The organism is Amycolatopsis vancoresmycina (assembly GCF_000716785.1).
Classification (GTDB): Bacteria; Actinomycetota; Actinomycetes; order Mycobacteriales; family Pseudonocardiaceae; genus Amycolatopsis; species Amycolatopsis vancoresmycina.
The window spans coordinates 1-51,538 of sequence record NZ_JNYY01000035.1; the positions used below are offsets into that span (position 1 = coordinate 1).

Genomic DNA, 51,538 nt, shown 5'->3' on the forward strand with positions numbered 1-51,538 from the left:
GAGCTCTCACCGCATCACAGTCCAACCGGCTTACCGAGCGGCCCATCCCATCTTCCCAGCCCCGTGAAGCCTGCAAAACAGACGGGAACATCTGACATGGACTTCGCGCTCACCCCGCCCGAGCCGGTCGCCGCGATCCCGGCCGAGCGCGCCGCCGGGCTGATCACGCTCAGCGCGGACACGCGGTCGGAAGTCTCCGTTCGCGCCGCGGACTTCGCGGCCCGGCTCGAAGCCCTCGACGTCCGCTCGCCGGAGTTCACCGACCTCCTCGACGAGCTGCTGGCCGTCGGCGAGGCCGACATGCGCGCGGCGGCCGGCGTCGCGGGGACGATGCTCGACCGGTCGCTGCGCAGCGCGGCGTCACCGCAGGACGGCGTCACGACGAGCCTCGCGAGCCTGCGCCGGACGGTCGCCGAGCTGGACCCGGCGAAGCTGCCGCTGACCGGCCGGAAGCTGCTGGGGATGTTCCCGGCCGCGGCCGGCGCGAAGCGGGCGCTGGACCGCTACCGGGCGGCGAACGAGCCGGTCAACGCCCTGGTCGTCGACCTGCGCGGCCGCCAGGACGTGCTGCGCCGCGACAACGCCTCGATCAAGCGCGAGCGCGAGCGGCTGTGGCAGGTCATGGGGAAGCTCGCCGAAGCGGCCGCCCTCGCCGAGGCCGTCGACGGCGCGATCGAAGCCCAGGCCGGCGTCTTCGACCTGACGGATCCCGGGCGCGCGCAGGCGTTGCGCGGGGACGTGCTGTACCCGATCCGGCAGCGGCACCAGGACCTGCTGACCCAGCTGGCCGTCAGCGCGCAGGGCTACCTCGCGCTGGACCTGGTGCGCAAGAACAACGACGAGCTGATCCGCGGTGTCGAGCGGGCGGTGTCGACGACGGTGTCCGCGCTGCGGGTCGCGCTGCTGGTCAGCGGGGCGCTGGCGAGCCAGCGGGACGTCCTCGACGAGGTCGCGGCCCTGCAGGCCACCACCGACGGGCTGATCCGCGCCAACACCGAGCTGCTGGACCTGCAGTCCGCGGAGATCCGCAAGGCGAGCAGCGACCCGGCCGTCGCGACCGAGACGATCCGCGCGTCCTTCGACCGGATCTACGCCTCGATCGACGCGATCGACGGGTTCCGCGCCGACGCCGTTCGCACGATGGCGGCGACCGTCGAGTCGCTGTCCGGGGAGATCCGCCGCGCCGAGGACCACCTGCGGCGTTCGCACGAGGGGGAAGCATGAGGAAGGTCCTGGCGCTGCTTTTGGGCGTGTTGCTGCTGGCGGGGTGTTCCGAACCGTCGCCCGCGCCGCTCGGCGAGCCTGAGCCGGGCACGCTGCGGATCCTCGCGGGCAGCGAGCTGGCGGACATGCAGCCGGTGCTCGACGAAGCCGCGCAAGCGACGGGGGTGAAGGTGAAGTTCACCTTCACCGGCACCCTGGAAGGCGCCGAAGCACTGGCGAACGGCAGCGTCGACGGCAAGTACGACGCTGTGTGGTTCTCGTCGAACCGTTATCCCGCAGGCATTCCCGAGGCGGCGAAGCGGCTCGGGAACCAGGTCAAGATCATGAGCTCGCCGGTGGTACTGGGGCTGGCCAAGCCGGTGGTGCAGCGGCTCGGCTGGGCCGGCAAGCCGGTCAGCTGGGGCGAGATCGCCGCGCAGGCCGGGAAGAAGGCGTTCAGCTACGGGATGACGGACCCGTCGGCGTCGAACTCCGGGTTCTCGGCGCTGGTCGGCGTCGCGTCGGCGCTGGCGGGCGCGGGCAACGCGATCGACGCGCAGCAGATCGCTTCGGTGACTCCGCAGCTGACGCAGTTCTTCAGCGCGCAGGCGCTTTCGGCGGGCTCTTCGGGCTGGCTGTCGGACGCGTACGTCCGGCGCGCGACCGGGCCGGACCCGGTCGACGGGCTGATCAACTACGAATCCGTGCTGCTGTCGGCGAACGCGTCCGGGAAGCTGCCCGCGCCGCTCACGCTGATCTACCCGAGCGACGGCGTCGTCACCGCCGACTACCCGCTCACCCTGCTGGCTTCCGCCGGTGACGAGGCGCGGTCGGCGCACCAGCGCCTCAGCGATCACCTGCGGACTCCGCCGGTGCAGCAGCGGATCATGGAGACGACCGGGCGGCGTCCGGTCGTGCCCGGGGTCGCGCTGGGGCCGCAGTTCGCGCAGCGGGACCTCGTCGAGCTGCCGTTCCCGGCGACCCAGCAGGCGGTCGACGCGTTGCTGTCGGCCTACTTCGACAAGCTCCGGCGGCCCTCGCGGACGCTCTACGTGCTCGACACGTCCGGGTCGATGGCGGGTTCGCGGATCGACTCGCTGCGGTCCGCGCTGGTCGGGCTGACCGGCGCGGACACCTCGCTGACCGGCCGGTTCCGGCGGTTCCGGAGCCGGGAGGAGGTGACGATGCTGCCGTTCAGCACGGTTCCTTCGCGGCCCACGACGTTCACCGTACCCCCGGAAAACCCGGCGGCGGAGCTGGCGCGCATCAAGACGTTCGCCGAAGGGCTGTCGGCGCGGGGCGGAACGGCGATCTACGACAGCCTTTCCCGGGCGTACCAGGTGCTCGAGCCGCAGGTGGCCGCGGACCCGGACCGGTTCACCTCCATCGTGCTGATGACCGACGGCGAGAACGCGAACGGCTCGTCGCTGGCGGACTTCCTGGCGTCGTTCGGGTCGCTGCCGCCCGCGGTGAACCGGGTTCCGGTGTTCACGGTCCTGTTCGGCGAAGGCAGCAGCGACGAGCTGACGCAGGTCGCGGCGAAGACCGGCGGGAAGGTGTTCGACGCGCGCAACGTCGAGCTTTCGCACGTGTTCCAGGAGATTCGCGGGTACCAATGATGCTGCGTTATCTGGGGTCGACCAAGAACCTCGCCGGCTGCGTCGGCGGGCTGATCGGCGTCGGGCTGTACCTGACCGGCGTGGCCGGGTGGTTCTGGCCGTTCGTCGTGGCGGCCCTCTACGCCGCGGGGGCGCTGCTCGCGCCGGGGGAGAAGGTGCGGCTGGTTCCCGACACGTCGGCTGAGCTGCGGCAGTCGCTGGACGCGCTCGAGGCGACGGTGTCCGCGCAGGCGTCCCGGATGCCCGCGTCCTCTGTGGACACCGTACACCGGATCGCCGAAGTGCTGCGCGACCTGCTTTCTCGGCCTTCTCGGCTGGCGGGTGACCCTGATCTGCGGCACGCCGTCGTGCGGCTGGCGGGGACCGATTTGCCGCTGTCGCTGGAAACCTACCTCAACCTGCCGTGGTGGTTCGCGGCTCGGCGCGCTTCCGCTGGCTCGGAACTGGTGACACAGCTGGATTTTCTCGAGGCAGAGGCGCACCGGGTGGCCGAGCGGTTCTACGCTTCCGAAGTTGATCGGCAGGCCGATCACACGCGGTACCTGCGGGATCGGGACGCTTGACTTCCACTCCTGTGAGTGATGATGTTCGAACGCGCGTTCGAGTAGCGTTGCCGTTATGGACGCGAACCGAGTTTCGGCAAGGTCAGGGTCACCGCTGCGGTGGTCAACCAGCTCAGCAGATCGGAGAGGGGAATGCGGGAAAGCCGTTCCGGCCAGTCTTCCGCGAGGGCGTGCAGCACGAGTTCGTCGTGCCGGGGCTCCACTTTCGTCAGGGTCAGCCCGGGCGGGAGTTCCGGCAGGGGAAGCACGATGGGGTGAAAGCGCTTCGGCGGGCGGAGTTGCCGCTGTCCGATGTGGAGGGTCCGGGGCACGAGGACGATGGCGTCTTCCTGTACCTGGGCTTCCAGGGTCAGGTGTCCCCAATGGGGTTTCTTGGCCCAGTGGATCTGGAGCAGTCCGCTGTCGGCCGGGGCGGCCACGATCCCGGGCCGGACCCGCGCCACCCTTTCGCGGAGCACGTCCGCGGAGACGGCGATCCGCAGGTCCACGCGCGCCGGCTTGGCGGCGGGCGCGGGGAGTGAGCGGAGGCGCACGTCTTCGGCGAGCACGGTGACCCGCCGCAGCGGAATGCGGCCACCTTCGGCCTCGGGCCAATCGACGTCCTCGGCGACGATGCGCACGTCGCCGAGGCGCCCGGTGGCCAGCCGGAGGCTGTCGGCGGGGTAGTCGAGTTCGGCGAGGGTGAGGCCGACTTCGCGGTCACCGACTTTCGCGGTCAGCCGGCGGCCGACGAGCTGCTCGGTGACGGTGCGCACGAGGGCGGCCGGCGTGACCGGGACGTTCGGGAGCAGGGAACGCCCGGCCGCGGCCAGGCCGGCCAGCTCGGGCCAGGGTGACCAGCCGTCGAACCACCTGCCGTCGCTCATCCGTCCAGTGTCGCCCAAGGACACCGGCGGCGGCGACGGCGGGTGGTTCCCCGCGGGGCCAGTGGAACGTCTCCGGTCACCGACCGGCGAAGCGCGCGATGATGCCGGTCACGACCAGCCAGAACACCGCGGCCAGGCCGTAGTCGAGGATGACGGCCAGGCTGGGGCTGTCCACCGGGAACAAGCCGGGCCAGAACAACGCGAGAGGAACGGCCAGTGACTTGATGAACTGGAAGAAGGCATTGCCGGCATTCGCACCGGCGAGCACCATGATCATGTAGAGAACTTCGATCCCCGCGAAGATCGCGCCGATCGCCGTGATGACCCGCACGGCCGTGTTCCGTCTGGTGGTGGTTCGCCAAGGAGACATGCCGCGAAAATTCCCGGATCGGGTGACAGATCAAACGCTCCAGCCCCAAGATTGCGCCGTTCGGCCGCTCCCGTTGCTCTCCGCCGCCACACTGCGACGGTTGGTGAGCAGCCGGGCGAGGTGTGCGTGGGCCCTGGCCGGCTCCCCGATAAGGGAGGCGGGCGCCAGGCGACGGCGCGGATTCCGATCAGCGGCGGGCGCACTCGCACCCCCTGGCTACCCCTCCCACTGGCCGCCAACCGGCCGGATCGCATCCGGTCTGCCGGAGAACGAGCCCCTGGAACCGCCCCACAGGCGCCGTGCGCGTGGCCACGAGCGCCTCACGTGCGGCCGACGTCCGTATCGCCCGGCGCGGGGGTTGAGGGCAAGTCCCGCCTCGGCCGGGTCCGCTGGGTCGTCGAAAGCACCATCTCCTGGCTGCTGCGGTTCACCGCCTCGGGCTGCGCTACGACCGGACCGAATGCACCACGCCGGCGCTGCTCACGCTGGCCTGCACCGTGATCAACGTCCGCCGGCTCATCAAGATCGAGCTCTGCGACCAGGTCCAACGGGTCGGCACGGGGCCCCGTGACCACAAGGGATGAGCGAGCACTCTCGCCGGGACGTGATCAGCCTTCGGTGGGGCCGCCTCTTCAGAGGCGTTCGACGCGGTCGGCCTGTGGGCCACGGTCGCTCTGACGCACCGCGTACCGGACCCGGTCACCCTTCTGCAGCGGCTCCGACCCCATGATCACGGACGCGTGGGCGAAGAGATCGTCGCCGCCTGCGTCCGGGGTGATGAAGCCGAAGCCGCGGTCGGCGTCGTAGCGCGCGACGACGCCCTCGCCGCCTCGTGCGGGCACGTCCCGTGCCGCGGCAGGTGCCGGCCGCTGCGGCGCCGTCTGGGGCTCGGCGCCCCGGACCAGGTGCACGTCGCGGGCCTGCGGGCCCTTGTCTCCACTGGCCACCTCGTAGGCGACGCGGTCGCCCTCCGCGAGCCACGTCAGCCCCTCGGCCAGGGCCCGGGCGTGAACGAAGACGTCCCCGGCGCCGGAGTCGGGGTTGATGAAGCCGAAGCCCTTGTCCTCGTCGTACCAGGCCACCGTGCCGTCGGCACCGTCCGCGATACCGGCCGCAGCGGGTGCGCCGGCCCCTGCTCCCAGCGGGATCACGTGCCCGGCCTGCGGGCCGCGCTCGCCTTCGACGATCAGGAAGGCCACCCGCTGCCCCTCGGTGACCACGCCGCCGGTCACGATGGCGGAGCTGTGCACGAAGATGTCGGCGCCGCCGCCGTCCGGCGACGCGAAGCCGTACCCCTTGCCCGGCTCGTACCAGTTGATGGTGCCGAGCAGGCCCACGGCGCTGCCGGTGGCCGCATCGGCGGTGACGCGAACGCGCAGCGCCTGGGGCCCGCGGTCGTTCTCGCCGACCTCGAACACGACGGCCTGACCCTCGCGGAGCATTTTCGTGCCGCCGTCCCCGACGATCTCGGAGGCGTGCACGAACACGTCCGGCGAGCCGTCCTCGGGCGCGAGGAAGCCGAAACCCCGTTCGGCGTCGAACCAGCGGACGGTCCCTTGCGGCATCGAAGGCTCCAGGTCAAGAGGGCGGGCACTGGCCTCCAGTCTCTCTGACCGGCCTCCGCTCCGTCGGGCCGGGTCCACCGGCGGGCGGTGCGGAGCCAGGGTGGGCCGTTCGGCCACCTAGTGAGACCAGGTCTGAAGGCGCGCCTTGTCCACCGCTTCCCCGAGCAGCCGACCCACCGCCCAGTCCTGCACAGCGAGCCCGACCGACTTGAACACCGTCCGCCCGCCCACCGCCGGCGGGTCGCCCAGCGCATCCCCCAGCTCCACCAGCGACCCGCGGTCCACCAGGCCGCTCTCCGCCGCGTGGATCACCTCGCCCGCCTCCGTCATCGCCGCGGCAACCTGGTCCACCACCACGCACCCCGCCGTCGCCAGCAACTCCGGTGGCAGTTCCCGCATGGACGGCCGGTACGACCCGATCGCGTTCACGTGCACCCGTTCCGGCAAATCCTCGACACCGAAGAGCGGAGTATTCGATGAAGTAGCGCAACAAACGACGTCCGCGTCACCCACCGCGTCTGAGGCGTGCGGGGCCACCCGCACCGCCACCGAGGGGAACTCGGCCCGCAACCGATCCGCCAGCGCCTGCGCTCGCGAGCGGTCGCGGCCGAACACCGACACGTTCCGCAACGCACGTACCGCGGCCACCGCGCGGACCTGGTCGGCCGCCTGGGCTCCCGTGCCCAGGAGGGCCAGGCGGCTCGCGTCGGGCGGGGCCAGGAGGTCCGTTGCGACGCCCGAGGCCGCGCCCGTGCGCAGGGTGGTGACCTCGACCGCGTCCGCGACCACCTGGCCCTCGGCCGTGTTCCACACCAGCGTGCCCAGGATCATCGGGGTGCGGCCCGGGGCCAGGTTGAGGGTCTTCACCACGGTCGTCGACGAGGGCGTGTGGCAGGCGGTCATCACGAGCGTCGTGGCGCCGGCGAACGACAAGCGTTGCGGTACCTCGAACCGGCCGGCCGCCAGCTCGAGGAATGCCTCGCGGACCGCTTCCACCGCCGCCGGCATCGGGACCGCCCTGCGGACTTCGTCGGCGTCGAGCATGCGTGGCCCCTCCCTCACCGAACCTGCCGCTAGCCTGGCGGCATGCCGGAGGCCACGCAAGATCCCGTCGAGGAGCAGCGGTTCGTCCGCGACGACTGGTACGGGGAAGAGATCGCCGGGCGGCACTACGTGCGGTGCGAGTTCCGCGAGACCGACTTCTCCGAGGCGGTCACCCGGAACTCCGTCTTCACCGACTGCGTGTTCGGGAACGTGCGCTTCAACGCCTCGCGGCACGTCGACTCGGCGTTCACCGGGTGCACCTTCAAGCGGTGCACCTTCTTCGACGCCGGCTTCAGCGGGTGCAAGCTCGTCGGCTCCTCCTTCGCCGAATGCGAGCTGCGGCCGTTGCGGGTCACCGGTGGGGACTGGTCCTTCGCCGGGCTGGCCGGGGCCGACCTGCGGGGCGTCACCTTCCAAGGCGTGCGGATGCGGGAGGCCGACCTCACCGGGGCGGACTGCGGCGGGGCCGTGTTCGCCGACGTCGACCTGTCCGGGGCGACGCTGCACGCCGTCAAACTCCCCCGGGCCGACCTGCGGGGCAGTGACCTCTCGGCCCTCGATCCGCTGAACGCCGAGCTGGCCGCGGCGATCGTGTCACCCGAACAGGCTGCGGTGCTCGTCACGTCGCTGGGGCTGCAGGTGCGGGCGTAGGCTCGGCGCGACTAGGCAGGGAGGTCCGCATGGGCGTCGTGACACCGGGTTTCCACGGCCGGGCTCGCAGCGGCAACCCGCGGCTGCCGCCCGGGCAGTACCTGGCCGAGGACTTCCCCGTCCTGTCCGCCGGCCCGACCCCGCGCGTGCGCACCGAAACGTGGGAATTCACCGTCACCACCGAGGCGGGGGAGAAGCACACCTGGAACTGGGCCGAACTGATGGCCCTGCCCAGCGAAAAGCCCACAGTGGACATCCACTGCGTCACCCAGTGGTCCAAACTGGACACCCGGTGGCGCGGCGTTTCGATCGACACGCTGGTCGGCGGGCTCGACACCGAAGCCGACTACGTCATGGTGCACTCCTACGGCGGCTACACGACGAACCTGCCGCTGGCCGACCTGCTCGACGGCCAGGCGTGGATCGCCTACGAATACGGCGGCAAGCCGCTGACCCCCGAGCACGGCGGGCCGGCGCGGCTGCTCGTGCCGCACCTGTACTTCTGGAAGTCCGCGAAGTGGGTGCGCGGACTGGAACTGAAGACCCGGGACGAGCCGGGCTTCTGGGAAAACGCCGGCTACCACGACTACGGGGATCCATGGCGCGAACAGCGGTATCAGGGCGACTAGCCTGGCGGGTCGCCCGCTTGGCCGGCTTCCGCGACGAGACGCCGACGGCGCGCACGCTCGTCTTCGACCTGCCCGGCTGGCCCGGGCACCTCGCGGGGCAGCACGTCGACGTCCGGCTCACCGCCGCGGACGGCTACCGGGCGCAGCGCAGCTACTCGCTCGCCGCGCCCGCCGACGGGGACCGGGTGGAGCTGACCGTGCAGCGCGTCGCCGACGGTGAGGTGTCCGAGCACCTCACCGGGCCCTACGCGATCGGTGACCCCGTCGAGATCCGCGGCCCGATCGGCGGCTGGTTCGCCTGGCGGCCCGCGGATCCGGCGCCGGTGCTGCTGGTCGCGGGTGGCTCCGGGATCGTGCCGCTGATGGCGATGATCCGCGCCCGGCGCGCCGCGGGCGTGCGGACGCCGTTCAAGCTGATCTACTCGCTGCGCACCCCGGCCGAGCTGTACTACGCCGACGAGCTGCGCACACCCGTCGCCGGCGTGGACGTCACCTACGTCTACACGCGCGAGCTGCCCGAAGGGCGTCCCGGGCTGCCCAAGCGCATCGACGTCGCCACGCTCAACACCGCCGGCTGGCCCGCGGAGTTCGGTGCGTCGTGCTTCGTCTGCGGCCCGACGGGCTTCGTGGAGACCGTCGCGGACATCCTGGTCGCCCTCGGGCACGACCCGCACCGGATCCGGACCGAGCGCTTCGGGCCCAGCCGGGACTGAACGGCCGCGCAGGCATCCGATGAATAGGTGACCTCGTGCTCCGATGAGCGGGAAATTGTCGACATATGTGTCGAGAGATCCTATGTTTCGTCCATGCTGACCAAGTGGGGCTCGACGCGGCGCCGCACCGCGGTGGCCGCTCTCCTGGGGGCGGGCGCACTGCTCGCCACGACCGGTCCGGTGGCCGCGGCCGATCCGGACGCCGCGAGCCGGGACGTCTACGTCTCGCCCGATGGGTCCGACCACGCGTCCGGCACCGCGGGACACCCGGTCCGGACCCTCGACCACGCCCGTGACCTCGTGCGGCAACGGGCGCCGCACCTGACGCGGGACCTCACCGTGCACCTCGCGCCCGGCGTGTTCCGGCTGGCCGCGCCGCTGCGGCTGGACGCGCGGGATTCCGGCGGCAACGGCCACCGCGTCAGCTGGCAGGGCAGCGGCGACACCGAGCTGAACGGCGGCGTGCGGGTCACCGGCTGGCGGCCGGTCCCGGGCCGGCCGGGCCTGTTCGCCGCGCCCGCGCCCGCCGGGCTGGACAACACCCGGCAGCTGTACGTCGACGGCGTCCGGGAGCAGCGCGCCCGCGGCCCGCTGCCGGTGACCGTCAAGGCCACCGCCACCGGCTACACCGCGAGCGCGGACACCCTGGCCCACTGGCGCAACCCGAAGGACGTCGAGTTCGTCTACACCGCGGGCGAAGCGCTGTGGAACATCCAGCGCGACGGCCTCGGCCAGTGGACCGAGCCGCGCTGCCCGCTCGCCGCGGCCGAGGGCACGACGATCACGATGGCCCAGCCGTGCTGGGACAACTCGACGAAACGCGTGCTGTTCCCGGACATCCCCGGCCGCAGCGTCAACATGGTCGGCCCGGCCGACCTCACCAACGGGCGGCACCCGACCTACGCCGAGAACGCCTTCGAACTGCTCGACACCCCCGGCGAGTGGTACCTCGACCGGTCCGCGCACGTCGTCTACTACCTGCCGAAACCCGGCCAGGACCTGCGCCGGGCGGACGTCGAGGTGCCGGTGCTGGAGAAGCTCCTCGACGCGAAGGGCACGGCCGCCGCGCCGATCCACGACGTGGCCTTCCGCGGGCTGCGCTACTCCTACGCCACCTGGCTGACGCCGTCGTCACCCGAAGGCTTCTCGGAAATCCAGGCGGGCTACACGATCACCGGCGCCGACGGCTGGGCCGTCCAGGGCCTGTGCCAGTTCGTCCCCGGCGGCACCTGCCCGTACGCCTCGTGGACGCGGGAACCCGCCAACGTCGCCGTCTCCCACGGGCAGCGCATCGAATTCGCCGACAGCGTGTTCGCCCACCTCGGCGGCGCCGGCCTCGATCTCATCGACGGCACCAAGGAATCGCAGGTGCGCGGCGACGTCTTCACCGACATCTCCGGCAACGGCGTGCAGATCGGCGGCGTCGGCAAACCCGTCACCGACACCGACGCCGACGTCGTGCGGGACGTCCGGGTCACCGACAACCACCTCTACGGCCTGCCGCGCGAATTCCACGGCGGCGTGCCGGTCGTCAACGGCTACTCCGTGCGGAACACCATCTCCCACAACCAGATCGACCACGTCGGCTACTCGGCGGTCTCGGTCGGCTGGGGCGGCTGGCCGGACAAGATCAAGCGCCCGGCGACGCCGAACCTGTCGCACGACAACGTCGTTTCGGACAACCTGATCTTCGACTACATGCTGATGCTCGACGACGGGGGCGGTGTCTACACCCAGGGCATCACCGGCACCTCCCTGGACGACGGCGAAAAGGTCACCGGCAACGTGATCCACGGCCAGTGGGGGCTCGGCAAGGGCGTCTACACCGACAACGGCAACACCTACGAGACGATCCGCGGCAACGTCCTGTACGGCACGGCGTACTTCAACGTCGGCACGGTGCACGTCGACTACCGCGACGACCTCGGCAACAACGACCCGACCCTGATCGAGGGCAACTACTGGGAGCAGGGCGACCGCGACAAGACCGACAAGGGCGCGATCACCCGCGGGAACGTGATCCTGGCCCGCCCGGCCGACGCGCCGCCCGCGATCGTCGCCAACGCGGGCCTCGAACCGGCCTACCGCAGGCTGCTCACCCGGCCGGTCGGCGGCTGGGCCCCGGCGGAGGCGCCGTCGCGGGTCGGCACGTTCGCCGTCCCGGGCAAGCTGTACGCGACCTGGAACCCGACGTTCGCCTTCAACAACGCGCCGGTCACGGACTACGTCGTCACGGCGTCGGGCGGCGGGCGCACGTACCGGGCGACGGTGTCCGCGGCCGACTTCGCGAAGCGCGCGTACGCCGAAGTGCCCGGCCTGACGGACGGGACGGCGTACACGGTGACGGTCGCGGCGCGCAACGCGTTCGGCACGAGCGAGCCGTCGCTGCCGGCCGCGCCGGTGACGCCCGGCCCGAACACCGGTGCGCTGCCGGACGTTCCGACGAGCGCGCGGGCCCTGCCGAGCGCCACGGCGGCCTCAATCCGCTGGAACCCGCCGGCCGCGGCGGGCGCCACCCCGGTGCTCGGCTACCTGATCACGGTGTCCGACGGCCGCACGATCGTGGTGGAAGGCCGCGACGCGCTGGTGACCCAGCCGACGGTCAAGGGCATGACGCGCGTGGTCGACGGCCTGCGCCCGGCGACGGCGTACACGTTCACGGTCGCGGCCGTCACGGCGACCGGCACGGGTCCGGCGGCCACTTTCACCGCCACCACGACGCCGTAGCGTAACGAGCGGTATCGGTCGATCGACTCACTTCCGGGTGGCCCGGCGCGCGGCAGTCGCCGGGCCGGGCCGGCCGGAGGTGGGGGTTTGGCGGAGGACAAGGGTCTTGAACAGCGCCTGACCGAGGCCGCGGTGCGCGGTGCGTACGTGGACCTGCGCACCGGCGAGCAAGCGGCCGACGATCCGGCCCGGGGTGCCCGCTGGCCGGCGTCCCGGACCGTGCGCGCCGAGCTGATCGCCCGGCTGGTGACCGGGACGCAGATCCCGCCGCGGGCCGTGCGGCTCGGCGGGGCGCGGGTGACGGGCCGGCTCGACCTCGAGGCGGCCGTCCTCCGGTGTCCGCTGGTGCTGGAGGGGTGTTCCTTCGAGGAGCCCATCACGCTGCAGCAGGCGCAGGCGGTGACGGTCCGCCTGCCGGACTGCCACGTTCCCGGGATCGCCGCCGACGAGCTGCACGTCCGCGGCGCGCTTGTACTGGAACGGCTGGTTGTCGCGGACGGCGGGATCAGCCTGTCCGGCGCCCGCGTCGACGGGCACCTCGACTTCGACGGGGCCAGGCTGACCAACCCGGCCGGGCCCGCGCTCTACGCCGACAGCCTCCGGGTCGACCAGAGCATGTACTGCCGCAACGGTTTCACGGCCGAAGGCGAGGTGCGCCTGCTGGGCGCCCGCGTCGGTGGCAACCTGGAATTCGACGGGGCCACGCTCGGCAATCCGGCCGGGCCCGCGCTCAACGCGGACAGCCTCACGGTCGACGAGAGCATGTACTGCCGCAACGGCTTCACCGCCGACGGCGAGATCAACCTGCTCGGCGCGCAGGTCGGCGGCAGCCTGGAGTTCGACGGGGCCACGCTCGGCAATCCGGCCGGGCCCGCGCTCAACGCCGACAGCCTCACCGTCGGCCGGGCGATGTTCTGCCGCAACGGTTTCACCGCAGACGGCGAGGTGCGCCTGCTCGGCGCCCACGTCGGCGGCAACCTCGAACTCGACGGCGCGGTCCTGACCTCCGGCGGCCGGTTCGCGCTCAACGCCGACAGCCTGACCGCCGACCAGAGCGTCTACTGCCGCAACGGTTTCACCGCCCGGGGCGAGGTGAACCTGCTCGGGGCGACGGTCGCCGGCAGCCTCGATTTCGAGGGCGCCACCCTGGACAACCCCGGCGGATACGCGCTCTATGCCGACAGCCTCACCGTCGGCCGGGCCATGTTCTGCCGCAACGACTTCACCGCCGAGGGGGAGGTGAACCTGCTCGGCGCGCACGTCGGCGCCAGCCTCGACTTCGAGGGCGCGACTCTGACCAACCCCCGCGGGTACGCGCTCAACGGCGACAGCCTGACGGTCGACCACGCCATGTTCTGCCGGCTCGGGTTCACCGCCGAGGGGGAGGTGAACCTGCTCAGCGCCCACATCGGCGGCAACCTCGACTTCGACCGCGCCACCCTGACCAACCACGACGGGCCCGCGCTCAACGCCGAGAGCCTGACGGTCGACCGGGTGATGTTCTGCCGCAACGGCTTTTCCGCTGTCGGCGAGGTGAACCTGCTCGGCGCGCAGATCGGCGGCAGCCTCGACTTCACCGGTGCCGCACTGGCCAACCCCGGCGGGCTGGCCCTCTGCCTGGAAACCGCCCGCGCGGGCGCGCTGTTCCTGACGCCGCGGGAACGTCCGGCCGGCATCGTCGACCTGACGAACACCCGGGTGACGAGCTTCCACGACGCCCTGGACGGCTGGCCGTCCGCCATGCGGTTGCGCGGGTTCAGCTACGACGTGCTGGAGAACGACACGGTCAGCGTGCGCGCCCGGCTGAAGTGGCTGGCGCGCCACCAGGGCGGGTACGCGCCGGGGCTGTACGACCAGCTCGCCGCGGCCTACCGCCGGGACGGCCACTCCCAGGCCGCCCGCCGGGTCGGGATCGCCAAGCAGTGGCGCCGCCGCCGGGCGCTCAACCTGCTGGGCAAGGCGTGGAACTGGCTGCTGTACCTGACGGTCGGCTACGGCTACCGCACCTGGCTGGCCGGGTTGTGGCTGGCCGGGCTGGTGGCCGTCGGCACCGCCGTCTTCGCCGGCGCCTACCCCACTCAGATGAAGGCCGCGTCGGCCACCGTCCCGGAGTTCCAGCCGGCGGCGTACACCCTCGACGTGATGCTGCCGATCGTCGACCTCGGCCAGAAGAAGAACTGGTTCCCGCAGGAGACGGCGCAGGTCTGGTCCTGGGTGCTGACCGGGGCCGGCTGGGTGCTGACCACCGCGGTCGTCGCCGGGCTGACCAACGCCCTCAAGCGCGACTAGGGCGCGTCCGGGCGGGACAGGAGTTCCCGCAGCGTCGCCAGCAGTTCCCGCCGGTCGGCCGCGCCCAGTTTCCCGCGGATGCGGGCCATGTGGTGCTCGACCGTCTTGCCGGAGATGAACAGCTTGCTGCCCGCCTGCTTGTACGTCAGCCCGTCGACGACCAGCCGGGCCACTTCCAGTTCCCGTTCGCTCAGGGCCGCGAGACCGGCGCCCGCCGCCGGTTCGGCCGTGCCCGGGTCGCGGCGGGCCGCCGTGCCCTGGAACTGGCGGGCGGCCTCCAGGAGCTGGACCATGGCCTTGCGGTCGGACGTGCGGATCGCCGCCTGGCCGGCCAGGCGGGCCGCGTCCCAGCGCAGGCCCAGGTCGTGCAGTTCGGCCGCGGCCGCGGCGATCGCGTCCGGGTCGAACGTGCCGCCGAGCACCGCGAGCCAGCCCTGGGCTGCCGTGGCCAGTGCGCGGGGGTGGCGGCCGCAGTGGGCGTGCGTGGTCAGCGTCGCCAGGTGCGCCTTGACCGCGTCCGCGTCTTCCAGGGTGATCGCCGCGTGCAGCTCGTGCCAGACCAGCGAGACCGTCCACAGTGGAGGTTCGCCGAGCCGGGCCAGCAGGCCGTGGGCGCGTTCGAACTGGCCGGAAAGCTTCGCGAACGCGCCGGTGCGGGCCGCCGCGATGGCCAGTTCGCCCAGCGGCAGCAGGGAAAACAGGTCCGTCTGCTGCCGCATCGACGCCTGGTACGCGCGGTTCCACGACCGCTGCAGCCCGACGAGGTCGCTGGCCCGCCGGGCCAGGCCGAGCTCCAGCGTCGCGAAGAACAGCTCGTCGCGGGCTTCCAGGGTCCGTCCGGCGACGGCGTCGCGGTGTTCCGCGGCCGTCGCCAGGTCGCCGGCCGTCATCGCGACCCAGCCCAGCAGCAGCCGGTGCCGCCCGGCCAGCAGATCGCCGCCGATCCCGCCGTCGAGGGCCCGGGTCAGCACGGACTCCGCCAGCGCGAGCTCCCCGGTGTGCAGGGCGACGAGCGCGGCCAGCGCCGCCGGGCTGTCCGGCAGCAGCGTGCCGCCCAGCGCGGGCTCCAGCATCGCGGCCGCGCCCAGCAGCGTGGACAACGTCTCCGTCGCGCAGCCGGACACCGAATCCACGATGCCGCGGGCCATCCGGGTCGCCGCGCCGGCGAACAGCGTCGGCGCGGCACCGGGTGTAGGGGAGTCGAGGAGCTGCCGGGCGCCTTCGAGGTCGCCCGTGCCGACCAGCGCCGTCGCCGAGAACGCGTCGGCGCGGCCTGCCCACTGGTAGAGCTCCGCGCTGCGGGCCAGTTCGCCCCGGTGCGCCAGCACGGTCGCGGCGATTTCCGCGCCGGCCGCCCGGGTTTCCGCGTCGGGCGCGCCGAGCATCCCGTCGCTCAGCCGGAGCGCGGTGTCGAGGTCGCCGGACAACGCGGCCGCGCGTGCCCAGCCCGCCGTCACGGCGGCGGAGCGGTCGCCCGCTTCGGCGGCGGCTTCGAACAACCGCGTCGCCAGCCGCGCGTCGGACGGCAGGGCTTCCCCGGCTGCCGCGGCGAAGGCGGCCGCCGCCGACGTGCCGGAACTGCCCGTGCCGAGCAGGGACCGGGCCAGGTCGAGCACCGGGAGGCCGTTCGCCAGCTGCAGCTCGACGAGCCGCTGCACGGTGGTCAGCCGGCGGGCGGGCGGCCCGAAGTCGCGGACGGCGGCCGCGGCCAGCGGCAGCAGCGTGTCGTCGGGGGCGAGCAGGCCGGTCGCGCGGGCGCCCTCGACGATGGCCGGCAGCTGGTCGGGGCCGCGGTCCAGCAGCGCGCACAGCAGATCGAGGTTGCGCCCGGCGCCCGCCTCGGCCGCGATCAGGTAGCGGAGGACGTCGTCGTCGAGTTCGTCGAGCTCGGGCCGGAACTCCTCCAGCCGCCCGAGCAGGGCGCGTTCGGCCAGCCGCGGGACGCCGCCGCTGCGCGCGTGCAGCTCGGCCGCGGCCGCCGGGTCGGCGGGCGAACCCGTCACCGCGGAGATCAGGCGCGCCACGTCTTCGACGCCGAGCGGGCCGAGCTGCAGCAGCGTCCAGCCGGGTGCCACCGCGGCCGGCCGGTGCGCGACGACGATCGGCCCGTCCGCGCCGGCGAGCAGTTCCTCGAGCTGGTCGGGGCCGAGCCGGTCGGCGTCGTCGACCAGCACGGCGTCGACCCCCGCCTCGCGGTAGCGGCGGTCGAGCGCGGCGAGCAGCACGCTCTTGCCGTACCCGCCGGGGGCGACGACGGCCAGCCGCAGCGGGGCGGCCGGCTCGGCGGCGACGCGGTCGAGCAGCTGCCGGGCCGCCGGGTGCACGGGGACGGTGCGCAGCGGGGTGACCTGCGTGAGCAGTGTGTTCAACAGTGACCTTCACCGGAGGGGGAAGTGGCGGGGTGGGGGAGGCGGCTCGGCTTGGGAAAAGGACTTAGGGCGGTGAGGCGCCTTGGCTCGGCGCGCTGGTGGCCGGGCCAGGAGCGGTACCGGGGCCGGCGGTGGCTTCGCGGGCGGTGACGGTGATCACCACGGCCGAGACGGCCGCGGCGAGCACCAGGACCGCGGCGGCGAGGGGACGCCGCCGGCGGAACAGGTTCAGCGGGCTCGTGCGCTCGGGCAGTTCGAACGGCGTGATGTCGACCGGCGGCCGGGGCGGCCGGTCGCCGAGCTCACCGAGCGTGTCCACCTGGGGGAGCAGGGTGGTCTCGACGGCCGGGGGTTCCTGGGGGGTCCCGCGGTGGTCGGCGCGCAGCGCCGCGAGGGCGGCCGCGCCGAGCGCGGCGGTCGCCGGCGGAACCGGTCCCGCGAACATCGGGCACGGCGGCCGGGCCGGCAGCGCGTGCGGCGGGACGTCCCCGCAGAACACCACCCCGGCGAGGCTCTTGGGGACCGCCGACGCCGAGCCGGCGAGGGCGAACAGCGTGCTGAGCGCGGCCGCCGGGGCGACCCCTTCGGCGCTCGCGCCGGGCTGCCAGCCGCTCGCGCCGGTCGCCGTCGCCAGGGTGACGTTGACGCCGTCGGCGCCGAACTCGCACACCCCCGCCACCTGTGCGCCGGGGCCGGGGACCGGCAGGTGCGCGCCGAGCGCGGCGACCGAACCGGGAACCAGCGTGACGGCGGTGAACCCGGCGTCGGCGAGCGCCCGGCGCAGCACGTCACGGCGGTAGCCGCCCCAGTCGCCGGGGTGGGTCAGCACCAGGTGGTGCGGGGCGCCGCCGAACAGGTTCGCGGCGTGCTCGGCGATCCCTTCGACGAGCACGGTGGTGAGCGTTTCGGGCGGGAACGGCTCACCTTCGACCAGCATCGGCACGTCGTCGCCGATGCGCCGGTGGAAGCCGGTGAGCAGCCGGGACGGCACCCGGGCGCCGGCCTGCGCGGCCGCGTCCCCGGTGAGCAGGTAGCCCTCGTCGTCGAGGAACAGCGCGGACGCCGCGGCCGGGGAGCGGTCGCCCAGCCAGAGGGGTTCGGGGTCGCTCCAGCCGGGGCCCTGGCGGCGGCAGGTGGCGGCGTGGGTCCGGCCCTGTGCCACATCGATCCCGAGGACGTAGGGCACCGGCGCTTCCTCCTCACCTCGTGGGGCCGATCGGGGGCAGGCAATTCCCCCTAGGGTTCGGGGCATCCTCACCCAAACGGGTTAGTCAGGCAAGGGCGTAGAGGGATTTAACCCAACTGAGCGCGTCTCGGATGAGCCCCTAACTCCCTAACGATGACATATCGATCCCCTATCGGCTGACCGGACTGCGACTCGGAGTGATCCCCGATGTGCGCTGGGGGACCGGCTCCCTACCTTGATGACGGAGCAGCCGTCCCTGCGGTCGCTGCCGTCCCCCGAACCACCGGACCAGGAGAAACTCCATGGAATCCGTGCAGACCTTGCACGACTTCGCCCTGAACCTGCTCAACGACCCGACCGCGCTGGCGGCCTTCGGGACGGACCCGCAGGGCGTCCTCGCCGCCGCCGGCCTCGGCGACGTCAGCGCCGCCGACGTGCACGAGGTCCTCCCGCTGGTGCTCGACTACGTGCCGGTCGACAGCCTCCCGGCCGTGGGCGGCCTCCCCGCCGTCGGCGACCTGACCCAGACCGGCACCGACGCGACCGGCATCCAGGGCGCGATCGACCAGCTCACCGCCCTCACCGCGGGCCTCGGCCTGCCGGCCACCTCCGACCTGCCGGTCGTGGGCGACCTGGGCGGCGAGCTGCCGGGTGTCGGCGGCCTCGGCCTCCCGGCCGTCGGCGACCTCGGGCACACCGTCACCACCGTGACCGACGTCACCAACACCGCGGCCGGCGTGACCGCGCTGGCCGGCGACCCGACCGGCGCCTTCGGCGTGGCGGGCGACCTCGGCTCGAGCCTGGACGCGGTCCAGGTGGCCGGCAACCTCGTGTACTCGGTCACCGACGTCGACCACAGCGCCGCCGTCGGCGCGGTCGGCGAGGTCAGCCACCTCGGCGAGGGCGTGCTGGGCAACGTCTCCAACAACGCGACCGCCCCGGTCTACGAGGCCACCACGCACGTCGGCGACGTGTCCGGTGACCTGACCCACACCGTGAACTCGGTCGTGGGCAACGTCGGCGACTTCTCCGGCATCCTCAAGGGCGCGGGCGACCTCGACGTGAAGCACGTCACCGGCGAGGTCACGGGCGCCGTCCACGGCCTCGGCGACGTCACCGGCACCGTCACCTCGGCGGCCGGCATCAGCGCCGACCACAACACCGTCGGCAACGTCGGTGAGCTGGCCTCCGGCAACGGCACCGCCGTCCACGACGTGGTCTCCGACGTGGCCAACGTGGGTCACAACGCGCTGGGCAACCTGCACATCGGCGACGTCGCGTCCCACAACGACATCCACATCGGGCACTGATCCCCGAACCGGTCACCGGTGCCCGTCCCGCGGTCTGGGTGCAGCCGCGGGACGGGCACCCGGTGTGCGTACGGGGAGTTAACCGGGGACACTCGACCATCGTGACCGCACCGGCTTGGCTCGAAGTGCTCAACGAGACGCTGGACGCGTGCCGCACCCACGGCCGCGCCGATCTCGCCGAGCGCCTGCGCAGACGCCGGGACGCCCCGGCCGGGCAGTCCCGGCTCGGCGTGCTCGGCTTCCCCAAACAGGGCAAGGGTTATCTGCTCAACGCCGTGCTGAACGCGCCGGTGTGCGCGGTCGGCGACGCCGCGACCCCGGCCGTGCCCACGGAAATCGCCTACTCCGCCGAACCCGCCGCGACGCTGGTCGGCCGGTCCCGCGAACGGATCCCGGTCGCGGTCGAACGGCTCACCGGCGAACTCGGCGCCCGGCCCGCCGGCACGCTCAGCCGCGTCGAGGTCGGCGTGCCACGCGAGCTCCTCTCGGCCGGCCTGGTGCTGGTCGACACCCCACCGGTCGGTGACCCGCGGTCACCGCGCACGGCGGCGGCGCTGGACGTGCTCGCCGAAGCGGACGCGGTGATCCTCGTCTCCGACGCGACCGCGCCGCTGAGCGCGGCCGAACTCGCGCTCGCGCGCCACGTGCGCACCTGGTGCCCGCACGTCGTGCTGGCGCTCACCAAGATCGACGCCTGCCCGGGGTGGCGCGCGGTGGCCGAACGCGACCGCGCGATGCTCGGCGAGGCGGGCATCGACGCGCCCGTGCTGCCGGTTTCGGCCGTGGTGCGCCAAGCCGCCGCGAAGGCCGGTGACGCGGATCTCAACGCCCGCTCGGGGTTCCCGGAGCTGCTCGGCTGGATCGCCGAGCAGGCCGCGCGCCCGCCGGAGCAGTCCCGCGCGCTGCTCGCCGCGGTCGGCGTGCGCGCTGCCGCCGCCGAACTGGTGGAGTCCCTGCGGGACCGCATCGACACCGTCGCCCAGGACGCCGGGCTCGGCCAGGCCGCGCTGCTGCAGCGGGCCCAGCGCCGCGCCGACGACCTGCGGCGGCAGAACACCCGCTGGCAGAACCTGCTGTCCGACGAGATCACCGACCTGCTGTCCGACGCCGAGTACGACCTGCGCGAGCGGACCCGCAAGATCGTCAACACCATCGACCGGACCTTCGACGAGGGCGACCCGGCCAAGGTGTGGGACGAGTTCGCGCCGTGGCTGGACAACGCGCTGGCCGAGGCGGTCGACACGAACTACACCTGGCTGGCCGACCGGGCGGAGTGGATCGCACAGGCGGTCGCGGCCTGCTTCGGTGCCCAGTACGACCTCGCGCTGCCCGACCTGCGGCTCGACGGGTCCGGTGTGGACGGTCTCGACGACGTCCGGCGGCCGAAGATCGAGAAGTTCAAGATCGGCCAGCAGGCGTTCACCGGCCTGCGCGGGTCCTACGGCGGCGTGCTGATGTTCGGCCTGGTCACCAGCCTCGCCGGGCTGCCGCTGATCAACCCGGTGTCGCTCGGCGCCGGTGCCGCGTTCGCCGCGAAGACCATCAAGGACGAGGGCGGGATGCGCCTGCAGCGGCGCCAGGCCGTCGCCAAGCAGGCGGCGCAACGGCACGTCGACGACGTCTTCCTGCGGTTCAGCAAGGAATCCCGCGACTCGATCCGCGTCGTGCAGCGGCGCCTGCGCGACCACTTCACCGGGCTGGCGGAGGAACTCGCCGACGAGCTGACGCGCGAGCGCGAGACGATCCTGGCCGGCACCGCCGAGCGCGAGCGGCGGACCGTCCACGTCCGCCGCGAGATCGACCGGCTGGCCGCGCTGCACCAGCGCGCGGGCGAGCTCGGCACGATCGCCGGGCGGCAGCAGCGACGGGAACTTTCGGCGTGACCCAGGACGTCCGCGACCTGCTGCACGCCGCGGCCGGGCTCTACCGGGACGACCCGCGGGCGTCGGCGCTGCTGCACGACTGCCTCAACCGGCTGGAGCAGCCGCTGCGCGTCGCGTTCACGGGGGCGCCGTCGTCGGGGAAGACGACGCTCGCCGCCGCGTTGGGCGAATGGCCGACGCGCGCGCTGCGCGACCTGGTGCTGCTGGACGACCCCGGCCCGGCCGACGACGTCCCGGACGCGATGGTCCGGCTGGTCCGCCACCTCGAACCGGACGAGCTCGCGGCGGCGCACCCGCCGGGCGGGTCGCCGTTCGCGCGGCAGAGCGCGGTCAACTCGGTGCTGGTGCTGTCGCGGGCCGACGAGGTCGGGGCGGGCCGGATCGACGCGTTGCTCACCGCGAAGCAGCTGGCGCGGCGCGCGTGGCGGGAAGACCCGCTGTGCACGGGGTTCCTGGGCGTGATCGCGGTCGCCGGGCAGCTCGCGTACGGCGGCCGCTCGCTGCGCGACGACGAGTTCGACCTGCTGGCGGCGTTCGCCGCGGTGCCCCGCGAGGAACTGGAACGGCACGTGTTGTCGGTGGATTCGTTCACCGACCCGGCGTTCCCGGGCCCGATCCCGGTCGAGACGCGGCGGTCGCTGGTGGTCCGGTTCGGGATGTTCGGCGTCCGCCTGGCCCTCACACTGATCCGCACCGGCTGCGACGACCGCGTGAAGCTGTCGGCGGAACTGGTGCGCCGCAGCGGGCTGGGCGAGCTGCGCGACACCCTCGCCGGCTGTTTCGTGGCGCGCTCCGAGGCGTTGAAGGCCCGCACGGCGATCATCCGCCTGGAGGCCCTGCTGGCGGCGCACCCCCGCCCGGGCGGCGACCGCCTGGTGTCCCGGGTGGAGCGCTTCGCGGCGGCCGCCCACGACTTCCGCGAGCTGCGCCTGATCGCCGACATCCGCGGCGGCCGCACGGCGCTGTCCGGCGAGCCGGCGGAGGAGGCGGTCCGGCTGCTGGGCGCCCAGGGCACGGCCCCGGCCGACCGCCTCGACCTGGAGCCGGACGCGGACCCGAACGAGATCTACGAGGCGGGGCTGGACGCGTTGCGGCGCTGGCGCCACGAGGCGGAACGCCCGGACCGCCCCCACGCCGAACGCGCGGCGGCGCACGTCGTGGTGCGGTCGGCCGAGGGGCTGCTCTCGCTGTTCGCCTAGAGCACGGCGGTGACCTCGATCTCGACGAGGTGCTCCGGCACGTCGAGCGCCGCAACGCCGATGAGCGTGGCGGGTGGCTTCGCCGTGGTGCCGATCTTGGCGCTGCCGCGGGCGATGCCGTCGAGCAGGGCGGGCATCTTGTCCGGTGCCCAGTCGACGACGTAGCAGGTCAGCTTGGCCACGTCGGCGAACGATCCGCCCGCCGCGGCCAGTGCGGCGGCGACGTTGACGTAGCACTGCTCGACCTGCGCGGCGAGGTCGCCTCCGGTCTCCCAGGCGACCTGGCCGGCGACGAAGACGAGCTTCGTCCCTTCGGCCACGGCGACCTGGTGATAGACGTCGACCTCGGGCAGCTCGGGGGCGTTCAGCAGGGTGACAGCCATCTCTTCCTCCGTGCTCTCTTGTGGTTACCCAGGAACCGTAGGAGAGTGTTGGGCCATGCGGAAGAAGGCACTTTTCGGTGACGGGGGAACCAGATGGTGACCAAGCAGGACGCGGACCTCTCCCGCGCGGATTCCCTGGCGCGCGAGATCTTCTCGGACGTCGCCAACAAGTGGGCGTTCCTGATCATCGAGACCCTCGGCGAGCGGACGCTGCGGTTCAGCGAGCTGCGGAACGAGGTCGCGGGCATCAGCCACAAGATGCTGACGCAGAACCTGCGCATGCTGGAGCGCAACGGGCTGGTCGAGCGCGAGGTGCACCCGACCGTGCCGCCGCGCGTCGAATACACCCTCACCGAGCCCGGGCAGGGGCTGCGCGCGACGGTCGACAGCATGTGCGGCTGGACCCAGCGGTTCATCGAGGACATCGAAACCGCCCGGCACCGCTTCGACGGCCGGTATTGACGCCGCACCGGCCGCGGCGCACCATAGGCCGGTCTATGGTCCGACGCCGGTCCGGAGGGAACGCCCATGCCCGAAGACGTCCGCCCGCGGGTCCGGTTGTTCGGCGAGGTCCTGGCCCACTGGGCGCGGGAACGCCCGGACGCCACCGCGCTGATCTTCGGCGAGCGGAGCTGGACCTGGGCCGAGTTCGACGAGCGGGTCCGGCGGCTGTCCGGGGCCCTCGCGGCCGCCGGGATCGCGCGCGGTGACCGGGTTGCGTTCGTCGACAAGAACCACCCCGCCTGCCTGGAGACGACCTTCGCCGCGGCCGGGCTCGGGGCCGCCAACGCCGTGGTCAACTGGCGGCTTTCCGGCGACGAACTCGCCTACGTGCTCGCGGACGCGGGCGCGAAGGTGGTCTTCGTCGGCGCCGAACTCCGGCCCGCGCTCGAGGCGATCCGCGACCGGCTGCCGTCGCTGGAACGCGTGGTCGTCGTCGGCGGGGACGCCGACGAGTACGAGTCCTTCCTGACCTCCGCTGCCCCGCACGGCGGGACCGCCGTCGACCCCGGTGACGGCGTGCTCGTGATGTACACCAGCGGCACCACCGGGTTTCCGAAGGGCGCGGTGCTGACCCACCGCAGCGTCCTCGCGCACGGCATGGCCGCCGGGACCGCGTTCCCGATCGGCCCGGGTGACGTCAACCTGGTGGCGATGCCGCTGTTCCACGTCGGCGGCAGCTGTTACGCGGTCTCCGGGTTCCTCTACGGCGAACCGTCGTACCTGACCCGCGAGCCCGACGCGGCCTCGCTGTTCGCGGCACTGCAGGCCGGGATCACGCACGCCTTCCTGGTGCCCGCCGTCGTGGCCGGGATCGCGCAGGCCGGCGAGGCCGCGCTCCAGGCGTTCTCCCGCATCAAGTACCTCTGCTACGGCGCTTCGCCGATGCCGCTCCCGTTGCTGCGCACGGTGCTCGCCGCCTGGCCGGACGTCAAGTTCGCGCAGGTCTACGGCATGACCGAGCTGTCCGGCGCGGTCACCGCCCTCGACCCCGAGGCGCACCGGGACCCCACCCGTCCCGAACGGCTGGCGTCGGCGGGCACCGCACTGTCCGGAGTGGACATCCGGATCGTCGACCCGGTCACGCTGGCGGCCGCCGAGGCCGGCGAGGTGTGGGTGCGCACCGAGCAGCGGATGGCGGGCTACCTGGGCAAACCGGCGGCGACCGCGGAGACCATTGTGGACGGCTGGGTCCGCACCGGCGACGTCGGGCGCCTCGACGACGGCGGGTTCCTGTTCCTCGAGGACCGCGTCAAGGACATGATCATCACCGGCGGCGAGAACGTGTACTCACCGGAGGTCGAGCGCGTGGTGGCGGAATTCCCCGGCGTCGCCGAGGTGGCCGTGATCGGCATCCCCGACGACCGGTGGGGCGAGCAGGTCAAGGCCGTCGTCACCGGCGAGCAGCTCGACGCCGGGAAGATCGTCGAGTTCTGCCGCGAGCGGCTGGCCCACTACAAGTGCCCGCGCACTGTCGATGTCGTGGACGCGTTGCCGCGCAACGCGACCGGCAAGATCCTCAAGCGGTCGCTGCGCGAACCCTACTGGCGGGACCGGGACCGGAACGTCTGATGCCGCCGGTCACGCGGCAGGCGTACTTCGGGGCCGCGCTGGACCTGCTGGCCGAGCACGGGTTCACCGAGCTGACCGTCGGCGCGCTGTGCCGCGCCCTCGGGGTGACGAGCGGGTCGTTCTACCACCACTTCGGCGGCTGGCCGGGGTTCGTCGATCAGCTGCTGGACCACTGGGAGAACCGCCAGGTGCTGATCCTGCGCGAGCGGAACTTCGGCACGGGCGGCCCGTCGGCGGACTTCGCCGCGCTGATGGACCTGACCCTCGGCCTGCCCCACGAGGCCGAGGCGGCCATCCGGGCGTGGGCGCGCAACGACGAAACGGTGCGTGCGGCGCAGAAACGCGTCGACGACGCCCGGGTGCGGACGGTCGGCCGGGCGGTGGCGGGCATCGTCGGCGACCGCGCGCTGGCCCGGACGCTGACGTCCCTCGGGATGGCGATGCTGGTGGGGCACCAGCAGCTGGCGTCGGCGGGGGAGCACGGCGAGCTGGCAGAACTGCTGGCGGAGTACGCGCGGCTGGTCCACTCCCGCGCCTCGTGAGTGGGAAACAGTGTTAGAACACTGTTTCCCGCTCACGAGCGGGTCAGGCGTTGCCGAGCACCCGGGTGACGGTGATCTCGATGACGACCCGCTGCGGGTTCGGCTTGGGCTGCCGGTACCGGGCCGCGTACCGGTTTTCGGCGTCCCGCACCGACTCCGGGTCGTCGCGCAGCACCGCGTGTCCCTCCAAAGTGGACCAGCGGGGGCCGTCCAGCTGGCAGACCGCGACCGGGATCCCGGCCTCGCCCGCCGCGCGCACGAGCCGGGCCTTCACCGACGGCGCGAAGGTGATCACGCGGGCGAGGCCGGCCTCGAAGTCGACGGTCACGCCGACCGCGACGACGTGCGGGGTGCCGTCCGGGCGGACCGTGGTCAGCGTGGCCAGGTGGCGCTCGGTCCAGAACGCGCGGAAGTCCGGCCCGCGGCCGTCGAGGTCGATCTTCATGGGCTTCACGCTAGTCCGTCCGGGGCCGCGCGGCGGTGTGGGACCACTCACGGTAATAGTAAGTAAAGTTTCCTAACGCTCTTGACCCGGTCTTGAACCTTCTGTCACGCTTCGATCACCTTCGCCGCAGCCAACGATGTCTTTACGGAGGAGTCATGAAGAAAGTCGTCCGGGCGGTGGTGGTTTCGGCCGCGCTCGCCGCGGGGCTGCTGAGCGTGCCTGCGTCCGCGTCCGCGGCCGGCACGCCGTACGTGCCGGGCACGCTGCGGCCGTCCGTCTCGCAGGCCACCCAGGATGCCGCGCTGCAGAAGTACTACGACTTCTGGAAGAAGAACTTCCTGACGACCAAGTGCGGCAGCGGCACCTACGCCGTGCTGTCCAAGGACGCCGACCACTCCTTCGTCGCCGAGGGCGAGGGGTACGGCATGACGATCTCGGCCATGATGGCGGAGAAGGACCCGCAGGCGCGCTCGATCGTCGACGGGATACTGAAGTTCGTGAAGGCGCACCCGTCGGTCAACAACAAGGACCTGCACGCGGCCGAGCAGGATTCGAACTGCAAGAGCGTCAACGGGAGCGACTCCGCCACCGACGGCGACCTCGAGATCGCCTACGGGTTGCTGATCGCGGACAAGAAGTGGGGCAGCTCCGGCTCGGTCAACTACAAGGCCGAGGCCGTTCGGATCATCAATGCGATCAAGAAGAGCGAGGTCAACGGCAGTACCAAGTTCACGCTGCTCGGGGACTGGGGGAACGACGCGGAGTACAAGAACAGCTCGCGTTCGTCGGACTGGATGCCGGGGCACCTGCGTGCGTTCGCCGCGGCGACCGGGGACAGCTTCTGGGACTCCGTTCGTACTCGTTCGGAGACGGCGGTGAGTCAGCTGCAGTCGTCGTACGCGCCGAACACCGGGCTGCTGCCGGACTTCGTGGTCAGCACGAACTCGACGCCCAAGCCGGCGCCGTCGAACTTCCTCGAGGGGCCGTACGACGGGAAGTACAGCTGGAACGCCTGCCGTGATCCGTGGCGTCTCGGCGTGGACGCGATCACGGCGTCCGGCAGCGCGGCGGCCGCGCAGGTTCGCAAGATGAACACCTGGATCAAGTCGGCGACCGGTGGTGACCCGGCGAAGATCCAGAGCGGGTATTCGCTGTCGGGGTCCAAGACGGAGAGTGGCCAGCACCCGTGCTTCACGGCCCCGTTCGCGGTGGCGGCGATGACGGACTCGGGGAGTCAGGTCTGGTTGGACAAGCTGTGGACGGCGATTTCGTCGTGGTCCCCGGACGCGACGGACTACTACGGGACCGGGATCACCATCCAGGTTCTGCTGATTCTCAGCGGTAACTACGTGGCAGCTTGAGCGGTTCGTCCCGCACCCGGGAATTCGGGTGCGGGACGACCGTCGCGTGGGTGAGACTGGCGCCATGACCGGTCACCCGCGCAGTGTCGAGGAGCTGACCCGCGCCCTCGACGCCGGGCAGCGGTTCAAGTACGTGTGTTTCTGGGGTCACCGGCCGCCCCGCGGCGGCGGGGTCGGCGCCGGTTGCTTCAGCCAGTGGTGGCCGGCGCCCTTCTCGGTCGACGAGGTCCGCTTCGCCACGGCGGAGCACTACATGATGTGGCGCAAAGCGCAGCTCTTCGGCGACGAAGAGGTGGCGGCGCAGGTGCTGACCGCGGTGCACCCGAAGCAGGCGAAGGACTTCGGCCGCCGGGTCCGGGGCTTCGACGAAACCGCTTGGGTCGCCCACCGCTACGACATCGTGGTCGAGGGCAATGCGGCGAAGTTCCGGCAGCACCCCGAGCTGGGGCGGTACCTGGCGGGCACGGGCCGGCGAGTGCTGGTGGAGGCGAGCCCGGTCGACCGGGTCTGGGGGATCGGGCTGCCGGCCGACGACCCGCGCGCGGAGAAGCCGCGGGCATGGCGAGGCCTGAACCTGCTCGGCTTCGCGCTTGCCGACGTGCGGGCTCAGCTGGGCTCGCGCAGTGGGAGTCCGGCTGCCCGGTAGATCTCGTCGATCACCGTCATCGTCTCCACGGCGTCCGCCGCCGAGGTCTTCACCGGGGCGCCCTCCAGTACCGCCGCTGTGAACGCGTCCAGCTGGTACTCGTACGACGCCCGTCGTGGGAACTTCTCCGTGCGGCGGGCGTTGCCCGCGCGGACCGTGAGGCGGTGGAACGCCTGGGGTGCCACCGGATTCAGCACCGACAGCGAACCCTGTGAACCGATCACCGTTGCGCTGATCTTCAGCAGCGAAGACGACCACATCGAACACGTCACCCGGCCCGTGTGGCCGGAGGGGAACTTCAGCTCCGCCGTCATTGCCCGGTCCACCTGCGGCGATCGCAGCTTCGCCGACGCCGACACCACCGTCGGTGTCTCGCCGCCGAACACGCGGGCCATGTGGACCGCGTAGCAGCCCGCGTCCATCGTCGCCCCGCCCGCCAAGCCGAAGTCGTACCGGATGTCGGAGAACTTCGGCAGCGGGAAACACAACGCCGTCTCCACCCGCTGCAGCGTCCCCAGTTCGCCCGATGCCACGATCTCCTCCACGCGCAACGCCAGCGGGTGGTAGCGGTAGTGGAACGCCTCCATCACGACCCGGTCGGACGCGGCGGCCGCCGAAGCGACCTCTCGGGCCTCCGCCGCGTTCGCCGTGAACGGCTTCTCGCACAACACGTGCTTGCCCGCCGCCAAGGCCGCGAGCGTCCAGCGGCCGTGGAGGCCGTTCGGCAGCGGGTTGTACACCGCGTCGATCTCCGGATCCGCCAGGAGAGCCTCGTACGAGGAGTGCACGACGGGGATCCCGTGCCTGGTCGCAAACGCTTGCGCGCGGTCGCGTGACCGAGCCGCGACCGCGGTCACCGAGACCGAAGAGGACGACGCAGCAGGCTTGATCAAGGCCGCGGGCGCGATGCGAGCCGCCCCCAGGATGCCGATCCGCAGGGTCATGGGCGCGAAGTTAGCACCGGATCAGATTTCAACAGCCAGTTGACCTCTTCAACAACGAGTTGTAGCGTTCCGGCCAGCCGAACAGTGGAGGTCCGTTATGTCCCGTTCCCGTGTCGTGCAGGGGGCGCTGCTCGCCGGCCTGGCCGTGCTGGTGACGGCCTGTGGTGGGGGTCCGGATGGTGCGGGCGGGACGTCGCAGGCCGCCGGGGCGCCCGCCTCCGGCATCCCGGACACCGCCGCGATCGTCCAGGGTGTGCAGAAGGACGCCCAGCTCAACGCGGCCCTGCCGGACGCCGTCAAGCAGGCGGGCCTGCACCTGGCGTCGAACCTGCAGTCCGCGCCCAACAACTTCTACGCCGCCGATGGCAAGACCCCGATCGGCTACGAGGTCGATCTGGCCAAGGCGATCGCCGCCAAGCTCGGTGTCCCCGTTGCGCACCAGGACATGGCCTTCGGCTCGCTCATCACCAGCCTCCAGTCCGGCCGGATCGATCTCACCATGGCCGGGATGAACGACACCAAGGCGCGTCAGGCCCAGATCGACTTCGTCGACTACTTCACCTCGGGCATCACGATCATGATCCGCAAGGGCAACCCCGACGGCATCACCGGCCCGGACACCCTCTGCGGCAAGAACGTCGCCGTCGTGCAGGGCACCAGTCACCAGAAGTTCGCCGCCGAGCAGAGCACCAAGTGCACGCAGGCCGGGAAGCCCGCGGTCAACGTCACGGCGACCGACAGCGACAACCAGAACCAGAACCAGCTGCGCACCGGCCGCGTGCAGGCGATCCTCAACGACCTGCCCAGCGCCGTCTACATCTCGCGCACCGCCGGTGACGGCAAGTTCTTCGAGGTCGTCCCGGGTGAGCCGATCGACGGTGGCCCGTACGGCATCGGCGTCAACAAGACCAACACCGCGCTGCGCGACTCCGTGCAGAAGGCGCTGCAGGCCCTGATCGCCGACGGCACCTACGGCAAGATCCTGCAGGCCTGGGGTGTCGAGCAGGGCGCCGTCAAGGAGGCCGCGGTCAATGGCGGCTCCTGAACCACTGCCCATCGTCCGGCTCCGGCACTGGGGCCGGTGGGTCGCCGCCGCGATCATCCTCGCGCTGCTCGTGCTGCTGGGCATCGCCCTCGGCAACGCGCAGATCGCGTGGGACCAGGTCCCGGACTTCGTCTTCTACAAGGTGATGGCGACCGGCCTGCTCAACACCGTCGTGCTCGCCGTGCTCTCGCAGGCCGTCGCGATCGTGCTCGGCATCGTCATCGCCCTGCTGCGCCGCAGCGCCAACCCGGTCGCGCGCTGGTTCGCCGCCGGCTACATCTGGATCTTCCGCGGGCTTCCGGTGCTGCTGCAGATCCTGCTCTGGTACAACCTGGCGCTCGTCTTCCCGGTCATCGACATCCCGTTCCTCGTCCACGCGCAGACGAACGTGCTGATCAGCGCGTTCACCGCCGCGTTCCTCGGCCTGGCGCTCAACGAAAGCGCGTACATGGCCGAGATCGTCCGGGCCGGGCTGAACAGCGTCGACAGTGGACAGACCGAGGCGGCGAAGTCGATCGGCATGACGCCGGCCGCGACGCTGCGCCGGGTCGTGCTGCCGCAGGCCATGCGCGTGATCATCCCGCCCACCGGCAACGACTTCATCAACATGCTCAAGGGTACGTCGATGGCGTCGGTGATCGGCGTGACCGAGCTGATCCACGCGGCCAACAACATCTCGTCCAACAACCTCCTGGTGATGGAGACCCTGCTGGCCGCGGCCGTCTGGTACATGGTCGTGGTGACCGTCGCCGGCGTCGGCCAGCACTACCTGGAACGTGCGTTCGGCCAGGCCGACCGCGGGCCGCTCGCTCGTGCGGGCAAGGCATTGCGCGGCGTGCCGCTGGTGAGGAGTGCCCGTGTCTGAGCCCCTGCTGCGTGCCGTCGGCGTCCGGAAGTCCTACGGCCACACCGAAGTCCTCGGCGGCATCGACCTGGACGTCCACAAGGGACAGGTGGTCTGCCTGCTCGGGCCGTCCGGTGCCGGGAAGAGCACGTTCCTGCGCTGCATCAACCACCTCGAGACCATCGACGCCGGCCAGATCTGGGTCGACGGCGAGCCGATCGGGTTCCGGCAGCGCGGCGGCAAACTGTACGAGCTGCGCGAACGGGAGGTCGCCCGCCAGCGCCGTGACATCGGCATGGTCTTCCAGCGGTTCAACCTCTTCGCCCACCGGACGGCCCTGGAGAACGTCGTCGAGGGGCCGATCCGGGTGCTGGGGGTCAAGCCGGACGACGCCCGCCGGCAGGGGCTCGAGCTCCTGGACCGGGTGGGGCTGGCCCACCGCGCGGACGCGTACCCGGCGCAGCTGTCCGGCGGGCAGCAGCAGCGCGTCGCGATCGCCCGGTCGCTGGCGATGAAGCCCAAGCTGATGCTGTTCGACGAGCCGACGTCCGCGCTCGACCCGGAGCTGGTCGGCGAGGTCCTCGAGGTGATGAGTACGTTGGCGGGGGAGGGGATGACGATGGTCGTCGTGACGCACGAGATGAGCTTCGCCGCGGAGGCCGCCGACGAGGTGGTGTTCCTGGCCGACGGCGCCGTCGTCGAGACCGGGCCGCCGTCGGAGGTGCTGAGCGCGCCGAAGCACGACCGCACCCGGCAGTTCCTGGCGAGGATCCTCGCGTGACGCGGATTTCGCCCCGGTACCTGCTCCAGTTCGACGAGCCCGCCGGCTACCTCGACTTCGCCCGGTTCGGGCCGCCGTCGCACGCGGTGCTCGACACGACCGCCGCCCTGCTCGACCAGGCCACCACGGCCGGGCCGTCCACTGTGGACGAGTTGATGCGGCAGGAGATCCGGGCCAAGGCCGCCGCCGCGCGGCTGTCCGGCTCGGACACCGATCACACGGTCCTGCTGCCGCACACCAGCCTCGGCCTGTTCCAGGCCGCGTTTCACAGCACCGGCGAGGTGCTGGTGTCGGCGTCGGAATTCCCGGCCAACACCTACCCGTGGGCCCGCGCCGAACAGGCCGGCCGCCTCCGCGTCCGGCGTCTGACCAGCGGCTATGTCACGTCGGAGCGGGTGGCGGACGCGTTGACGCCGGAGATCACGACGGTCAGCGTCAGCGCCGTCGACTTCCGCACCGGCTACCGCGCCGACCTGGCCGCGCTGCGTGATGTCGTCGGCGACCGGCTGCTGGTCGTCGACGGCATCCAGGGCTTCGGCGTGGTCGACGAGCCGTGGGAGGTCGCCGACGTCCTGGTCGTCGGCGGGCAGAAGTGGCTGCGCGCGGGCTGGGGCACCGGCTTCGCGGTGCTGTCCGACCGCGCGCTGGACCGGATGGACCCGGTGCTGTCCGGCTGGACCGGCGCCCGCGACCCCGGCCTGTTCGACGACGAGATCCACCCGCCGGACGCCACCGCGCAGGCGTGGTCGATCTCCAACCTCAGCCCGATCACCTCCGGCGCGTTCGCCGAGGCCCTCGAGCTGGTCGAGGACGCGGGCGTCGGCGCCATCGCGGCGCGGATCGCCGAGCGGCTGGCCTCCTTCGAAGAGGTACTGGCGTCCTGCGGCGCCGAAGTCGTGTCGGCGGTCGATCGCCGGGCGGGAATCCTGGCCTTCACGCTGCCCGGCCACCCCGCCGAGCAGGTCGGGGCGGCGCTGGCCAACGCCGGGATCGCGGCGACCGTGCGGCCCGAGCACGTCCGGTTGTCGCCGCACGCCTCGACCCCGGCGGCGGCCGCGGACCTGCTCAGGGAAGCGCTGGAGACGCTGACCCGGCCGCGGGCACCCCTGTCCGTCCCGGCCCCGGGCGCGACGACGCACGAGGTGCTCACCGCGCTGGTGCCCGCGATCCCGGGGCTCGCGGCGATGCTCGGCCCGGGCAACGAAGTGCTGCTGCACGACCTGAGCCGGCTGCCGGACTCGATCGTCGCCATCGCCGGCGACCTCACGGGCCGCAGTGTCGGCGGGCCGATGACCGACCTGCTGCTCGGCCTGGTCCGCCGCGGCACCACCCAGGACCTGACGAACTACCGCACCCACGGCCCGGACGGCCGCGCGATCCGCTCGTCGACGTTGTTCCTGCGGGACGCCGACGGCGTCGCGGTCGGCTGCCTGTGCGTCAACAGCGTCGACCCGGCCGCGTCCCCCGGCGGCAACGGGGAGCCGGAGACTTTCCCACCGGATGTCGACAGCCTGCAGCGGTTCCTGGTGGACCGGGCGGTGACGAAGGCCGGGATCCCGGTGGACCTGATGAAGAAGCGCCACAAGGCGGCCGTCGTGCGGGAACTCGACGAAGCCGGTTATTTCCTCATCAAGGACGCGGTCGACCACCTAGCCGGGCGCCTGGACGTCACCCGCTACACGATTTACAACTACCTCAACGAAATCCGCGCCTGACGCTGCCCGAACGGACCTTGTCGATGCGGCCGTCCGGGCGCACCATGGCGCGCATGACCGATGCGGACACGCGGGCCCTGGTCCGGCTGGAGGCGGACGGCGAGGCGGACGCCGAAGAGTTCGACCTGCTCGCCCGCCGCCTGCGCGCCGAACTGGGCGAGCTGGACGTGGACGTGCTGCCGGTGCCGGGCGAGCTCCCGCCGGGCGCGAAGGCGGCGGACCCGGTGACGATCGGCTCGCTGATGGTGGCGTTCAGCGCGGCCGGCGGCGTGTTCCCGGGGCTGGTCGAGACGCTGCGCGAGTGGCTGGGCCGCCAGGCGGGCAAGCACAAGATCAAGGTGACGATCGACGGCGACACCGTCGAGCTCGAGCGGGCGACGACGGCCGAGCGCCAGCAGCTGATCGACGCCTTCGTGCGGCGGCATGGCTAGCCGGCACGCGCTCCTGATCGCGACCGAGACGTACGCCGACCCGGCGCTGCGCCGCCTGACCGCACCCGGCGGCGACGCGCGTGAGCTGGCGGCGGTGCTGAGCGACCCGGCGATCGCGGGCTTCGCGGTGACGACCCTGGTCGACGAGCCCCACCACGTGGTGGGCGAGGCGATCGGCGAGTTCTACCGGGGACGGCGCCGCGACGAGCTGACGTTGCTGTACTTCACCGGCCACGGCGTCAAGGACGACGACGGCAGCCTGTACCTGGCGATGGCCAACACCCGCCGCGACAGCCTGATGTTCACGGCACTGGCGGCGGAGCTGGTGGATCGCGCGATGGCGGGCTGCCCGTCGCGGCAGAAGGTGCTGGTGCTGGACTGTTGTTACAGCGGCGCGTTCCCGGCGGGCAAGCTGGCGAAGGCGGGCACGGACGTGCACACGCTGGAGCGGTTCCAGGGCCGCGGCCGCGCGGTGCTGACGGCGTCGGACGCCACGCAGTATTCGTTCGAAGGCGACGCGGTGGTGGGTTCGGCGGCCCGTTCGGTGTTCACCAGGCACCTGGTGGCGGGCCTGCGCGACGGAAGCGCGGACCTCGACGGCGACGGCGACGTGACGGTGGACGAGCTGTACAGCTACGTCCACGAGCGGGTGGTGGCGGAGATGCCGCGGCAGCGGCCGAAGCACCAGTCCGATGTGGAGGGACGGATCGTGCTGGCGCGGAACCCGAGGTGGGAGCTGCCGGAGTACCTGCGGCACGGGCTGGCGAGCCCGATCGCGTCGGACCGGATGACCGCGCTGGAGGGGCTGAAGCGGCTGAACCGGATGGGGAACGACCTGGTGCGCGAACGGACGGCGGAGGAGATCCGGGGGCTGGTGGAGGACGACAGCCGGACGGTCTCGGCGGCCGCGGTCGCGTGGGTGGCCGAGGCGGCGGAGCCGGTGGAGCCGGTTGCGGCCGAGCCCGAGCCGCCGACTGCGCCGGAGCCGGTTGCGGCCGAGCCGCGGCCGGTCGAGCCCGAGCCGCAACCCGCGGTCGAGCCGGAACCCCCGCCTGCTCCCGAGCCGGAAGTCGCTCCCGAGACGGCCGCCACCGAGCCCGTGGCGGCCACCCCGGAAACTCCCGAAACGGCCAAGAAAAAACTCTCCCGGCGCGCGAAGATCTGGCTCGCGGTCGCCGCCGCGATCCTGATCGCCGGAACCGTCCTGCTCATCCTCCTGCTCACGCTGAACGGCTCGACCGGCAGCGGCAGTTCCTCCGGCGGCTACTACAGATAGGACTCCACGGCATCGGCGGCGAAGGAAACCCCGCCGTGCCCGCGGATCTCCGCCTTCAGCTCGGCCAGCCGCGCGGCCACCGAAGCCGACGAGGACACCTCCTCGACCGCCTCCCGCAGCGATGCAGCCGTCACCGACTCAGCCGGCAGGTGCCGTCCCACGCCCAGCGCTTCCAGCTGGGCCGCGTTCCCGAACTGGTCCGCCGCCTGTGGAATCGCCACCGTCGGCACCCCGAACCACAACGCTTCCGTGGCCCCGCCCATCCCCGCGTGCGTGATGAACGCCGACGCCGCCTCCAGCACAGCCAGCTGCGGCACGCTCTCGTACACCTCCACCGAATCCGGCAGCGGTCCCAAATCCGAAGCCGAGACGTGCTTCCCCAGTGACATCACGACGTGCCAGTCCGCAGCGAACGCCGCAACACAGTCGCGGTACACCGGGAGCTGGTCGTTGAACGCCGTCCCGAACGACACCAGCAACACCGGGCGTCCCGACGACGGCGGCGTCCACGACCGGTCGGCCAGCCGCGCGGGATCCAGGCACGGCCCGACGAACCGCACGTGCGACCCCACCCGATCGGCATGCGGCTGCATCGCGCGCGGGATCAGCGAAAGCACCCGCGACGGATGCCCGATCCACTCCCACGGATCAGCCGAAATGCCGTGCGACGCCAGCCAAGCCGCGTACGTCGCCGCGTAGTCCACTCCGGACGGTGACGTCTTGATCGGCTCCATCACCGAGGCCATGTCCTCGTCGTAGCCTTCCCACGCCACGAGCGTCGGCGACAGCTGCACCGCGGGCACGCCGTACCGCTCGCCGAGCAGCGGCGCGCCCAGCCCGCCGATGTCGTACACCACGAGGTCGGGCCGGTCCTTGTCGAACCGCGCGATCAACTGCGGGTGGATGGCGATGGCTTCGTCGAGGAAGACGCGCATGGCCTCGGCCGGGTCGTCCGGCCACACCGCGGCCTCGCCGAGGGGGAACGTCGTCGGGTGCTCGACGACGTCGGCGCCGGTCGGGGCGACCAGCGCGGCCAGCGGCGCGCCGACGACGTAGGACACCCGGTGCCCGCGGCGGACCAGCTCGCCGATCACGCCCAGCGACGGGTAGACGTGGCTCGGCGCGGTGCAGCCGACCATGACGATGTGTTTGCGCAGCATGGTGCTCCTTCAAGGAGATAAGAACCAGACGGCGCGCAGGTGAAGGGACTCTCCCGGTACGCGGGGAGTCCGGCGGTCACGCCGTCTCAGACGAGGCGGAGCCGGGTGTAGAAGATCATGGAACCGACCGTACGGGATCCCGGATCGCCCGCGCCACCCGATTTCCGCCTTTCGTAGGGCATTCGCGGCCGCGCACCCGTTTGACCGTCCCGCCGGGCCCCCGGCAGGTCTAGGGTTCTTCCGCCCGAAGTCGCAGGGAAAAGGGAGAAACCGTGAGATCTGCCGTTTTCGCCGCGGTGGCCGCCGCCGCGGTGGCGTCCGCGCTCGTGGCCGCACCGGCCGTGAGCGCCGCGCCCGCCGGACCGGCGTCGATCGCCTGGGGCGCGTGCACCGACCCGACGCTGATCGGCGCCGGTGCCGAGTGCGGCTACCTCGGCGTGCCGCTCGACTACCGCCGGCCCGGTGGGGAGCAGATCCAGCTCGCCGTCAGCCGCGTCAAGCACAAGGTCCCGGACGCGCAGTACCAGGGCGTCATGCTGACGAACCCCGGCGGCCCCGGTGGTTCCGGCCTGCTGCTGGCCACCCGCGGCCCGCGTGTGCCCAACCACGCCGGCGACGCCTACGACTGGATCGGCTTCGACCCGCGCGGTGTCGGCTCGAGCAAGCCCGCGCTGTCGTGCGACCCGAACTACATGGACTACAACCGGCCGCAGTACGTGCCGTTCACCCCGCAGCTGGAGAAGACCTGGCTCGACCGTTCCAAGGGGTACGCCGAAGCCTGCGCGAAGAACAACTCGCGCGCGCTGCTGGAGAACATGAAGACGACCGACACGGTCCAGGACATGGACTCCATCCGCAAGGCGCTCGGCCAGCGGCAGCTCAACTTCTACGGCTACTCCTATGGCACCTACCTCGGCCAGGTGTACGGCTCGCTGTACCCGCAGAACGTCCGCCGGATGGTGCTCGACTCGACGGTCGACCCGCGGGGCGTCTGGTACGGCGACAACCTCAACCAGGACATCGCCTTCGACAAGAACATCCTGATCTGGTTCGGCTGGGTGGCCCAGCACGACGACGTCTACCACCTCGGCAAGACCCAGGCCGCGGTGCAGCGGGTGGTCAACGAGCAGCTGCTCAAGGCGCAGTTCAACCCGGCAGGCGGGGTGATCGGGCCGGACGAGATCCTCGACGTCATCCAGCAGGCCAGCTACTACCAGCTGCGGTGGACGCTGCTGGGCGACGCGCTGTCCCGGTTCGTCAACAAGGGTGACTGGCAGAACTGGAAGACGCTCTTCGAGGCCTTCGGCGGCCGCGGCGACGACAACGGCTACGCGGTGTACCTCGCCGTGCAGTGCACCGACGTGCAGTGGCCGCAGAGCTGGAACCAGTGGAAGCGCGACAACTGGAAGACCTTCGCCAAGGCGCCGTACTTCACCTGGCAGAACGCCTGGTTCAACGCGCCCTGCCTGTACTGGCCCGCGAAGGCCGGCAAGCCGGCCAAGGTCGACGGCCGGGGCGTGCAGAGCGTGCTGATGATCGACGAGACGCTCGACGCGGCGACGCCGTTCGAAGGCAGCCTCGAGATCCGCAGCCGGTTCCCGGGTGCGTCGCTGATCGCGGAGCCGGGCGGCACCAGCCACGCGATCACCCCGCGCGGCAACGCCTGCGTTGACACCAAGATCGCCGACTACCTGGCGACGGGCGCGCTCCCGGCCCGCAAGCCGGGCCGCACGGCCGATGTCGAGTGCGCCCCGCTGCCGCAGCCGACGCCGCCGGCGCCGACGGCCGCCAAGGCCGACCTCGCGGCGACGCAGGGGCTGGTCGCCGGGCGGTTCACCGGCTGACCTGCGTAAACCCCTCGAAGACGGGGTGCCGGGCACATCGCCCGGCACCCCGTCTTCGTCGTTTCCGGCACCGGGGGCTTTGAACCCGCGCGGACTTTGTGTTACAAAGTGCGCAGCAACTTTGCGGTTCAAAGTCCACGAAAGGAGGACGCCATGACTGGGGGACCGGCGTTCGCACTCCACGGCCTCACCAAACGGTTCGGGCAGGTCACGGCGGTCGGCGGGGTGTCGGTCGAGGTCGCGCGCGGCGAAGTCGTCGCGCTGCTCGGGCCGAACGGCGCGGGCAAGTCGACCACCGTCGACCTGCTGCTCGGCCTGACCAAGCCGGACGCGGGGGAGGTCACCGTCGCGGGCGGCAGCCCGCGCGAGGCCGTCGACCGGGGGCTCGTCGGCGCGATGATGCAGAACGGCGCGCTGCTGCCGGACGTCACGGTCGGCGAGATCGTCGGCCTGGTCGTCTCGACGCACGAGAAGCCGCTGCCCGCCGCCGAGGTCATCGCCCGGGCCGGGCTCGAAAAGCTCGTCAAACGCCGCTGCGGCAAGCTGTCCGGCGGCGAGCGGCAGCGCGTCCGGTTCGCGCTCGCCCTGGCCGGCGACCCGCAGCTGCTCGTGCTCGACGAGCCGACCGCGGCGATGGACGTCGACGGCAGGCGCGCGTTCTGGGCGGCCATCCGCGAGTTCGCGGCGACCGGCCGGACCGTCCTGTTCGCGACCCACTACCTCGCCGAGGCCGAGGACTACGCGGACCGCGTGGTGCTGATGCGCCACGGCGTCGTCGTCGCCGACGGCCCGGTCGCCGAGGTCCGGGCCGCGGTGTCCGGCCGGGTGCTGAAGGCCGCTGTCCCGGGCGCCACCGAAACGGACCTGAAGCACCTGCCCGGCGTCACGAGCGTGCAGCTGCGCGCCGGCCGCGCCGAGCTGGCCTGCGCCGACTCCGACGCCGCCGTCCGCGCCCTGCTCGCGGCCCACCCGGCCGCGTCCGACATCGAAATCACCGCGCTGGGCCTCGAAGAAGCCTTCCTGGCGCTGACCGCCGAGGAGGCCGCCGCGTGAACACGACGTACCTGAGCCTGGAGATCAAGCGGATCCTCCGCAGCCCGCAGTTCACCATCTTCACCATCGGCATGCCGGTCGTGATGTACCTGCTCTTCGGCGCCATCTTCGGCGACTACGTGCTCGACAGCGGCCTGCACTCGAGCACCCAGACGATGATCGGCATGGCCGCGTACGGCGCCAGCGGCGGTGCCCTGTTCACCGGCACCCGGGTGGCGCAGGAACGCACGGACGGCTGGCAGCGGCAGCTGCGGCTCACACCGATGCGCGGCCCCGGCTACCTGGCCGTCAAGGTCGCTTCGGCGATGGCCGTCGCGCTGCCGGTGCTGGTGGTGATCTTCCTCGTCGGCTTCCTGCGCGGCGAGCCGCTCACCGCGGCCGAGTGGGGCAGGCAGCTGGTGCTGCTGTGGGCGGCCACGCTGCCGTTCGCCGTCCTCGGCCTGGCGATCGGCCTGTTCGGCAAGGGTGACACGGTCGGCGCGGTCACCGGCGCCCTGATGATGCCGCTCGGCATGCTCGGCGGCCTGTGGATCCCCCTGGAGATCCTGCCCGGCTGGATGTCGGCGGTGGCGCACTTCATGCCCACCTACTGGCTGCGCCGGGTCGGCCTCGACCCGCTGACGCACACGTCCGGGACGTGGGTGGCGGCGGTGGTGCTCGCGGGCTGGCTGGTCGTCCCGGCGTTGATCGTCGTACGCCGGTTCCGGCTGGACACGGCCAGGCTCTGAATGCGTGTTAGCTTCCGTGCAGCATTGAGGGGTCTGCACGGGAGGAGGGCGAACCAGGTGGAAGACGAGCCGATGTCGGCCGAGGAGTCGCTGAACCTGATCGCCCAGCAGAACCGGCGGACCCGCCGGGAACTGGGCGGGGGCCCGGCGCGGATGCTCGCCGCCTGGGCCCTCGCCTGGCTCGTCGGCTGGGGCTTCACCTACGTCACCACGCAGGACTGGGTCGCGGTGCCCGGGTGGGTCGCCGGCGGGATCGTCGTCCCGCTGCTGTTCCTGGGCGCCATGGCCTACACGACGTACACGAGCATCCGGTCCGGCCGCGGCATCCGGGGGCCGTCCCGCACGGTCGGGGCGATGTACGGCTACGGCTGGGCGCTTTCGGCGATCGGGCTGATGGTCGTCGACCTGCGGATCACCCAGTTCCAGGCGCTCTCGCCGGACCAGGTGTCGCTGCTGTGGTCGGGCACCTGGCTGCTGCTGACCGGCGTGCTGTACCTGGCGGGCGGCATGGTGTGGCAGGACAAGCTCATGTACGGCCTCGGCGCGTGGATGATCGTGTCGGCCGCGCTGAGCGTGCTGGTCGGCTACCCGGCGAACTTCCTCGTGCTCACCGTCTGCGGCGGGGGCGGGTTCCTGCTCGGCGCGATCGTCTACTTCGTCCGGGAGAAGTCCGCCCGATGAGCGACCTGCCGCAGCTCGACCCGGTCATCCACGCCCAGGCGCGGCTGCGGGTCACGGTCGCGCTCGCCGGGCTGCGCGCCGGCGACCAGATCACCTTCCCGCGGCTGCAGCAGCTCCTCGAAATGACGGCCGGCAACCTTTCGACGCACCTGCGCAAGCTCGAGGACGCCGAGTACGTCGAGATCACCAAGGCCTACGAACACCGCACGCCGGTCACCCTGGTCCGGCTCACCGCCCGCGGCCGGGCCGCGTTCGAGGACTACACGAAGGCGCTGCACCAGCTGCTGGACGCCACCGGCGGCGACTGACGTGGGCCGCTGGGTGATCCACCTCGACCTGGACGCCTTCTACGCGTCGGCCGAGCAGCTCACCCGTCCGACGCTGGCCGGGCGCCCGGTGCTCGTCGGCGGGCTCGGGCCGCGCGGGGTCGTCGCCGGCGCGAGCTACGAGTCGCGGGCGTTCGGCATCAAATCGGCGATGCCGATGGCCCAGGCGAGGCGGCTGCTGCCGGCGAACGGTGTCATCGTGCCGCCGCGGTTCCGCGTCTACGAGCGGCTCAGCCAGGAGGTCTTCGCCGTCGTCACCTCGGTGGCCCCGGTCTTGGAGAAGATCTCCCTCGACGAAGCGTTCGCCGAACCGGCCTCGCTCGCCGGCGCGTCCTTCGACGAGGTGACGGCGTTCGGTGCCGCGCTGCGGGCGCGGATTCGTTCCGAGACCGGCCTGGTGGCGTCGATCGGGGCGGGCAACGGCAAGCAGATCGCGAAGATCGCCTCCGACGAGGCCAAACCGGACGGGCTGCTGGTGGTGCCGCAGGGCACCGAACGGGAGTTCCTCGCGCCGCTGCCGGTGCGCGCGCTGTGGGGCATCGGCCCGGTCGCCGAAGGGAAGCTGCGGTTCATCGGCGTCCAGACGCTCGGCCAGCTGGCGGCACTGTCCGAACCGGACGCGGTGGCCACGCTCGGCGGCGTGGTCGGCCGCGACCTGCGCCGGCTCGCCACCGGCGCCGACGACCGCCCGGTGGCCGGGCGCGCCGAAACCAAGCAGGTCAGCGCCGAGACGACGTTCGACACCGACATCAAGGACCTGGCCACGCTCCGGGCCGAGGTCCGCCGGATCGCGGTGGGTGCGCACCAGCGGCTGGTGAAGGCCGGCCGGGTGGCGCGGACGGTGGTGATCAAGCTGCGGCACACGGACATGCACACGGTGACCCGTTCGGAGACGATCTCGGCGCCGACGGACGACCTGGCCGAGCTGTCGGCGACGGCGGAGCGCCTGCTGATCGACCCGGCGGAGTTCGGCGGCATCCGGCTGGCGGGCGTCGCCTACAGCGGGCTTTCGGTGCCGCACCAGGACGCGCTGTTCTCCCTGGCCGCCCCGTCGGCACCTTCGACGTCGACGGTGGTCTCGGCGCCCGCTCCCGCGGCGCCTTCGGAGTGGCGCCAGGGCGACGACGTGGTCCACGAGGAGTTCGGCACGGGCTGGGTCCAGGGCGCGGGCCACGGCCGGGTGACGGTCCGCTTCGAGCACCGGTCGTCGGGACCCGGCGTGGCCCGGACGTTCCCCCAAACGGACCCGGCCCTGACCCGCGGCGACCCCGGCGACTGCCTGCGCTGACCGGTCGTGAGTGGTAAGGCGAGTTCTAACTCGCCTTACCACTCACGACCGGTGCGGGCCTACTCGGCCGAGCAGCCCTGGAGTTTTGCCACTTGCTGGCCCGCCAGGAGGAACGCGCCCACGCCGTATGCCGCCGTATCGGTCGCCTTCGCCGTTGCTGGGCGGTCGCCGACCGGCTGGACGTAGCCCACCTTGCCGTCGGCCTGCAGGGCCTTCGTCGACAGCGCCGTCCACGCCTTGTCCACCACCGGGCGGTACCTGGCCGCGTCGAGGATGCCCGTGTTGATGCCCCAGCCGAGGCCGAACGCGAAGAACGCCGTGCCGCTGGTCTCCGGGCCGCCGTGGTCCCGCGGGTTCAGCAGGTCGGAGTTCCAGAACCCGTCACGCCGCTGGACCACCGCGAGCGTGGCCGCCATCTTCTTGAACACGCGCAGGTATTCCGGGCGGCGCGGGTCGTCGGCCGGCAGCACCTGCAGGACCTTCGTCAGCGCCGCGAGGGCCCAGCCGTTGCCGCGCGACCAGAACACGCCCGAGCCCTTGAACCGCGCGTCGCGGTACCAGAGGCCGGTGAACTCGTTGTACAGCTTGTGTTCGGTCGTCGAGAACAGCTTCTGCATGGCGTCCAAATAGGACGGATCGTGGTCGATCAGGCTCATCCGCGCGAACGACGGCATCGCCATGTTCAGGGCGTCGACGTAGTTCCAGTAATCGCGGTGGCCTGCCTGCACGGACGCCACTTCGTCGCGAATCCGCGTCCGGATGGAATCCAGCGGGATCTCCGGGTGGAAATACGTGTACAGGTCGAGGTACGCCTCGCCGGCGGCCTGGTTGTCCGGGAAGAACGGCCGCTTCGGGTCGTCCGGGAGCAGGTACTTGTTGGCCTGCGCCCACGGGTACGTCTTGTGGTTGGACTGGCCGGTGGTCCGGACCAGCGCCAGGTTGCCGACGTGGAACGTGGCGTTCTGCCAGTCCGGTGCGTCGAGGTTCGTCCCGTTGGCGACCCAGTAGTTGCCCGCGGACACCATTTCGTCGGAAACGGTGCAGGTCGCGGCGCTCGCCACCGGGGCCGTGAAGAGACTGGCCGTCACCGCCGCGGCCGCGAGCACGCCGGAACCGCGAATTCCCGGGAAACGCATGGAAGCGTCCTCCTCAAACTCATGGCGGCGGTCATCCGCAGCGAGTGAAGCGCGTCCCGGTAACCGTGTCAAGGTACCGATCACCGGTACGCCGCAACGGTTTCCAGCAACCGGCGGCACGCGGACTCGGCACCGTCGGCGTCCTTCGCCAGCACCAGCGTCAGCACGCGGGAATGCGCGACCAGCTCCAGCGGCTCGCTGTGCGCCTTCAGCGCGGCGACCACGGGCACCTGCAGCTGCGCGATCAGCGCGTTCCCCGACGCGCGGATCAGCGCCGCGTGGAACCGCGAATCGGCGTCCCGGAACGCCTCGCCTTCGGCGCGCTCGACCGCGTCGGTCATCTGCGCGTAGGCCGCCGCCATCGCCGAAAGCTCGTCGGGCCGCCGGTGCCGCGCCGCCATCCGCGCGGCCTGCGGTTCGATGGCCAGCCGCAGTTCCAGCAGCTCGCGCAGGTGCTCGCGGCCGCCGGGCCCGCCGACGCGCCAGGCGATGACGTCCGGGTCGATCGCGTCCCACGCCTCGGGCGGCAGCGTCCAGGTCCCGACCCGCGGGCGCGCGGTGACCATGCCCTTGGACTCGAGCACGCGCAACGCCTCGCGGACCACCGTGCGGGACGCGGAAAACCGGCGGCCGAGCTCCTCGGGGACGAGCGGCTGCCCGTCCCCGAGGACGCCTTCGACGATGAGCCGCCCCAGCTCGTCGACGATGCGCGCGTGGAGGTTCACTCCGGCAGGCCGACGCGACGCTCCCCGCTGCGCAGCTGCTGCAGCACGACCGCGATCACCAGCAGGGCGCCGTGGGCGACGTTCTGCCAGAACGGGTTGATGCCGAGCCCGGACATGCCGTTGTCGAGCACGCCGAGGATGATCACCGCGAGCACGGTGGAGATGATCGACCCGCGGCCGCCCTTCAGCATCGTCCCGCCGAGCGCGGCGCCGGTGACGGCCTGCAGTTCCAGGCCCTCGGAGCCCGACGTCGGCTGGCCGGAGCCGGTGCGCGCGGTGATCAGCACGCCCGCGATCGCCGCGACCACGCCGACGAGGGCGTACACGCCGATGATGTACCGGTTGATGTTGATGCCGGCCAGCCGGGCGGCGGTGTCGTTGCCGCCGATGGCGTAGACGTTGCGGCCGATGTCGGTGTACTTGAGCAGGAAGTGCAGCAGCGCCGCGACGATCAGGAACACCCACACCAGCGACGGCAGGCCCGCGATCGCGCCCTTGGCCAGGAAGATGAACAGGTCGTCGCCGCCGGTGTAGCCCTGCGCCTTGCCGTCGGAGATCACCTGCGCGATGCCCTTGTAGGTGGCGAGCATGGCCAGCGTCGCGACCACCGGGTTGACCCGGCCGAAGATGATGATCAGGCCGTTGACCAGGCCGCACAGGATGCCGACGCCGACCGCGGCGAGGATGCCGACCTCGGCGTTGCCGGTCGAGGTGAAGACCATCGCCGAGATCACCGACGCCAGCCCGGCCATCGAGCCGACCGAGATGTCCAGCGCGCCGAGGATGATCACCAGCGTCTGCACCAGGGCCAGCAGGCCCATGATGGTGATCGCGCTGCCGATCAGCAGCAGGTTGTTGGTGCGGAAGAAGTTCTCGTTCAGCACGCTCAGCAGGATCACCAGCGCGATCAGCGTGATGATCAGGCTCGAGTTCTGCACGCCGATGCCGGTGAGCACGCGCCGCGCGGCGGACGGCTGCGGCGGTGCTGCGGGGGCCGACGTTTCCTTGGTGGGGGTGCTCATGCGCCGATCTCCTGGGCTTCTTCCACGGCTGGTTCGGTTTCGGGGATGGCGAGGGTCAGCACGGCTTCCTCGGTCGCCTCTTCGCGGCCGAGCTCGCCGGCCAGGCGCCCGGCCCGCATGACGAGGATGCGGTCGGCCAGCGTCAGCACCTCGGGCAGGTCGGAGGAGATGACCAGCAGCGCGATGCCTTCCGCGGCCAGGCCGTCGATGATCCGGTAGATCTCGGCCTTCGCGCCGACGTCGACCCCGCGGGTCGGCTCGTCGAGGATCAGCAGCTTCGGCCGCCGGGCCAGCCAGCGGGCGAGGACGGCCTTCTGCTGGTTGCCGCCGGAGAGCTTCCGGACTTCCTGCTCCATCGACGGCGTCCGCACGCGAAGCTCGCGTACGTACTCCTCGACGAGCGCGCGTTCCTTCGCCCGCTTCACGACCCGGAAGCGGCGAAGCCGGTCGAGGACGGCGATGGAGACGTTGTCGCGTACGGACCGCTGCATGAGCAACGCGTCCGTCTTGCGCTCTTCGGGCGCGAAGCCGATACCGGCCTTCACGGCGTCACCCGGGTTGTGTGCGCGCAGCCGTTTGCCGTCGAGTTCGACGGTCCCGGACCGGATCGGCAGGTCGCCGACGATCGCGCGGGCCAGTTCGGAGCGCCCGGCGCCGACCAGCCCGGCCAGGCAGACGACCTCGCCCGCGCGGACCTGCAGGGAGATGCCGGTGACGTCGTCGGTGGTGACGTCGTCGAGCTTCAGCACGACGTTGCCGGTGTCCTGCGTGGTCCGCCGCTCGAGCGCCGACAGGTCGCGCCCGATCATCATCCGCACCAGGCTCGGCTCGTCGGTCTCGGCGGCCTGCTGGACGCCGACGAGCTTGCCGTCCCGCAGCACGGCGACGCGGTCGGCGAGCTGGAAGATCTCCTTCATCCGGTGGGAGACGTAGACGACCGCGACGCCGCTGTCGCGCAGCCGCCCGATCAGCCGGAACAGCGCCTCGACCTCGTGCTCGGACAGCGACGACGTCGGTTCGTCGAAGGCGATCACCTTCGGCGGGGTGGCCGCGGTCAGCACGCGCAGGATCTCGACGAGCTGCCGCTGCGCGGCGGAGAGCGCCACCCCGAGGGTGGCCGGGTCGAGGACGCCTTCGAAGCCGTACTCGGCGAGCGCGTCCTGGGTGGCCTTGGTGAGCGTGCGGCGGTTGAAGACGCGGGCCTTCGCGGGGAGCTCGCCGACGAAGACGTTCTCCGCCACCGAAACGTGCGGGATGATCTCGGGTTCCTGGTAGATCACGCGCACCCCGGCGGCCATCGCCGCGCGCGGGGTGTCGAAGGTGACCTCGGTGCCGTCCAGGAGCAGCCGGCCGTCGTCCGGGCCCTGGTCGCCGGAGAGCACGCGCAGCAGCGTCGACTTGCCGGCGCCGTTCTCGCCCATCAGGGCCAGGACCTCGCCGGAGCGGAACTCCAGCGAGACGTCGTCGAGGGCGGTGACCCCGGAGAAGCGCTTGCCGATGCCCTCGACGGCGAGCGCGGGAGGAGAACTGGACATGGTCGCCTTCCGTACGGCGGTCGTGAGTGGTAAGGCGAGTTCTAACTCGCCTTACCACTCACGAGGGGGTAGGTCAGGTGCAGTTGACGCCGGCCTGCTTGTAGTTGTCCTTGTTGACGATCGTGGTCTTGGCGATCGTCTCGGCGGGCAGTTCCTTGCCGTTCTTCACCTTGTCGACCAGCACCTGGATCGCCGAGCGGCCGACCTCGGCGCCGGAGATGTAGAGCGCGGACTTGTTGCCGGTGTCCTTGCCGGCGGCCCAGTCCTTGCAGGTGAGGTACGCGCCGAGCCCGACGCCGATGATGTTGTTCGCCTGGACGCCGGAGTTGGCCAGCGCGGTGACGACCCCGGTTTCGTTCTCGTCGTTGCAGCCCCAGACGACCCAGTGCTTGACGCCCGGGTTGGAGCCGATCACCGCGCCGGACTTGTTCTGCGCGTCGACCGGGGAGTTGTCGGTGCCGACGTTGATCACCGGGACGTCCGCGCCCGCGGACTTGGCGAAGGCGGTCTTCGCGGCGTTGACGCGGTCGGTGCAGACGGTCAGGTCCTGCTTGTAGGCGCTGATGATCTTCGTGTCGGCGGCGGCCCAGCCCGCGGCCTTGAACAGCTTCCCGGCCTCGGTGCCGACCGAGTCGCCCATCTGGCTGCCGTTGAAGCCGACGAACGGGGCCTTCGCGCCGGTGCCGTCCTTGATGACGTCGTCGGAGGCGATCAGCGGGATGCCGGCGCTCTTGGCCTTGTCGATCACCTGCGGGCCGATCGCCTGGTCCGGGACGACGATGGCGACGCCGTTGGCCCCCTGCGCGACGGCGGCGTCGAGTTCGGTGATCGCCTTGTTGGCGTCCTGGCCGAGGTTGACCACCTTGAGCTCGACGCCGAGCTCCTTCGCCTTCTCCTGCGCGCCCTGCGCCTGCTCGACGAAGTACTGCTGGTCGCCCTGTTTCTGCAGGTAGTACAGGGTGATCTTGCCGTTGGCCGGCGCCTGCTGCTGCGGCGCCGCGGTGTCCTTGCCGGAGGAGCAGGAGGCCAGCAGAGCACCGGAAATCAAACAACAACCAACAACGCTCCAGGTGCGGAACCTGTGCGGGTATGGGGACATCGTTGCTCCCAAGGGGGCCGGGGTTCACGTGGCGCGGCGGGGCGCCGCGAAGTGACTCGTATTACAAAACACCCGTTCGAGGAGCGTCAAGGCGCAGTTAGCGGAGCGAGACCTACTGTCCGTAGTTGCATCGTGGCAATCTTCGCCGGCATTTATCGTATTATTTCCGCTCTGTCCTGCGCGTTGTCCGGTTTTGTCCTGTGCGAATGTTCTGATCGGTGTTGTCGACTGTGGTGGATGTTCGGCGTTGGCTTGGCCGGCGTGCCTGTCCGATTCGCCCGGCTGGCAGGATGGCCGGACCACGTCAGGAGGGGGACCGATGACGAAGTACCGCGTCGCCGCGCTCGCCGGCATCGCCGTCCTGGCGGCCGCGTGCAGCACTTCGCCGGCGCAGCCGGGGCCGGCTCCGACGCCGTTCCCCGAGACGGCGTCGCCGAGCGCGGCCGCGCCGGACGGCTCGTTCAGCGTCGTCGCGACCGGCGACGTCCTGATCCACCCGGCGCTGACCGAGCAGGCCGAGGCCGACGGCGGCGGGAAGATCGACTACCGGCCGCTGCTGGCCGGGATCAAGCCGCTGGTCTCCGGCGCCGACCTCGGGATCTGCCACCTCGAGACGCCGCTGGCGCCGGAAGGCGGGCCGTACAGCGGGTACCCGTCGTTCAGTGCGCCCCCGGAGATCGCCGACGCCATCAAGGACACCGGCTACGACACCTGCTCGACGTCGTCCAACCACACGATCGACCAGGGCGCCGAGGGGGTCACCCGCACCCTGGACAAGCTCGACGACGTCGGCCTCAAGCACACCGGGTCGGCGCGGTCGGCCGCCGAGGCCGCGAAACCGCTGATCCTCGACGTCCACGGTGTCAAGGTCGCCCAGGTGTCCTACGCGTTCGGGTTCAACGGCATCAAGGTGCCGGCCGGGAAACCGTGGCTGGCCAACCAGATCGACGTCGACGACGTGCTGGCGGCGGCGCGCAAGGCGCGGCAGGCCGGTGCGCAGGTGGTGATCGCGAGCCTGCACTGGGGTGTCGAGTACCAGCACGACCCGACGGCCGAACAGCGGTCGCAGGCGAAGAAGCTGCTGGCGTCGGACGACGTCGACCTGATCGTCGGCCACCACGCCCACGTGGTCCAGCCGTTCGAGAAGATCGGCGACAAGTGGGTGGCCTACGGGCTCGGCAACAGCGTCGCCCGCCACTCCGAACCCAAGGGTGACACGGAGGAAGGCGCGGCCGCCCGCTTCCGCTTCGTCCGCGACGGCGACCGCTGGAAGGTCGACAAGGCCGAGTACATCCCCACCCTGATCAAGCTGGACACCCCCATCCGCCTGATCGACTTGTCGACATCCCCACCCTCCGCCCAGGTCACCAAGGCCCTCCAGGACACCGACAAGAACATCCTGAGCCTCAACGCCGACAAATCCGGCCTCACCCGCCCCGGCAGCTAACGGACGACACGCGTACCTGCGCGGACGACACGCGTACGCAGACGGACGACACGCTGGGCGGTGGTTCCGTCCGCCGTGTCGTCCATCCAGGTACGCGTGTCGTCCACCGGGGTACGCGTGTCGTCCGTTCCGGTACGGGGTTCAGTGGGTGCGGGTGGTGATCAGGCGGGCCAGGGAGGTCAGTTCGGCCGCGGCGCGGGGGGTGGGGGTGGCCGCGGTGAGGTCGCGGAGGGCCTTGGCCAGGAGGGCGTCGGCCTGGGCCTGGCTCCACTGGCGGCCGCCCGCGGCCTCCACGAGCGTGGCCGCGCGGGCCAGGTCCGCCGGGCCGAGGGGGTCGCGGCGAGCGTAGAGCGCGGCGAGTTCCGCGCCCGCGTCCGTGCCCGAACTCAGGGCCGTCACCACCGGCAGGGACTTCTTGCGGTTCTGCAGGTCCGAGTACACCGGCTTGCCGGTGACGGCCGGGTCGCCCCAGATGCCCAGCAGGTCGTCGATGTGCTGGAACGCCAGCCCCAGCGCCCTCCCGAACGCGCCGAAGCCGTCCGCGGGACGCGGCCCGGACGCCGCCCCCAGCGCGCAGGCGGCCCCCAGCAGGGCCGCCGTCTTGCCCTCCGCCATCCGCACGCACTCGCCGGGGGTGACGTCGTCGCGCTGCTCGAAGTCGAGGTCCGCGGCCTGGCCCTCGTTCAGGGCCAGTACCGCCGCCGACAACAACCGCGCGTTCGCCGCGCCGCTCGGCGCCAGCACCTCGAACGCCAGGCTCAGCAGCGCGTCCCCGGCCAGCACCGCCGGCCCGATGCCGAACACCGTCCACGCCGTCGGCCGGTGCCGCCGGGTCGTGTCGCCGTCCATGACGTCGTCGTGCAGCAGCGAAAAGTTGTGCACGAGCTCGACCGCGACGGCGGTGGGGACGGCGTCGGCCGGGTCGCCGCCCGCCGCTTCCGCGCACAGCAGCACCAGCGCCGGCCGCAGCGCCTTGCCGCCGTCCGCCGATGCCGCCCGCCCGTCCGCGTCCCACCAGCCGAAGTGGTAGCCGGCGATCCGCCGCATCGCCTCCGGCAGCCGGTCGGCGGCGGCCCGCAGCGCCGGTTCGGCCAGGCTCTTGCTCCACGCGAGGACGTCGGCGAGGGGACGGGCCGGGGTGCGCGTGTTCATGGCCGTCATGAGCGGCCGATCTGGACGTCGTCCAGGACGCCGAGGGCGTCGGGCACGAGCACGGCGGCGGAGTGGTACGCGCTGACGAGGTAGGTGGCGACGGCCCGCTCGTTCGCCCCGACGAACCGCACGTTCAGCCCCGGCTGGTATTCGTCCGGCAGGGATTCCGGGCGCAGGCCGATCACGCCGGCGTCCTCTTCGCCGGTGCGCAGCGCGAGGATGGACGTGGTGCCGGTGGGGCTGATCGGGATCTTGTCGCAGGGCAGCATCGGGACCCCTCGCCAAGCGGTGACGCGGCGGCCGTCGAGCACCGCCGTGTCCGGGTAGACGCGGCGGGCCGTGCATTCGCGGCCGAACGCGGCGATGGCCTGCGGGTGCGCCAGGAAGAACCGCGTCTTGCGCCGCCGGGTGAGCAGGTCGTCCAGGTCGTGCGGGGTCGGCGGCCCGGTGCGGGTGGTGATGCGCTGCTTGAGGTCCGCGTTGTGCAGCAGCCCGAAGTCGGTGTTGTTGACCAGGTCGTGTTCCTGCCGCTCCCGCAGGGCTTCCACGGTCAGCCGCAGCTGCTGTTCGAGCTGGTTCATCGGCTGGTTGTAGAGGTCCGTGACGCGCGTGTGGACGTGCAGCAGCGTCTGCGCGACGGCCAGGTCGTATTCCCGCGGCGCGGGGTCGTAGTCGACGTAGGTGCCGGGCAGGATCGGCTCCCCGTCGTGCCCGGCGGTCAGGTCGATCGACGCTTCACCCTTGTGGTTCTGCGGTTTCCGCGGCCGGGACAGGGCTTCCGCGACGTGGGTGCGGAGGGATTCGGAACGGCCGTTGAGCCGCGCGTAGACCGAGGCGGGCAGCACCAGCGCGATGACGCGGGTGGCCGCCCGCGCGGTGAACGGCCACGTGCCGGTGTCGCTCCCGAGGAGTTCCTCGCCGAAGTGGTCGCCGTCCGCGGCGGTGCCGAGGTGGACGTCGTCGCCGTACTCGCCGGTCGTGTGCCGGCTGACCTTGCCGTGCGCGATGAGCACGAGCATGTCCTGCGGGGTGCCGACGGCGAACAGCGTCTCCCCGGCCTCGTACTCGCGTTGCTCGAACGCGTCCGCCAGCGCGGCGAGCGCCTCCTCGTCGCCGAAGTCGCGCAGCAGCGCCAGTTCCGTGAGTTCGGCGGGCACGACCTGCACGCGGGCCCCGGTGTTGAAGAAGCTGAGCTTGCCGTCGCCGATGGTGTAGGTCAGCCGCCGGTTGACCCGGTAGCTGCCGGCGGGCACGTCCACCCAGGGCAGCTGCGACAGCAGCCAGCGGGTGGTGATGCCGCGCATCTGCGGCAGCGACTTGGTCGTCGTGGTCAGCGTCCGCGCCGCGGTGACGCTCAGGGACAGCTGCAGCGACGCCGTTTCTTCGGTGACAGTCACGGTTTCACGCGCCGATCGGGTTCGGGTGCTTCGGGAGGACGGGCACCGCCGGTCTTCGGCACGACCCGGGCGGCGGTGGTGCCGAGCCCGGTCGGCCCGAACGCCGACGCGGGCAGCGCGGGCGGCCGCCCGCCCGCTTCGGGCACCCGGGGTGGCGTGGTCGGCTCGGCCATCTACTCCTCCCGGCCGATTTCGGCGGATTCGAGGATGGCGAGGGCGTCGGGGACGAGGACGGCGGCGGAGTAGTAGGCGGAGACGAGGTAGGAGATGAGG

General features: G+C 71.8%; 48 protein-coding genes and 1 pseudogene. 30 read left to right on the top strand and 19 right to left on the bottom strand.

The window, feature by feature from the left end:
• Positions 1-96: 96 nt before the first annotated feature.
• Genes OO60_RS42875 through OO60_RS42885 form a run of 3 tightly spaced genes read left to right on the top strand, consistent with a single transcriptional unit; the run spans position 97 to position 3,385 of the window.
• Positions 97-1,224, top strand: a complete 1,128-nt coding sequence (locus tag OO60_RS42875) for a toxic anion resistance protein (RefSeq protein ID WP_003083114.1) — start codon at positions 97-99, stop codon at positions 1,222-1,224.
• The gene (locus tag OO60_RS42880) at positions 1,221-2,822 is read left to right on the top strand and encodes an extracellular solute-binding protein (protein WP_003083116.1); all 1,602 of its coding nucleotides are present in this window, start codon (positions 1,221-1,223) and stop codon (positions 2,820-2,822) included. Before OO60_RS42875 ends, OO60_RS42880 begins: the two co-directional genes overlap by 4 nt.
• Positions 2,819-3,385, top strand: a complete 567-nt coding sequence (locus OO60_RS42885) for a hypothetical protein (RefSeq protein WP_003083117.1) — start codon at positions 2,819-2,821, stop codon at positions 3,383-3,385. Before OO60_RS42880 ends, OO60_RS42885 begins: the two co-directional genes overlap by 4 nt.
• A gap of 53 nt (positions 3,386-3,438) precedes the next feature.
• Here OO60_RS42885 and OO60_RS42890 read toward each other — a convergent pair whose 3' ends face one another.
• A complete protein-coding gene (locus tag OO60_RS42890; protein ID WP_003083118.1) occupies positions 3,439-4,251 on the bottom strand; it encodes an LmeA family phospholipid-binding protein in 813 nt (270 codons plus the stop codon).
• 76 nt (positions 4,252-4,327) lie between these two features.
• Entirely contained in the window at positions 4,328-4,582 is a 255-nt protein-coding gene (locus OO60_RS42895; RefSeq protein ID WP_003083120.1) for a hypothetical protein, read from the bottom strand.
• Positions 4,583-4,938: 356 nt separating this feature from the next.
• Here OO60_RS42895 and OO60_RS47610 point away from each other — a divergent pair.
• A pseudogene (locus OO60_RS47610) lies at positions 4,939-5,205 on the top strand (hypothetical protein); the annotation flags it as partial.
• 48 nt (positions 5,206-5,253) lie between these two features.
• Here the strand turns inward: OO60_RS47610 and OO60_RS48310 are convergent.
• Together OO60_RS48310 and OO60_RS42910 are read right to left on the bottom strand one after the other, a co-directional pair.
• A complete protein-coding gene (locus OO60_RS48310; RefSeq protein WP_003083122.1) occupies positions 5,254-6,186 on the bottom strand; it encodes a cold-shock protein in 933 nt (310 codons plus the stop codon).
• Positions 6,187-6,303: 117 nt separating this feature from the next.
• A complete protein-coding gene (locus tag OO60_RS42910; protein WP_003083124.1) occupies positions 6,304-7,230 on the bottom strand; it encodes an ornithine cyclodeaminase family protein in 927 nt (308 codons plus the stop codon).
• 42 nt (positions 7,231-7,272) lie between these two features.
• On the opposite strand from OO60_RS42910, the gene OO60_RS42915 reads away from it, so the two are divergent.
• From OO60_RS42915 to OO60_RS45280, 5 genes are all read left to right on the top strand, one after another.
• Positions 7,273-7,881, top strand: a complete 609-nt coding sequence (locus OO60_RS42915; RefSeq protein ID WP_003083127.1) for a pentapeptide repeat-containing protein — start codon at positions 7,273-7,275, stop codon at positions 7,879-7,881.
• 29 nt (positions 7,882-7,910) lie between these two features.
• Positions 7,911-8,510 (top strand): sulfite oxidase-like oxidoreductase, encoded by a 600-nt coding sequence (locus OO60_RS42920; RefSeq protein ID WP_003083129.1) that lies wholly within the window; start codon positions 7,911-7,913, stop codon positions 8,508-8,510.
• Complete coding sequence (locus OO60_RS42925; protein ID WP_033263552.1) at positions 8,480-9,223, top strand: FAD-binding oxidoreductase; 744 nt, start codon at positions 8,480-8,482, stop codon at positions 9,221-9,223. The genes OO60_RS42920 and OO60_RS42925 overlap by 31 nt, the downstream gene beginning before the upstream one ends.
• A gap of 93 nt (positions 9,224-9,316) precedes the next feature.
• Positions 9,317-11,950, top strand: coding sequence for a fibronectin type III domain-containing protein (locus tag OO60_RS42930; RefSeq protein ID WP_003083132.1), 2,634 nt, complete (start codon positions 9,317-9,319; stop codon positions 11,948-11,950).
• 87 nt (positions 11,951-12,037) lie between these two features.
• Positions 12,038-14,239 (top strand): hypothetical protein, encoded by a 2,202-nt coding sequence (locus OO60_RS45280; RefSeq protein WP_003083133.1) that lies wholly within the window; start codon positions 12,038-12,040, stop codon positions 14,237-14,239.
• Here OO60_RS45280 and OO60_RS42945 read toward each other — a convergent pair.
• Both OO60_RS42945 and OO60_RS42950 read right to left on the bottom strand, forming a co-directional pair.
• A complete protein-coding gene (locus OO60_RS42945) occupies positions 14,236-16,608 on the bottom strand; it encodes a helix-turn-helix transcriptional regulator (RefSeq protein WP_033263553.1) in 2,373 nt (790 codons plus the stop codon). The two genes, OO60_RS45280 and OO60_RS42945, sit on opposite strands and share 4 nt — an antisense overlap.
• A gap of 64 nt (positions 16,609-16,672) precedes the next feature.
• Positions 16,673-17,794 (bottom strand): Hsp70 family protein, encoded by a 1,122-nt coding sequence (locus OO60_RS42950; RefSeq protein WP_033263554.1) that lies wholly within the window; start codon positions 17,792-17,794, stop codon positions 16,673-16,675.
• Between the two features lie 302 nt (positions 17,795-18,096).
• Here OO60_RS42950 and OO60_RS42955 point away from each other — a divergent pair, with 302 nt between their 5' ends.
• From OO60_RS42955 to OO60_RS42965, 3 genes are all read left to right on the top strand, one after another.
• Positions 18,097-19,104, top strand: coding sequence for an IniB N-terminal domain-containing protein (locus tag OO60_RS42955; protein ID WP_033263555.1), 1,008 nt, complete (start codon positions 18,097-18,099; stop codon positions 19,102-19,104).
• Positions 19,105-19,205: 101 nt separating this feature from the next.
• Complete coding sequence (locus OO60_RS42960; protein ID WP_033263556.1) at positions 19,206-20,987, top strand: P-loop NTPase family protein; 1,782 nt, start codon at positions 19,206-19,208, stop codon at positions 20,985-20,987.
• Positions 20,984-22,186 (top strand): hypothetical protein, encoded by a 1,203-nt coding sequence (locus tag OO60_RS42965; protein WP_033263557.1) that lies wholly within the window; start codon positions 20,984-20,986, stop codon positions 22,184-22,186. Before OO60_RS42960 ends, OO60_RS42965 begins: the two co-directional genes overlap by 4 nt.
• Here the strand turns inward: OO60_RS42965 and OO60_RS42970 are convergent.
• Entirely contained in the window at positions 22,183-22,569 is a 387-nt protein-coding gene (locus OO60_RS42970; RefSeq protein ID WP_004558731.1) for a RidA family protein, read from the bottom strand. The two genes, OO60_RS42965 and OO60_RS42970, sit on opposite strands and share 4 nt — an antisense overlap.
• Before the next feature lie 93 nt (positions 22,570-22,662).
• Here OO60_RS42970 and OO60_RS42975 point away from each other — a divergent pair, with 93 nt between their 5' ends.
• The 3 genes from OO60_RS42975 (at position 22,663) to OO60_RS42985 (ending at position 25,184) form a co-directional block, all read left to right on the top strand.
• Entirely contained in the window at positions 22,663-23,031 is a 369-nt protein-coding gene (locus OO60_RS42975; protein WP_004558732.1) for a winged helix-turn-helix transcriptional regulator, read from the top strand.
• A 66-nt stretch (positions 23,032-23,097) separates the two neighbouring features.
• Complete coding sequence (locus tag OO60_RS42980; RefSeq protein WP_004558733.1) at positions 23,098-24,642, top strand: acyl-CoA synthetase; 1,545 nt, start codon at positions 23,098-23,100, stop codon at positions 24,640-24,642.
• Entirely contained in the window at positions 24,642-25,184 is a 543-nt protein-coding gene (locus OO60_RS42985) for a TetR/AcrR family transcriptional regulator (protein ID WP_004558734.1), read from the top strand. The genes OO60_RS42980 and OO60_RS42985 overlap by 1 nt, the downstream gene beginning before the upstream one ends.
• Before the next feature lie 43 nt (positions 25,185-25,227).
• Here the strand turns inward: OO60_RS42985 and OO60_RS42990 are convergent, their stop codons facing one another.
• Positions 25,228-25,629 carry a PPOX class F420-dependent oxidoreductase gene (locus tag OO60_RS42990; RefSeq protein ID WP_004558735.1) on the bottom strand — a complete coding sequence of 134 codons (402 nt, stop codon included), beginning with the start codon at positions 25,627-25,629 and terminating at the stop codon, positions 25,228-25,230.
• 155 nt (positions 25,630-25,784) lie between these two features.
• On the opposite strand from OO60_RS42990, the gene OO60_RS42995 reads away from it, so the two are divergent.
• Positions 25,785-26,990 carry a family 8 glycosyl hydrolase gene (locus OO60_RS42995; RefSeq protein WP_004558736.1) on the top strand — a complete coding sequence of 402 codons (1,206 nt, stop codon included), beginning with the start codon at positions 25,785-25,787 and terminating at the stop codon, positions 26,988-26,990.
• 64 nt (positions 26,991-27,054) lie between these two features.
• A complete protein-coding gene (locus tag OO60_RS43000) occupies positions 27,055-27,636 on the top strand; it encodes a riboflavin biosynthesis intermediates N-glycosidase (protein WP_033263558.1) in 582 nt (193 codons plus the stop codon).
• Here the strand turns inward: OO60_RS43000 and OO60_RS43005 are convergent.
• The gene (locus OO60_RS43005; protein ID WP_004558738.1) at positions 27,597-28,580 is read right to left on the bottom strand and encodes a Gfo/Idh/MocA family protein; all 984 of its coding nucleotides are present in this window, start codon (positions 28,578-28,580) and stop codon (positions 27,597-27,599) included. The two genes, OO60_RS43000 and OO60_RS43005, sit on opposite strands and share 40 nt — an antisense overlap.
• Before the next feature lie 97 nt (positions 28,581-28,677).
• On the opposite strand from OO60_RS43005, the gene OO60_RS43010 reads away from it, so the two are divergent.
• The 6 genes from OO60_RS43010 to OO60_RS47615 are packed head-to-tail and all read left to right on the top strand — an operon-like array spanning position 28,678 to position 34,672.
• Positions 28,678-29,625, top strand: coding sequence for an ABC transporter substrate-binding protein (locus tag OO60_RS43010; RefSeq protein ID WP_004558739.1), 948 nt, complete (start codon positions 28,678-28,680; stop codon positions 29,623-29,625).
• Entirely contained in the window at positions 29,612-30,490 is an 879-nt protein-coding gene (locus tag OO60_RS43015; protein ID WP_004558740.1) for an amino acid ABC transporter permease, read from the top strand. The genes OO60_RS43010 and OO60_RS43015 overlap by 14 nt, the downstream gene beginning before the upstream one ends.
• Positions 30,483-31,250 (top strand): amino acid ABC transporter ATP-binding protein, encoded by a 768-nt coding sequence (locus OO60_RS43020; RefSeq protein WP_004558741.1) that lies wholly within the window; start codon positions 30,483-30,485, stop codon positions 31,248-31,250. The genes OO60_RS43015 and OO60_RS43020 overlap by 8 nt, the downstream gene beginning before the upstream one ends.
• On the top strand, positions 31,247-32,965 hold the full coding sequence (locus tag OO60_RS43025) for an aminotransferase class V-fold PLP-dependent enzyme (protein ID WP_004558742.1): 1,719 nt from the start codon (positions 31,247-31,249) through the stop codon (positions 32,963-32,965). The genes OO60_RS43020 and OO60_RS43025 overlap by 4 nt, the downstream gene beginning before the upstream one ends.
• A gap of 53 nt (positions 32,966-33,018) precedes the next feature.
• The gene (locus OO60_RS43030; RefSeq protein WP_033263563.1) at positions 33,019-33,396 is read left to right on the top strand and encodes an effector-associated constant component EACC1; all 378 of its coding nucleotides are present in this window, start codon (positions 33,019-33,021) and stop codon (positions 33,394-33,396) included.
• On the top strand, positions 33,389-34,672 hold the full coding sequence (locus OO60_RS47615) for a caspase family protein (protein WP_004558744.1): 1,284 nt from the start codon (positions 33,389-33,391) through the stop codon (positions 34,670-34,672). The genes OO60_RS43030 and OO60_RS47615 overlap by 8 nt, the downstream gene beginning before the upstream one ends.
• Here the strand turns inward: OO60_RS47615 and OO60_RS43040 are convergent.
• Entirely contained in the window at positions 34,663-35,832 is a 1,170-nt protein-coding gene (locus OO60_RS43040) for a macrolide family glycosyltransferase (protein WP_004558745.1), read from the bottom strand. The two genes, OO60_RS47615 and OO60_RS43040, sit on opposite strands and share 10 nt — an antisense overlap.
• A gap of 296 nt (positions 35,833-36,128) precedes the next feature.
• On the opposite strand from OO60_RS43040, the gene OO60_RS43045 reads away from it, so the two are divergent.
• From OO60_RS43045 to OO60_RS43070, 6 genes are all read left to right on the top strand, one after another.
• Positions 36,129-37,676 carry an alpha/beta hydrolase gene (locus OO60_RS43045; RefSeq protein ID WP_033263559.1) on the top strand — a complete coding sequence of 516 codons (1,548 nt, stop codon included), beginning with the start codon at positions 36,129-36,131 and terminating at the stop codon, positions 37,674-37,676.
• Positions 37,677-37,829: 153 nt separating this feature from the next.
• Positions 37,830-38,729: an ABC transporter ATP-binding protein gene (locus OO60_RS43050; protein ID WP_004561503.1), complete on the top strand. Its 900-nt coding sequence runs from the start codon at positions 37,830-37,832 to the stop codon at positions 38,727-38,729.
• Positions 38,726-39,457, top strand: a complete 732-nt coding sequence (locus OO60_RS43055; RefSeq protein ID WP_004561501.1) for an ABC transporter permease — start codon at positions 38,726-38,728, stop codon at positions 39,455-39,457. The genes OO60_RS43050 and OO60_RS43055 overlap by 4 nt, the downstream gene beginning before the upstream one ends.
• A 57-nt stretch (positions 39,458-39,514) precedes the next feature.
• Positions 39,515-40,138, top strand: a complete 624-nt coding sequence (locus OO60_RS43060) for a hypothetical protein (protein ID WP_004561499.1) — start codon at positions 39,515-39,517, stop codon at positions 40,136-40,138.
• Positions 40,135-40,446, top strand: a complete 312-nt coding sequence (locus OO60_RS43065; RefSeq protein WP_004561497.1) for a winged helix-turn-helix domain-containing protein — start codon at positions 40,135-40,137, stop codon at positions 40,444-40,446. Before OO60_RS43060 ends, OO60_RS43065 begins: the two co-directional genes overlap by 4 nt.
• A 1-nt stretch (position 40,447) precedes the next feature.
• Positions 40,448-41,752: a DNA polymerase IV gene (locus tag OO60_RS43070; RefSeq protein ID WP_004561495.1), complete on the top strand. Its 1,305-nt coding sequence runs from the start codon at positions 40,448-40,450 to the stop codon at positions 41,750-41,752.
• Between the two features lie 59 nt (positions 41,753-41,811).
• Here the strand turns inward: OO60_RS43070 and OO60_RS43075 are convergent, their stop codons facing one another.
• The 5 genes from OO60_RS43075 to OO60_RS43095 form a co-directional block, all read right to left on the bottom strand.
• Positions 41,812-42,888, bottom strand: coding sequence for a glycoside hydrolase family 88 protein (locus OO60_RS43075; RefSeq protein WP_033263560.1), 1,077 nt, complete (start codon positions 42,886-42,888; stop codon positions 41,812-41,814).
• A gap of 80 nt (positions 42,889-42,968) precedes the next feature.
• Complete coding sequence (locus OO60_RS43080; protein ID WP_004561490.1) at positions 42,969-43,613, bottom strand: FadR/GntR family transcriptional regulator; 645 nt, start codon at positions 43,611-43,613, stop codon at positions 42,969-42,971.
• Entirely contained in the window at positions 43,610-44,635 is a 1,026-nt protein-coding gene (locus tag OO60_RS43085) for an ABC transporter permease (RefSeq protein ID WP_004561488.1), read from the bottom strand. Before OO60_RS43085 ends, OO60_RS43080 begins: the two co-directional genes overlap by 4 nt.
• A complete protein-coding gene (locus OO60_RS43090) occupies positions 44,632-46,170 on the bottom strand; it encodes a sugar ABC transporter ATP-binding protein (protein ID WP_004561486.1) in 1,539 nt (512 codons plus the stop codon). Before OO60_RS43090 ends, OO60_RS43085 begins: the two co-directional genes overlap by 4 nt.
• A 73-nt stretch (positions 46,171-46,243) precedes the next feature.
• Complete coding sequence (locus OO60_RS43095) at positions 46,244-47,218, bottom strand: substrate-binding domain-containing protein (RefSeq protein WP_004561484.1); 975 nt, start codon at positions 47,216-47,218, stop codon at positions 46,244-46,246.
• 370 nt (positions 47,219-47,588) lie between these two features.
• On the opposite strand from OO60_RS43095, the gene OO60_RS43100 reads away from it, so the two are divergent.
• Positions 47,589-48,716 carry a CapA family protein gene (locus tag OO60_RS43100; RefSeq protein WP_004561482.1) on the top strand — a complete coding sequence of 376 codons (1,128 nt, stop codon included), beginning with the start codon at positions 47,589-47,591 and terminating at the stop codon, positions 48,714-48,716.
• Positions 48,717-48,857: 141 nt separating this feature from the next.
• Here OO60_RS43100 and OO60_RS43105 read toward each other — a convergent pair whose 3' ends face one another.
• The 4 genes from OO60_RS43105 to OO60_RS48100 all read right to left on the bottom strand — a co-directional run.
• Positions 48,858-49,877, bottom strand: coding sequence for a family 2 encapsulin nanocompartment cargo protein polyprenyl transferase (locus OO60_RS43105; protein ID WP_004561481.1), 1,020 nt, complete (start codon positions 49,875-49,877; stop codon positions 48,858-48,860).
• The gene (locus OO60_RS43110; RefSeq protein WP_004561479.1) at positions 49,874-51,265 is read right to left on the bottom strand and encodes a family 2B encapsulin nanocompartment shell protein; all 1,392 of its coding nucleotides are present in this window, start codon (positions 51,263-51,265) and stop codon (positions 49,874-49,876) included. Before OO60_RS43110 ends, OO60_RS43105 begins: the two co-directional genes overlap by 4 nt.
• The gene (locus tag OO60_RS46845) at positions 51,262-51,438 is read right to left on the bottom strand and encodes a hypothetical protein (RefSeq protein ID WP_004561477.1); all 177 of its coding nucleotides are present in this window, start codon (positions 51,436-51,438) and stop codon (positions 51,262-51,264) included. The genes OO60_RS43110 and OO60_RS46845 overlap by 4 nt, the downstream gene beginning before the upstream one ends.
• Positions 51,439-51,538 (bottom strand): hypothetical protein (locus OO60_RS48100; protein ID WP_244885624.1); only part of this gene is annotated, 100 nt, incomplete at its 5' end.

What these genes read in the sequence shown, in the direction of transcription:
- OO60_RS42875 (WP_003083114.1), top strand. Translation starts at nt 97, where the DNA reads ATGGACTTCGCGCTCACCCCGCCCGAGCCGGTCGCCGCGATCCCGGCC.
- OO60_RS42880 (WP_003083116.1), top strand. Translation starts at nt 1,221, where the DNA reads ATGAGGAAGGTCCTGGCGCTGCTTTTGGGCGTGTTGCTGCTGGCGGGG.
- OO60_RS42885 (WP_003083117.1), top strand. Translation starts at nt 2,819, where the DNA reads ATGATGCTGCGTTATCTGGGGTCGACCAAGAACCTCGCCGGCTGCGTC.
- OO60_RS42890 (WP_003083118.1), bottom strand. Translation starts at nt 4,251, where the DNA reads ATGAGCGACGGCAGGTGGTTCGACGGCTGGTCACCCTGGCCCGAGCTG.
- OO60_RS48310 (WP_003083122.1), bottom strand. Translation starts at nt 6,186, where the DNA reads ATGCCGCAAGGGACCGTCCGCTGGTTCGACGCCGAACGGGGTTTCGGC.
- OO60_RS42910 (WP_003083124.1), bottom strand. Translation starts at nt 7,230, where the DNA reads ATGCTCGACGCCGACGAAGTCCGCAGGGCGGTCCCGATGCCGGCGGCG.
- OO60_RS42915 (WP_003083127.1), top strand. Translation starts at nt 7,273, where the DNA reads ATGCCGGAGGCCACGCAAGATCCCGTCGAGGAGCAGCGGTTCGTCCGC.
- OO60_RS42920 (WP_003083129.1), top strand. Translation starts at nt 7,911, where the DNA reads ATGGGCGTCGTGACACCGGGTTTCCACGGCCGGGCTCGCAGCGGCAAC.
- OO60_RS42925 (WP_033263552.1), top strand. Translation starts at nt 8,480, where the DNA reads ATGGCGCGAACAGCGGTATCAGGGCGACTAGCCTGGCGGGTCGCCCGC.
- OO60_RS42930 (WP_003083132.1), top strand. Translation starts at nt 9,317, where the DNA reads ATGCTGACCAAGTGGGGCTCGACGCGGCGCCGCACCGCGGTGGCCGCT.
- OO60_RS42955 (WP_033263555.1), top strand. Translation starts at nt 18,097, where the DNA reads ATGGAATCCGTGCAGACCTTGCACGACTTCGCCCTGAACCTGCTCAAC.
- OO60_RS42970 (WP_004558731.1), bottom strand. Translation starts at nt 22,569, where the DNA reads ATGGCTGTCACCCTGCTGAACGCCCCCGAGCTGCCCGAGGTCGACGTC.
- OO60_RS42975 (WP_004558732.1), top strand. Translation starts at nt 22,663, where the DNA reads ATGGTGACCAAGCAGGACGCGGACCTCTCCCGCGCGGATTCCCTGGCG.
- OO60_RS42980 (WP_004558733.1), top strand. Translation starts at nt 23,098, where the DNA reads ATGCCCGAAGACGTCCGCCCGCGGGTCCGGTTGTTCGGCGAGGTCCTG.
- OO60_RS42985 (WP_004558734.1), top strand. Translation starts at nt 24,642, where the DNA reads ATGCCGCCGGTCACGCGGCAGGCGTACTTCGGGGCCGCGCTGGACCTG.
- OO60_RS42990 (WP_004558735.1), bottom strand. Translation starts at nt 25,629, where the DNA reads ATGAAGATCGACCTCGACGGCCGCGGGCCGGACTTCCGCGCGTTCTGG.
- OO60_RS42995 (WP_004558736.1), top strand. Translation starts at nt 25,785, where the DNA reads ATGAAGAAAGTCGTCCGGGCGGTGGTGGTTTCGGCCGCGCTCGCCGCG.
- OO60_RS43000 (WP_033263558.1), top strand. Translation starts at nt 27,055, where the DNA reads ATGACCGGTCACCCGCGCAGTGTCGAGGAGCTGACCCGCGCCCTCGAC.
- OO60_RS43005 (WP_004558738.1), bottom strand. Translation starts at nt 28,580, where the DNA reads ATGACCCTGCGGATCGGCATCCTGGGGGCGGCTCGCATCGCGCCCGCG.
- OO60_RS43010 (WP_004558739.1), top strand. Translation starts at nt 28,678, where the DNA reads ATGTCCCGTTCCCGTGTCGTGCAGGGGGCGCTGCTCGCCGGCCTGGCC.
- OO60_RS43015 (WP_004558740.1), top strand. Translation starts at nt 29,612, where the DNA reads ATGGCGGCTCCTGAACCACTGCCCATCGTCCGGCTCCGGCACTGGGGC.
- OO60_RS43030 (WP_033263563.1), top strand. Translation starts at nt 33,019, where the DNA reads ATGACCGATGCGGACACGCGGGCCCTGGTCCGGCTGGAGGCGGACGGC.
- OO60_RS47615 (WP_004558744.1), top strand. Translation starts at nt 33,389, where the DNA reads ATGGCTAGCCGGCACGCGCTCCTGATCGCGACCGAGACGTACGCCGAC.
- OO60_RS43040 (WP_004558745.1), bottom strand. Translation starts at nt 35,832, where the DNA reads ATGCTGCGCAAACACATCGTCATGGTCGGCTGCACCGCGCCGAGCCAC.
- OO60_RS43050 (WP_004561503.1), top strand. Translation starts at nt 37,830, where the DNA reads ATGACTGGGGGACCGGCGTTCGCACTCCACGGCCTCACCAAACGGTTC.
- OO60_RS43065 (WP_004561497.1), top strand. Translation starts at nt 40,135, where the DNA reads ATGAGCGACCTGCCGCAGCTCGACCCGGTCATCCACGCCCAGGCGCGG.
- OO60_RS43075 (WP_033263560.1), bottom strand. Translation starts at nt 42,888, where the DNA reads ATGCGTTTCCCGGGAATTCGCGGTTCCGGCGTGCTCGCGGCCGCGGCG.
- OO60_RS43085 (WP_004561488.1), bottom strand. Translation starts at nt 44,635, where the DNA reads ATGAGCACCCCCACCAAGGAAACGTCGGCCCCCGCAGCACCGCCGCAG.
- OO60_RS43090 (WP_004561486.1), bottom strand. Translation starts at nt 46,170, where the DNA reads ATGTCCAGTTCTCCTCCCGCGCTCGCCGTCGAGGGCATCGGCAAGCGC.
- OO60_RS43100 (WP_004561482.1), top strand. Translation starts at nt 47,589, where the DNA reads ATGACGAAGTACCGCGTCGCCGCGCTCGCCGGCATCGCCGTCCTGGCG.
- OO60_RS43105 (WP_004561481.1), bottom strand. Translation starts at nt 49,877, where the DNA reads ATGACGGCCATGAACACGCGCACCCCGGCCCGTCCCCTCGCCGACGTC.
- OO60_RS46845 (WP_004561477.1), bottom strand. Translation starts at nt 51,438, where the DNA reads ATGGCCGAGCCGACCACGCCACCCCGGGTGCCCGAAGCGGGCGGGCGG.